Source organism: Schlegelella aquatica, from assembly GCF_026013905.1.
Lineage (GTDB): Bacteria > Pseudomonadota > Gammaproteobacteria > Burkholderiales > Burkholderiaceae_C > Caldimonas > Caldimonas aquatica.
This window is the reverse complement of sequence record NZ_CP110257.1, coordinates 1,242,533-1,298,074: the sequence shown is the minus strand read 5'-3', so window position 1 is coordinate 1,298,074 and position 55,542 is coordinate 1,242,533. Positions and strand designations below refer to the sequence as shown.

The window sequence follows — 55,542 nt, the reverse complement described above, 5'->3', positions numbered from 1 at the left end:
CAGGCAATCCTCGATACGCGCGAATTGCGCAGGCGTAAGTTCCATGCGCAGTATGTTAGCACGTAGTGTTAACAGGCCCTAGGCGGCATACTCCCTGGAGGTTGTACGGCTGAAGCCTGAAACGATCAGGAGCACATTGATGACCGAAAAGACGGCCGTCCATAACAGCGGAATGGCCACGAAACCCATCCACATAATCTGGGTCTCGCTACACGGCGTGATCGGCGAGCAAGAAGCTACGTCGACCGGCATCGTCACTGAGGTCCGCAGCAGATGGACAACGGAGACGAGCCATCCAGCGCTCGCCAGAGGCAGTGCATAGAACACGACGTGCCGGTCGAAGAGGAACAGCCCCACCATGAGGACCGGAGTGAGCGGAAACATGAAGAGGCGCAGATACCAGCAAATGACGCAGGGCTCAATTCGCAGGTATTCACTCAGGTAAAGCGCGCCGATCATCGACAGGGCGGCGATCGACCAACCCACCAAAACCAGCATCCAGCTGATGCCGAAAAGGCCTCCCGCCGATGGGCGATCGTGGATGTTCATCGACTTGGATCTCGCAAGAGTAGGGCAGGTATCAGGGGCTGACTCGCGAGGTATCGGCGATGCCGCTCGCGCGGATGGACTCGTCCCCCCGCGGGCGCCGCGCACACCATCACCGTAGCCACGATCCAACTCGCCCACGCTACCCGCCACGTGGGGACGGGTCAAGGCCTTGCGCACGCAACGGAAATACTGAAACCGACGGTTGTCGTGCCGCCGGTGGAGCGGACAAACGGGGTGCCTCCATGCATGCGCGCGATCGCTGCCACGATCGCCAGCCCGAGTCCGTGATGGGTGTCCCCATGTTCGCGTGCCCGGTCCACCCGATAGAAGCGGTCGAAGAGCCGGGGCAAATGTTCCGCAGGGATCACCGGCCCGTCATTGCTGACGGACAAGCGGATGCCACCGAAAGCGTCCGGCTCGATGTCGATGTCAATCACCGACCCGCGCTCCGCGAAGCGCGTCGCATTGGCGAGAAGGTTTGACAGGGCCCGCCGCAACAACGCCGCGTCGAAGGCGCCCCCGCCGTCGCCGCGCACGCGCACACTCACGTCCGCCTCCTGCAACGCGGCCTCGTGGAATTCGACCACCTCGGCAGCAAGTCCGGCGAGACTGTCGACAGGGCTCCGACGGGCACGCTCGCCACGATCGGCCTTCGACAGGAACAGCATGTCGTTGATGAGGCCCGCCAAGCGGTGCAGATCCTCCAGGTTCGATCCCAGCACGTCCCGCAACTCGGGAATGCCGCGTTCGCGGCTCAGGGCGAGTTCGGTCTCGCCGATCAGTGTCGCCAGCGGCGTGCGCAGTTCGTGGGCGACGTCCGCATTGAAGCCCTCCAGTTGCCGGTATGCGTTGTCCAGCCGTACAAGCAGCGCGTTGAACTGCACGACCAGCGGCTGCAGTTCCTGCGCCTGCGCGGAACCGTCCAGCGGCTGTCCGACGTTTTCCGGACTGAGCGCGGCCGCTTGTCGAGCGAGGTCGCGAACGGGCAACAACGCACGTCGCACGAGCCATGCGCCGCCGGCGGAGACCACCACCGCACCGGCCAGCGCACTTGCGAACAGCGTCCATGCCAACTGCTTCAGCAGCCGGGCATCGGAACTGCCGTCGAGGGTCAGCTCCGCATGCAGCACGGTTTCGGGTCGCCACGGCGAAGGAATTTCGAACTCGACTCGCCGCAGATCGGCCCGCGTCTCCGGTGCGGTTGTGGTCGTATAAATGAGCGTGTCGGCGGACCCCGTCAGCCGCAGCCTCAGATCGGTGTGCCCGACAAAGAAGTCATCGAGTTTGTGGCGCAGGCTCGGCACATCCTCCTGCGTGGCGATTTCCCGGACGAGATGGCGGATCACCTCCTGCTTGTGCCGCAGCTCCTCGGTTTGCTTGGCGGAAAAGTTGAGGCTGGTCGCTCCATATACTATGATGCAGACCAGTCCGAGCCCGATGAAGGTCTGCACTGCGAGCCACCACGACAGCCAGCGACCGAGCGAACGCGGATTGCGCATCCTCAGGGTTCCCGGTCTTCGAGGACGTAGCCCATGCCGCGCACGGTATGCAGCAGTCTCTTCTCGAAGGGATCATCGATCTTGCTGCGCAAGCGGCGCACCGCCACTTCGACGACGTTCGTGTTGCTGTCGAAGTTCATGTCCCACACCTGCTCGGCCAGCGCGGTGCGCGACAGCACCTGCCCGGGCCGGCGCAACAGCAAGGTCAGCAGCGTGAATTCCTTGGCCGTCAGATCGAGGCGCTGACCGGCGCGCGACGCCTTGCGCCGCACCAGATCGAGCTCGAGGTCGGCCAGTTTGAGAACGGTGGAATCCTGACCCGGCGTCGGAATGGCGCCACGCCGCAACAGCGCCTGCACGCGTGCGAGCAGTTCGGACAGGGCGAAGGGCTTTACGAGATAGTCGTCCGCGCCCGCCTGCAGCCCCTTCACGCGATCCTCCACCTTGTCCCGCGCGGTGAGCATCAGCACCGGTACGTGCTTGTCGCGTCGCAGTTCGCGCAGGACGGCGAAACCATCCAGGCCCGGCAACATGACATCGAGCAGGACGAGATCGTAATGCCCTTCGATCGCGAGGTAGCGGCCCTCGGTGCCGCTGCGCGCGACATCGACGACGTAGCTGCTTTCGGTCAGCGCCTTGCGCAGGTATTCGGCGAGCTTCGGCTCGTCTTCGACGACCAGGATCTTCATGCGCGAATTATCGCGGAGGCGGCGGCGCGTCGGCATTACGAATTCGTAATCGGGCTGTTCGCGATTCGACGTGGACGGTTTTCTACAGTACGCCCCGTACCCGGCCGATGGCGTACCCGGCCGATGGCGTATGCAGCGGCCACCGCCGGGACGCATGTCCCGTGTCAACGATAGGAGCCGCATCATGTCAAAAATCCGAACCGCCACCGTCCTCCCTATCCTCGCTGTCGTCCTGATCGTGCCGAGCGTCGCTCAAGCGAACTCCGAATGGCATTTCACCGGCGGCGAGGTGGGTTACACCTCTTTTCCCGATCATGTGAAAAGCACCAAAACGCGTGCCGAAGTGTTGCGTGAGCTCGAGCAGGCCAAGGCGGACAATCCGTCCCCATGCGCCGCTGGTTCGCGATTCTCTTCCTGCTGTTTCTGCCAATCCAACTCAGTTGGGCGGCAGTGAGTGCGTATTGCGAGCATGAAGCCGGTGTTGCGGCGGACCATCTCGGCCACCACGAGCATAAGCATCAGGGCGAGGTCGACGGCGAGTCCTGGCCCAAGGCCGGCGGAATCGATGTCGACTGCAGTTTCTGCCATGCGGCCAGTTGCACCGCGTTGCCGAGCGGCACGGGATTGCCGGCCCTCGACCTCGTGATTGCGACGACCCGCGGGGGAGCCCAAGCGTGGCTCCTTGCCGGGCATTTCTCGGAACCAGAGCGCCCCAAGTGGCGACACCCTGCCTGATCGGCAGGGCGGTCGCATCCATTCTCTTTCCGGCAGTTTCACCGTTCTGAACGGCATTGCCGTGCGTCCATTGCGATCGAGCTGATCGCGCCTTGCCGATTTTCAGTGTCTCGTCATCAACGGAGAATTGGATGTTTCGAAGAATTTGCATCAACTGGCTGCCGGGGCTGCTGCTCGGACTCGCGGCCAGCGGGGCGTGGGCGCAAGCCGCGGCCCCTGCATCACCTGCCGTAACCACGCTCAGGCAGGCGTTCGACGCCGCGTGGGCGCGTCAGCCCGAGGCGCAGTCGCTCGACATGCGCCGGGCGGCGGCGCTCGCGCGACGCGAGAGTGCCGACAGCTGGTCGGCCGAACCGCCGGCCTTCGAGGTGTCGGGCAAGACCGACCAACTCCACCGCAACGACGGCAGCCGCGAATACGAGATCGGCCTCGCGGTGCCGCTGTGGTTGCCCGGCGAACGCGCAGCGACCGCGGCTCTCGCCGATGCCGAAATGCGTGCGAGTACGAGCCGCACGCTTGCGGCACAGCTGCGCACGGCCGCCGCGGTGCGGGCCGCGTACTGGGATTGGCAGCGCGCGCGGATCGACATCCTGGTCGCCCGCGAGCGGCTTGCCAGCGCCCGCGAACTCGCCGCGGATGTGTCGAAACGGGTTCGGGCCGGCGATCTCGCACGCGCCGACCAGCATCAGGCGGACGGAGCGGTGGCGACTGCCGAAGCGTCGCTCGCCGAAGCCCGCGGCGCGCTCGCGGGTGCGGAACAGCAATTGCGCGCCCTGACTGGCATGACACCTGCGCTTGCCGCGGAAGGACTCTCCGTGGCCGAAGCCGAGCCCGCCCCAGGCGGCAACTCCGTCCCCCTGGAGGCGCGGCATCCGGCCCTCGCGGAACTGCGCGATCGGGCGGAGCTTGCACAACGCAGCATGACCCTCGCCGGGATTCAGGGTCGCGCCAATCCCGAGCTTTACCTGGCGACGACGCGCGAGCGCGGCGCATCCGGCGAATCCTGGCAACAGTCAGTGACGATCGGGGTACGCATTCCCTTCGGATCCGACACCCGCAACCGCGCCCGTGTTGCCAATGCCAGCGCCGAGGCGATCGAAGCCGAAACCCAGCTGAGGCTGGAACGCGAACGCCTGACGGCCGAAGTGGATACGGCGCGCGTCCGCGTCGAATCGGCGCGCACCCTGGTCGCCTCTGCCGAACAGCGCGCGCACTTGGCCCGCGAGTCGCGCGGCTTCTTCGAGAAGGCGTTCCGCCTCGGCGAAACCGATCTGCCGACCCGCCTGCGCATCGAACTCGAAGCCGCCGAAGCCGAGCGCCAGGTGGCGCGCACCCGCATCGAACTGGCCGCGGCCGTGTCCGCGCTGCGGCAGGCCATGGGACTTCTTCCCGAATGAACACCAGGAACCCGAACATGAAAGCTTCTCTTACTCTGGCGGCGTGGAGCCTTGCCGCCGTCCTTGCGGGCGTCACGCCCCAGGCCCTGGCCGGCGAAGGCCACGACCACGGCGACGCCCCGGCGCCCGTGGCGGGCCCGGCGCTGCCGCGATTCACCGCCGTTTCGGAGCTCTTTGAGCTGGTGGGCGTGGTCGATGGCAAGCGCATCACACTCTATCTCGACCGCTTCACCGACAACAGCCCGGTCAAGGACGCGACGCTGGAGCTGCAACTCGACGGCAACGCGATCCCCCTCGAAACCCATGCCGACGGCGAATTCGAAGCCACGTTGCAGGACGCACTCAAGCCCGGGGTCGTGTCCGTGACGGCCACGGTCGTCGCCGGACAGGACTCGGATCTCCTAGCCGGCGAGCTGGATCTGCATGAAGAAGCCGCCGAGGCGCACGACGAAACGGCCGGACCAGGCTTGAACTCTTACGCGGGATGGCTCGGCGGCGGCGTTCTCGTGCTCGGACTCGTCGGCTGGGCCGCGCTGCGCAAGGGAAACGCCCGCAACCGTTCGGCCGGAGGTGTCGCATGAAACCGGGAATCCTGCTGGTCATGCTGTGCCTCGTCACTGCCGGTGCATTGTGGAACGCATTCGCTGGCGACGGGCACGATCACGGCGACGAAGGTTCGGCGCCCGTCGGCGGCAACGGGCCGCGACGGCTGCCCGATGGCAGCGTATTTCTGCCCAAGCCGGCACAACGCCAGATCGGCGTGCGCACCCAGGTCACGGAAGCCGGCAACCTGCCGCGCACGGTGGCGCTCGCCGGCAAAGTGGTGATGGACCCCAACGCGGGCGGAAAAGTGCAGGCGCTGGTCGCCGGCCGCCTCGAAGCCGGGCCCCGCGGCTTGCCCGGAATCGGGCAGGCGGTGAAGAAGGGCGAGGTGCTGGCGTACGTCGTGCCATCGGCGGGACAGATCGAACGCTCGAACCAGATGGCGCTGCTCGCCGAGTTGCAGGCCGCCAAGGCGCTCGCGGAGAAGCGCGTGGCGCGGCTGAAGGAGCTCGCCGACACGGTGCCGCGCAAGGAGATCGAAGCCGCCGAGAGCGAACTCGCGAGTCTCGCGGCCCGCGTGACGGCGGTGGGGGCGGGGCTCAGCAATCGCGATGCGCTCGTGGCGCCCGTCGCGGGCGTGATCGCGTCGAGCAATGCGGTCGCCGGCCAGGTCGTCGACGCGCGCGAACTGGTGTTCGAGATCGTCGATCCGAAGCGGCTGCGCGTCGAGGCGCTGGCCTACGATGTCGACACCGCCATCGATGTCGCCGGCGCGAGCCTCGCGGTCGGCGAGCAACGCGTGACGCTCGACTTTCTCGGCGCGGCGCGCAGTCTGCGCGAGCAGGCGCTGCCGCTCGCGTTCGGTGCCGCGGGCGATTCTCTGGCGCGTTTCGCCGTCGGGCAACCGGTCGAGGTGTTCGTGCAAACGCGCAGCACGCTGCAGGGCGTCAGCGTTCCCGCCGCGTCGGTGCTGAAGAATCCCGCGAACCAGACCATCGTGTGGGTCAAGACCGCGCCGGAGCGCTTCGAGCCGCGCACCGTCACGACCGCGCCGCTCGACGGGGCGAACGTGGCCGTGACGTCGGGCCTCGCGGCCGGTGAGCGGGTCGTCACCAACGCGGCCACCCTGATCAACCAGATCCGCTGACGGGGAGCCCGATCGATGTTCAAGTGGCTACTCGACAACAGTCTCGGCAACCGGCTGCTGGTGATCATCGCCAGCCTGGTGCTGATGGCCTACGGCGCATTCACGCTCACACGCACGCCCGTGGACGTGTTCCCGGACCTCAACAAGCCGACGGTCACGATCATGACCGAGTCCGGCGGTATGGCGGCGGAGGAGGTCGAACAGCTCATCACCATCCCGCTCGAAACGACGATGAACGGGCTGCCCGGCGTGGAGTCGGTGCGCTCCATCTCAAGCGCGGGGCTGTCCTTCATCTACGTCACCTTCGACTGGAGTACGGAGATCTTTCGCGCCCGGCAAATGGTGTCGGAGCGCCTGTCCGCGATGGAGGAAGGCCTGCCGGAGGACGTGATCCCGCGCATGGGGCCGATCAGCTCCGTGATGGGCGAAATCATGCAGATCGCGATCCCGATCGATACCGCGAAGATCTCGCCGATGCAGGTGCGCGAGTACGCCGACTGGGTGCTGCGTCCGCGTCTCATGGCCATCCCCGGCATCGCGCAGGTCATCCCGATCGGCGGCGAAGTGCGGCAGTTCCAGGTGCAGCCGGATACACGGCGCATGGCGGAACTCGGCATTTCGCTGGAGCAGATGGAGGCGGCGATCCGCGGGTTCTCGTCGAACACCTCGGGCGGCTTCCTCGAACTCACCGGGCGGGAATACCTGATCCGCAACCTCGGACGCACCTCGAGCCTGGAGGATCTGAAGAATCTCGCGATCACGGCACGCGACGGTCAGCCGATCCTGCTGCGCCAGATTGCCTCCGTGACGTTCGCACCGGCGCTGCGCCGCGGCGATGCGGGTTTCGAGGGCAAACCGGCGGTGATCCTCGGCATCCAGAAGCAGCCGACCGCGGACACCATTCACCTCACCCGCTCGATCGAGGCGGCGCTCGACGAGATGAAGAAATCGCTGCCCGCCGGCATGGAGGCGCCGCAGGTGACGTTCCGGCAGGCAAGCTTCATCGAGGCGTCGATCGGCACGCTGCAGGGCAAGCTGATCGGGGCCTCGGTATTCGTCGCGGCAATCCTGTTCTTCTTCCTCGGCACGCTGCGCCCGACGGTGATCGCGCTCACCGCGATCCCCGTGTCGATCTTCATGACGGCGCTGGTGTTCAAGTATTTCGGTCTGTCGGTCAACACGATGACGCTCGGGGGGCTGGCGATTGCGATCGGCGGTCTGGTCGACGACGCGGTGGTGGGCGTCGAGAACGTGTTGCGCCGGCTGAAGGAGGATCGCGCGAAACATCACGATCACCGCCTGCACCCGATCGAACTGGTCGCGCACGCGACGATGGAAGTGCGCTCGGCCATCCTCTACGCGACGATCATCATCGTGCTGGTATTCCTGCCGTTGTTCGCGTTGCCCGGCATGGAGGGGCGGCTCTTCGTACCGCTCGGCGTGGCGTTCATCGTGTCGACCTTGGCGTCGCTGGTCGTGTCGGTGACTGTCACGCCGGTCCTGTCGTTTTACCTGCTGCCGCGCATGAAATCGCTCGAACATGGCGACACGCGCGTGCTCGCGTGGCTCAAGGCGCGCTACCGCAACAGCTTGCAGGCCGTCCTGAATCGCCCCAGGGCCGCCGTGACCGCCGGGGCGATCGCGGTCGTCGTCGCGGCGGCCGCCGTGCCGTTCTTTCCGACGACCTTCCTGCCGCCGTTCAACGAGGGCACCCTGCTCATCGGTATGCGCCTCAACCCTGGGGTGACGCTCGCCGAATCGACGGCACTCGCGCAGCAGGCCGAGGTGCTGGTGAAGCAGGTGCCCGAAGTTACCTACGTCGGGCGCCGCAGCGGACGTGCGGAACTCGATGAACATGCTGAAGGCGTGCACGTCAGCGAGCTCTATGTCGGGCTCAAGCCGGCGTCAGAACTCACCCGTTCGATGGGGGAGATCGCCGCCGACATCCGCGCCCGGCTCGTGAACCTGCCCGCGGCGATCGCGATCGGTCAGCCGATCTCGCACCGCATCGACCACATGCTCTCGGGCGTGCGTTCGCAGATCGCGATCAAGATCTTCGGTGAGGATCTCGACACACTGCGGGGGCAGGCCGATGCGCTGCGGGCGCGGCTCGCCGGCATTCCCGGTCTCGCGGATCTGGAAATCGAAAAACAGGTGCTCGCGCCGCAGATCAAGGTGCGCATCGACTATGCGGCGGCGGCGCGTTACGGGGTGCCGGCACCGCAGATCCTGGTCGCGCTGCAGAACCTCGTCGAGGGCGAGAAAGTGACGCAGATCGTCGAAGGCGGTCGGCGTTTCGCGCTCGTCGTGCGCCTGCCCGAGTCGGCGCGGTCGGTCGAGGGGCTCGCGCAGATTCTCATCGAAACCCCGACCGGGCATGTCCCGCTGTCGAAACTCGCGTCCATCGAGGAGGGCGACGGGCCGAACCAGGTCAGCCGCGACGACGGCAAGCGCCGCATCGTGCTGTCGGCCAACGCGCAGCAGCGCCCGCTGTCGCAGATCGTCGAGGACATCCGCACCGTGGTGGCCGATATGCAGCTGCCAGAGGGCTACTTCATCACGCTCGGCGGGCAATTCCAGGCGCAGGAAGAAGCCTCGCGCCTCGTGGGACTGCTCTCTATCGTGTCGCTCGTGCTGATGTTCGTCGTGCTCTACAGCCGCTACAAGTCCGTGCGGCTCTCGGCGTTGATCATGGCCAACATTCCGCTCGCGCTGGTCGGTGCAGTGATCGGCTTGTGGATCTCCGGCCAGCCGCTGTCGGTCGCGGCGCTCATCGGCTTCATCACTCTCGCCGGTATCTCGGTGCGTAACGGCATCCTGAAGGTCAGCCACTACATCAACCTGATGCGCATCGAAGGCGAAGGTTTCGATCACGCAATGATCCTGCGCGGCTCACTGGAGCGACTGTCACCGGTGCTGATGACCGCCCTGGTCACCGCCTTCGCGCTGGCGCCGCTGCTGTTCGAGGCCGAACGCCCGGGCACCGAGATCCTGCATCCGGTCGCCGTGGTGATCTTCTCGGGGCTCATCAGTTCGACGCTGCTCGATACCTTCCTCACGCCCGCGATGTTCTGGCTCTTCGGCCGTCGTGACGTCGAGCGCCTGCTCAACGACCGCAACGCCGAAGCGTTCTGATCCTGACCCATTCACGACACCGAACCTGAAAGGAGAAAACATGAAACTCTCGAAACTCATTACCCTTGCCGCCCTGGTGGCCGTCGGTCCCGCCTTCGCGGCGGACAAGCACGCCCACGCCCACGAACATGAGTCCATGCACGGCGGCCTGGTGGTCGAGGTCAAGGATGTCGACCTCGAGCTCGTCGCCAAGCCGGACGTCATCCAGCTGCACCTGCGCGATCACGGCAAGCCGGTTGATGTGACCAACGGCAGCGCGAAGCTCACGCTCCTGTCTGGCACCGACAAACAGGAAGTCGAACTCAAGCCGGCCGGCGACCGGCTGGAGGCCAAGGGCAGCTTCAAGGTGGGCGCTGGCACCAAGTTGGTGGCCGTCGTCACGTTGCCGGGCAAGCCCTCCACCACCGCGCGCTTCACGCTGAAGTGACGTCGTCCGCTTGCCCGCAGCGCGTCGCTGCGGGCGGCCAACTCATGTAACCCGGGAGTGACCCAATGAAAACTCTTGTGGCAGGACTGGTTGCCGTTGCCGTCGGTGGACTAGGGCCTGTTAACACTATCGCAACGATTCGACGATCAGTGCGAAGTGGATGAAGGCCGCGAACATGACGTCGAGCTTGTCGAAGCGACTGAAGATGCGGCGGAACCCTTTCAGACGGCGCAACAGGCGCTCGATTTCGTTGCGGCGCTTGTAGATCTCGGTGTTGTACGCCCATGGCTGGGCCCGCAGCGGATGCGGGGGCACGACCGGATCCAGGCCCAGATCCAGCGCGAGCTGCCGGGTTTCATTGCCCTCGTAGGCGCGATCCATGACCAGATGGCAGCGCGCGCTCAGGGGTGGCAGGGCATGCAGCAGGGCGCGACCGGCTGGGGCATCGCCCGCCTGGCCCGGCGAAAGCGAGAAGGCTAACGCGCAGCGGGAATCCGCGGCAGCCATATGAATTTTGGTGGTCCAGCCTGCGCGGGAGCGGCCGATGGCCTGCGGGCCGTTTTTTTCGTGCGCCGGTGCCGTCCGGGTGGACTTTGACGATCGTACTGTCCAGGCTGACCGCCTCCAGCCGCACCCGGACCAGCTGTTCGGCCTGCATGCGCTCGAAGACCCGATCCAGGACCCCGGCCTTGGCCCACCGGTTCATCCGCGTGTAGATCGTGTGCCAGTTGCCGAACCGCTTGGGCAGGGCCCGCCACTTGCAGCCATTTTCGGCCACGAACAGGATCGCGTTGAGCACTTGAAGGTTGTCCAGCGACACATTGCCCCGCTGCCGCGGCAGGCAATCCTCGATACGCGCGAATTGCGCAGGCGTCAGTTCCATGCGCAGTATGTTAGCACGTAGTGTTAACAGGCCCTAGGCCCGGCGCCCGGCCGCCCGAAGCCGGGCCGACACCCCCCTGGGGGGTGGGCGCAGCCCCGGGGGCACACGACCCCGCCCGGCGCCCGGCCGCCCGAAGCCGGGCCGACACCCCCCTGGGGGGGGTGGGCGCAGCCCCGGGGGCACACGACCCCGCCCGGCGCCCGGCCGCCCGAAGCCGGGCCGCCATGGAATAATCGGCGGCCCGGAACCGCCGGCCGGGCGCTGCCGCCCAGGAAGGCCAGCCCTGCCCCTCGCCGGCCGCCCTGCTCCAGCCATGACTTCACGCCCCATCCGCTCCCAGTACGAAGACTTCATGCGCCACGTCTTCGAGCACGGCACGCCGAAGACCGATCGCACCGGCACCGGCACCCGCAGCGTGTTCGGCTACCAGATGCGCTTCGACCTGTCGGAGGGATTCCCGCTGGTCACCACCAAGAAGCTGCACGTCAAGTCCATCATCTACGAGCTGCTGTGGTTCCTGCGCGGCGACAGCAACGTGAAGTGGCTGCAGGAGCGTGGCGTGACGATCTGGGACGAGTGGGCGCGCGAAGACGGCGACCTCGGACCCATCTACGGCGTGCAATGGCGCTCGTGGCCCAAACCCGACGGCGGCCACATCGACCAGATCGCCGAGGTGCTGCGCACGCTCAAGAGCAACCCCGACTCGCGCCGCATCATCGTGAGCGCCTGGAACGTCGCCGACCTGCCCAAGATGGCGCTCGCGCCGTGCCATGCCCTCTTCCAGTTCTACGTGGCCGACGGCAAGCTCTCGTGCCAGCTCTACCAGCGCAGCGCCGACATCTTCCTCGGCGTGCCGTTCAACATCGCGAGCTACGCGCTGCTGACTCACATGGTCGCGCAGCAGTGCGACCTGGGCGTGGGCGACTTCATCTGGACCGGCGGGGACTGCCACATCTACAACAACCACGTGGAGCAGGTCCGACTGCAACTCTCGCGCACGCCCCACCCCTACCCGGAACTGCGCATCAAGCGTCGGCCGTCGTCGCTGTTCGAGTACGAGTTCGACGACTTCGAGTTCATCGACTACCAGCACCACCCGGCCATCAAGGCGCCCGTGGCGGTGTAGCCCGCGAGGCTCGGTGCCATGCTGACGGGGCGACAGCTCGGCGCACTGGTGTTCCTCACGCTGATGTGGGGACTCAACTGGCCGATGATGAAGTTCTCGCTGCGTGAGCTCACGCCGCTGTACTTCCGGGCGGTGACGATGACGGGCGGCGCGCTGATGCTGTTTTCCTTCTATGCGGCGCGCGGAGTGCCGATGCGCCTGGGTCTGAGGCAGGCCGGCCAGGTCGCGGCGCTGGCCCTGCCCAACATCCTCGGCTGGCATCTCTTCTCCATCCTCGGCGTGCGCGAGCTGGCCTCCGGCCGGGCAGCGATCCTCGGCTTCACGATGCCGATCTGGACGGTGCTCATCACGGTCGCGCTCTTCGGCGAACGCCTGTCGCGCCGCATGCTGGTGAGCGTCATCTGCGCCGCCGGGGCCGTGGGTCTGCTCGTGATGGAGGAGCTTTCCGCCCTGGCGGGCCGTCCGCTCGGCATCGTCTGGATGCAGATCGCCGCCTTCAGCTGGGCACTGGGCACGGTCCTGATGCGCCGCACCACCTCGCCGCTGCCCACCGAGGCGCTCACCGTATGGATGATGCTGCTCGGCTCGGTGACGTTCTGGTCCATCGCGGCTGCGGTCGAGCCCTGGCCCGCCTGGCAGTTCAGCGCGCCCATGTGGTGGTCGCTCGTCTGGGGCGCGACGATCAACTACGGCTTTGCGCAGATCATCTGGTTCGGCATGGCGCGGCAACTGCCGCCCTCGGCCAGCGCCTTTTCCATCATGGCGGTGCCGCTGGTGGGCACTGCCTCGGCCACCTTCATCGTGGGCGAGGTGCCCCACTGGCAGGACTGGGCCGCCGCGGTGCTCATCATGGCTGCCATCGCCAGCGCGCTGTTACCCCGCCGCACACGCGCAGGCAGCACGTCGGCGCGCGGCGCAGCACAATAGCACCATGACCCTGCCCGACCTGCCCCAGCTCAGCATCATCGCCGCCGTGGCGCGCAACGGCGTGATCGGCCACGCCAACGGGCTTCCCTGGCACCTGCCGGAGGACCTGCAGCACTTCAAGCGCACCACGCTCGGCTGCCCGGTGCTCATGGGGCGCAAGACCTTCGACTCCATCGGCAAGCCGCTGCCCGGCCGCCGCAATGTCGTCATCACCCGCGACCCACACTGGACGGCGCCCGGCGTGGAAGAAGCGCCCTCGCTGGCCGCCGCGCTGGAGTTGCTCAAGCACGCCACCAAGGTGTACATCATCGGTGGCTCGCAGGTGTTCGAGCAGGCGCTACCGCTCGTGGACGAACTGGTCCTCACCGAGATCGACCACGACTTCGAGGGCGACACCTACTTCCCGGCCTGGAACCGAGACGACTTCACCGAGGTGTCGCGCGAGACGCACCGCTCCCCTGCCGGGTGGGACTACCACTTCGTCACCTACCGCCGCAAGGTGCCGGTCCACCCTGGTGCGCTGCGCGCGGCGGGTGCCGAGCCGGCCGAAGAGTAAGAGCGGCTAACAAAACGGTGCGAGGCTACGCAGGCAGATGACGCAACAGGCCAGGGACAGCAGAGCCAGATGGGTATCGATGCTGCGCTCGAAGCGGATACGAAGCTTGCCGAAGGAGGCGATCCAGGCATGAGTGCGTTCGACCACCCAGCGATAGCGGCCGAGCCGGTCTTTGCTCTCGCGGCCCTTGCGAGCGATGCGGACTTTGATGCCACGTTGGTGCAGGTGCTGCCGGCAGCGTGGGAAGTCGTACCCTTTGTCGGCATGCAGCTTGTCGGGACGCGCACGCGGGCGACCACGCCGGCCAGCCACTGCCGGCATCGCATCGACAAGGTCCTCGAACACCACCGAGTCGTGCCGGTTGGCGCCGGTGACACAGAACATCAGCGGGATGCCTTTGCGATCCGTGACGAGGTGGCGCTTGCTGCCGAGTTTGCCGCGGTCGGTGGGATTGGGCCCCGTGTGCCGCCCCCCGGGGGCTGGGGACGCTGGCCCCATCCAGGCTGACGCGGCTGAAGTCCAGGCGGCCCGCGCCGCGAAGGTCGGCCAGCAACAGCATGTGCAGGCGGTGCCATACACCGGCTTTTTGCCACTCACGCAGCCTGCGCCAGCACGTCATGCCGCTGCCGAAGCCCAGTTCCTGGGGTAGATCTTCCCAAGGAATGCCAGTGCGCAGCACGAACAGGATGCCGTTGAGTGCCAGTTCGTCGTCAAGTCGAGGCCGGCCGCCCTTCGGCGAAGGCTTGACCTGCGGCAGCAGCGGCTTGATCTTCTTCCATAGCGCCGCGCTGATCTGCTTGTTCTTGCTTTGTCCCATGGTGCGTCAAACGGCTCAGCCGACCCGCGCGATGACAGCGTTTTGTTAGCCACTCTAAAAGAATCTTTGATCTCATGATGTGGAGATTCTGGGCCGTGCCGGTGGAAATGGCCGATCTGGCGCAAGAGCTGAACCGCATGCTGGACCGCCTGCAGGAGGACTTCCAGCGCCTTACCGATTTCGCGTCGGACCTCGCGCACGAGCTGCGCACCCCCATCAGCAACCTGCTGACGCAGACGCAGGTGGCGCTGACGACCAAGCGCGATGCCGCGACGTACCGCGACATCCTGGCCTCCAATGCCGAGGAATTTCAGCGTTTGGCACGCATGATGTCCGACATGCTGTTCCTAGCCAAGACCGAGCGCGGCGTGGATCTGCCGCACAAGGAGCGGTTTTCCGCCCGCCAGGACGCGCTGGCGCTGCTGGAGTTCTACGAGGCCGTGGCCGAGGAAAAACGCATCCGGCTCCAGTTGAAAGGAGACGGCGAGGTCGAAGGCGATCGCCTGATGTTCCGCCGTGCGGTGAGCAACCTGCTGTCCAATGCCCTGCGTTACACGCCCGAGGCCGGCGACATCACCATCCGTATCACCAGCACGGCACAAACCACGACAGTGGCCGTGGAGAACACTGGAACCGACATCGATGCCAAGATCCTGCCCCGGCTGTTCGACCGCTTCTACCGAGCCGATGCTTCCAGGGCCCATCCGGACTCCGATGGCTCCGGGCTGGGCCTGGCCATCACACGTGCCATCGCTGAGGCCCACGGCGGTAGCGTCACGGCGACGTCGGGCGACGGGCGAACCTGCTTCACCTTGATGTTTCCTCACCGTGGCTCACAGCCATCAAGCTGACAACAATGTCATCTGGCTGTCCAGATTCTGTTGGGGTGCGCTCCCTAAGATGAACACATCTCCTCAACGCCGACCAAGGCATGAGAGATGCAAGTTTCGTCCACCTTCTTCCTTAGGAGCTTCAACCATGATCCAACAACGCCTCTCCCTTTCTTCCATGATCGCAGCCGCAACCGCAGTGGTTGCTCTGGGCCTTCCAGGGATGGCTTCGGCAGCCTACGAGCATCCTGCCAACAATGAAAAGGGCGTAATCGTTCACCCGGAACACTTCAAGAGCGAGAAAACCCGCGCCCAAGTCAAGGCGGAGACCGAGGCTGCGATGCGGCAAGGCCGCCTTTCTTATGGTGAGAGCAACTACCCAATGCCTGTGCCTAATGTGGGCCCAGGGAAAACTCGTCAGCAAGTGATCAACGAAATGCTGAACGAGTCACCTGCCGAACGCTCCGAGCGTCTGCGTCTCTACTCCCCGGGTTGATAGCCCCCAATTGGGGCTCCAGCAGAGCACGTTGAATCCATTCTGTGGGATCGCGCGTCGGCCTGGCTAACCTCGGGATTTCAGCAGCCTGATAGGTCACGCCCCAAAAATTACCTGACAGAAATGTAATTTTTGAAACATCTTCCCGTCAGTCTCGGGCTTGCAGAATCACAACGTGCATTCGCACACGGTGGGCGGACTCAAATACGAAGTGCAACGCCCTGGATTTCAGTGAAAGAGTCGGCCCTGCAAAATTCATCTCGCGGCACCGACGAGAAGCGCCGGACGTGCAAGAGTAGCGAGTCGACTCGCCGACGCTGCGAGCGCTGACAGCAGCCAAAGCGAGCGCAAAAAGGCTGGAGCAATGCCCCGCCGGGCGATGGCACGCAGCAGCCCCACCCGAGCCGGGCCTGGAGCAAGTCGCGCTGCGCCGCGGCATGCGGGCGAAAACCGTCGATCTCGAACCGCGACACCGACGCACGCAGCCACGCGGGGCGGGCCTGCCATCCGGGCCGGCCCTCGCTCCGGGCGCCACCGGCCTCCGCCCCGAGCCGCACACCCATGCCCGCCCGCACTTGCCGCGCGCCGAAGCGACCGGCGTCGAGCCCGCCTTCCGCCTGCGGCTGCTGCACGGGGGCGGTATGCACCGCGACCACCCCCCCGGAGTTCGGCCCATACAAGACGGAGAACGGCCCGCGCAGCACCTCCACGGTCTCGGCGGAGGCGAGGTCGAAATGCCCCACCTGCCCCTGGCCGTCGGGCATGTGGGCGGAGATGCCGTCCGCATAGAGCCGCATCCCGCGCACGCCGAAGCCCGCGCGCGCGCCGAAACCGCGGGACGACATCTGCAGATCCTGCGCGTAGTTGTGCCGGTTGGAGACGACCAGGCCGGGCACGCGCACGAGTGCCTCGGAGAGGCTCACCATCGGCCCGGCCTCGCGCAGCTCCTCGGCATTCACGCGGCCGTAGGCATGAGGAAGCTGGAACCCATCTGCTTCAGCACCGCCGCCACGGACCACCACGGTGGGCAGTTCGTCACCCTCAGCATCCGCTTGCAAAGGAGCCCCGGCAGCGGCCAGGGCCGCAAGGCCCAGCACGAGGCAGCGCCGTGAACGAGCCGGCGAAAGAGCCGACGCAGCGCGCACTCCGCCAACGACTGCCGGGATCGAGACGGGCCTCTTCACGCAGGCGATGCTATCCGAGGGGCGCGCGGCCCCGGCCGATGACCCCACGTCGCCCGCGGCAGGCAAAATGCCCTCTTTGCCCCGGACTCGGCGCGCACGAAGGGCGCCGCCGGGCCCGCCTCCTGTCGTCCGAAACCGGCCCATGAAACTCGCCACCTGGAACGTCAACTCCCTCGCCGTGCGCCTGCCTCAGCTGATGGACTGGCTGGCCCAGCATCAGCCCGACGTCGTCGCGCTCCAGGAAACCAAGCTCACGGACGAGAAGTTCCCGCACCAGGCCCTGCGAGATGCCGGCTACCACGCCTGCTGGTTCGGCCAGCGCACCTACAACGGCGTCGCCCTGCTCAGCCGGGAGCCGGTGGACGACGTCGTGAAGAACATCTTCGGCTTTGCCGACGAGCAGGCGCGCGTGATCGCCGGCTCTGTGCGGGGGCTGCGCGTCATCGGCGCGTACTTCCCCAACGGACAGGCGCCGGGCACCGACAAGTTCGAGTACAAGCTGCAGTGGATGCGCGCGCTGCGCGACTGGGTGCGCGAGGAGCTCGCGCGGCATCCGAAGCTCGTGCTGATGGGCGACTTCAACATCGCCCCGGAGGACCGCGACGTGTACGACCCCGTCGCGTGGACAGGCCAGATCCATTGCACCGACGAAGAGCGGCATCACTTCCGCGAACTCCTCGCGCTCGGCCTGCACGACGCCTTCCGGCTGTTCGAGCAGCCGCCCAAGAGCTGGTCGTGGTGGGACTACCGCAACCTCGCCTTCCGCAAGAACCAGGGGCTGCGCATCGACCACATCCTCGTGAGCGACGCCTTGCGGCCTGCCGTCGAGGCGTGCGGGATCGACAAGGCCCCGCGCAAGAACGAGCGTCCGAGCGACCACGCGCCAGTCGTGCTCACGCTTGCAGACGCGGCGCTCGGTTGACCCTCCCGCGAGGCGCGGCACTCGTCCGCCTCAGTCCTCCAGGCCGAGTTCCTGGATCTTGCGAGTGATGGTGTTGCGGCCGATGCCGAGCTTCTGTGCCGCCTCGATGCGGCGCCCGTGGGTGATGTCGAGCGCGGTGCGGATGAGCTGAGCCTCGAAGCGGCGCGTCAGCGCGTCCCACACCTGCGCCTCGCCCGCCAGCAGCCGTTCGCGCGTTTCGCGCTCCAGGTCGTCCAGCCAGGAGCGCTCGCCGGGCGGCGCCTCGCGCTCGGGCACCGCCGGCTCCACGCTCACCGCGGGCTTGGGCGAGACGGTGGCCTCCCCCAGCAGCTCGGGCGGCAGGTCCTTGTCCTCGATCAGCTGCGCTGGCGCCATCACTGTGAGCCAGTGGCACACGTTCTCCAGTTGTCGCACGTTGCCGGGGTAGTCGAAGGCCACGAGGCGCTCCATGGCCGCATCGGAGATGCGCTTCGGCTCCACGCCCAGCTCCTTGGCGCTCTTCTGGAGGAAGTAGCGGGCCAGCGCCGGGATGTCCTCGCGCCGCTCCCGCAGCGGCGGCAGCCGCAAGCGGATCACGTTGAGCCGATGGAACAGGTCCTCGCGAAAGACGCCCTGCTTGACGCGCTCCTCGAGATTCTGGTGCGTGGCCGCGATGACGCGCACGTTGCTTCGCAGCGGCTGGTGCCCCCCCACGCGGTAGAACTGGCCGTCCGAGAGCACGCGCAGCAGTCGGGTCTGCAGATCCAGCGGCATGTCGCCGATCTCGTCGAGAAAGAGCGTCCCGCCGTCGGCCTGCTCGAAGCGCCCGCGTCGCATCGTCTGCGCACCGGTGAAGGCTCCGCGCTCGTGGCCGAAGAGTTCGGACTCCAGCAGGTCCTTGGGGATGGCGGCGGTGTTGATGGCCACGAAGGGGCCGCTGGCGCGCGGGCTGTGACGGTGCAGCGCACGCGCGACGAGTTCCTTGCCCGAACCCGACTCACCGGTGATGAGCACGGTGACGTTGCTCTGCGAGAGTCGTCCGATCGCGCGAAAGACGTCTTGCATCGCCGGTGCCTGCCCGAGCATCTCGGGCACCTGGGACATGCGCTCGTCGCGAACGGCCTCGCGCAGGCTCTCGTCCACGGCGCGGCGGATCAGCTCGACCGCCTTGGTCAGGTCGAACGGCTTGGGCAAGTACTCGAACGCGCCGCTCCGGAAGGCCGAGACCGCGCTGTCGAGGTCCGAGTAGGCGGTCATGATGATCACGGGCAGGCCCGGGTGACGCTCCTTCACCTGGGCCAGCAAGTCGATGCCCGATCCCCCGGGCATGCGGATGTCGGAGACGAGCACCTGGGGCTCGTCGGTTTCCAGCGCGGCCAGAACCTCCTGCGGGTGCGCGAAGCTGCGCACCGCCAGGCCCTCGCGCGCCAGCGCCTTCTCCAGTACGAAGCGAATCGAGTGATCGTCGTCAACGATCCAGATGGGTTTCATGCGCCGCCTGTCGTCTGCCCCAAGTCCTCGGCCCTTTGCCGCGGCGCTCGAGGCGTCACGGCAACGGGATCAGGATCTTGAACTCCGTGTTGCCCGGAACGCTCTCGCATTCGATCGTGCCCATGTGCTGCTGCACGAAGGTCTGCGCCAACGTCAATCCCAAGCCCGACCCGCCCTCTCGTCCCGACACCAAGGGATAGAAGATGCGATCCCGGATCGACTCGGGGATGCCCGGCCCGTTGTCGGAAATATGCAATTCCAATGCCAAACGATAACGCTGTTTCCCGATCGTCACCTGCCGGGCCACGCGCGTCTTGAACCGGATGCAGGCATCGCCCGCGGCGATGCGTTCGGCGAGCGCCTCGGCAGCGTTGCGGGCGATGTTGAGGACGGCTTGGATGAGCTGCTCGCGGTCGCCCCGGAACTCGGGAATCGACGCGTCGTAGTCGCGCACCACCTTGAGGCCCCGGGGAAACTCGGCGAGGATGAGCGAGCGCACCCGTTCGCACACCTCGTGGATGTTCACGTCGCCGACGAGGTGCGGCTTGCGGTGCGGCGCAAGCAGGCGGTCCACCAGCGCCTGGAGGCGATCGGCCTCGTGGATGATGACCTGCGTGTACTCCGTCAGCTCCTTCGACTCGAGCTCCATCTGGAGCAACTGGGCCGCGCCGCGGATGCCGCCCAATGGGTTCTTGATCTCGTGCGCCAGGTTGCGGAGGAGCTCCTTGGTCGCCTGCGCCTGGTCGAGCGCGCGCTCTTCGCGGTCCTGCCGCGTCTGCTGCTCGATCTCGAGCAACTCGACCAGCACCACATCGGGCATGTCGGTCTGCGTCACGACCACGTGCGCCGGCAGCGGCTCGCCCGGTGCCCCCGGAGGACGCCGCAGCTGCCCCTCGAATCGGCTGATGGCGAACTCGTTGCGTGCGACGGCCGCGACGGTGTCGCGGATCACCTCGGGCTCGATGAACCACTCGAAGAGCGAGCCGCGCAGCACGCTGCGGCGCGACAGGCCCAGCACCGTCTCGAATGCCGCATTGACGAAGACGGGGCGACCGTCGATATGCACCAGCGCCACCATCGTGGGCAGCAGATCGAATGCCGCATACGCCTCGGGGGTGGGGCCCTGCGGCGCAGGCATCGTCACGGGATCGCGCGGTGTCATCGAGGCACGCGGTCGCCGCCCGGGCTCGGGCGCGCTCCTCAGTTGGAAGGCGGCGGCAGCTTCGCCAGCTCGCGCTTGATCGCGGCGATGTCGCTTTCCTTGCGAGCGATGCCGGCCTTCAACTCCGAGACGCGGTCGAGGTACTTCTGGTAGTTGCGCTCGTCGCCGCGGCGCTCGGGCTCGCCATTGTTGTATTCCTTCTTCAGAGCGGCAAGCTGCTCTTCCTCCTTGCGCAGCTCGGCCTCCAGGATGCGGCGCGCCTCGTTGTCGCGCTCCTGCTGCACTCCGGGGCTCACCTTGGAGTCCGCCGGACGGGGCGCGGCAGCCGCCGGCGCCTTCGCAGGTGCACTGGCGCCGGCATTGGGAGCACGAGACTGCACCACCGTCACGTTGCCGCCCTCGACCGGGCGGCAGCCGCGCGACTCGGCCTCCTTCGGCGTGAGGGCGTTGGTGAAGTGGTTGCCCGGGCAGCGGTACACCTGCCCCTGGGCCAGCGCAGCGCCCGCGGCCGTGGCGAGGGCGACAGCAGCGGCAGAAACGGCAAGGCAACGCATGGTCGATGATCCCGTGGAATGGTCGTACCCGCAGATTGGACCGCAACGGCAGCCACCGGTTCGGCGGGAAAGGCGGCAAAGTATCGAGCAATCCTGGATTTTGACCAAATCCCGCACACCGCAGGCGTTTGCACAACGAAAAAGGGACGGCACCGGGCCGTCCCTCGAGGCGATCGCCGGGCGGCAGGGCCGCCCGTGAAGATCACAGGCTGTAGTACATGTCGAACTCGACCGGGTGGGTGGTCATGCGGAAGCGGGTCACCTCCTGCATTTTGAGTTCGATGTAGGCGTCGATGTAGGCATCGGTGAACACGCCACCCTTGGTCAGGAAGGCGCGGTCCTTGTCGAGGTGCTCCAACGCCTGGTCCAGGCTGTGGCAGACGGTCGGGATCTTCGCGTCCTCTTCGGGCGGCAGGTGGTAGAGGTCCTTGGTCGCGGCCTCGCCCGGGTGGATCTTGTTCTCGACGCCGTCCAGGCCCGCCATCAGCAACGCGGCGAAGCACAGGTAGGGGTTGGCCATCGGGTCCGGGAAGCGGGCCTCGATGCGGCGGCCCTTCGGATTGGCCACGTACGGAATGCGGATCGACGCCGAGCGGTTCTTGGCCGAATAGGCCAGCTTCACCGGGGCCTCGAAGCCGGGCACCAGCCGCTTGTAGCTGTTGGTCGTGGGGTTGGTGATCGCGTTGAGGGCGCGGGCGTGCTTGATGATGCCGCCGATGTAGTAGAGCGCGAACTCCGACAGGCCGCCGTAGCCGTCACCGGCGAACAGGTTCTTGCCGTCCTTCCAGACGGACTGGTGCACGTGCATGCCCGAGCCGTTGTCGCCCACGATGGGCTTGGGCATGAAGGTCGCCGTCTTGCCGTAGGCGTGGGCGACGTTCTGGATCACGTACTTCTGCAGTTGCAGCCAGTCGGCGCGCTGGACCAGCGTGGAGAACTTGGTGCCGATCTCCATCTGGCCGGCGTTGGCCACCTCGTGGTGGTGCACCTCGACGGGAATGCCCAGCGACTCGAGGATCAGGCACATCTCGGAACGCAGATCCTGCCCGGAATCGACCGGGGGCACCGGGAAGTAGCCGCCCTTGACCGTGGGACGGTAGCCGGTGTTGCCGTGCTCGTACTCCTTGCCGGTGTTCCAGGCCGCTTCCTCGGACTCGATCTTCACGAAGCAGCCGGACATGTCCACGTTCCAGCGGATGCTGTCGAAGATGAAGAACTCGGGCTCCGGCCCGAAGTAGGCCACGTCGCCGATGCCGGACGACTTGAGGTACGCCTCGGCCCGCTTGGCCAGCGAGCGGGGATCGCGCTCGTAGGGCTTGCCGTCACCCGGCTCGATCACGTCGCAGGTCAGGAACAGCGTCGGCTCTTCGAAGAACGGGTCGATGTTGGCGGTGTTGGGGTCCGGCATCAGAAGCATGTCCGAGGCCTCGATGCCCTTCCAGCCGGCGATCGAGGAGCCATCGAATGCGTGGCCCGACGTGAACTTGTCTTCGTCGAACGCGGAGATGGGCACGGTGACGTGATGCTCCTTGCCACGGGTGTCGGTGAACCGGAAGTCCACGAACTTGACTTCGTTCTCCTTCACCATCTTCATCACGTCGGCGACCGTCTTGTTGGTCATCAGATGCTCCTAGGGGACGTTTGAGAGGAATGAGAGTCGGCCGGGGTACCCGGCCGGCAAGTGGAGGGCAATTTAGCAGAACCCATGCCAGCGATCGCTCGCGCTGGCGCCCCGCTTTGATGCAAGGACCAGCGGCAGATCACCGCGCCGGCCCGGCTTCCGCCCCGCGCGCGCCCCAAACTGGACACCGGGACGCACATAAACGGTGCAACTCAGCGCACCAACTCGGGGCCCAGCCGCACGCCTTGCTCACGAAGGCCGCGCAGCAAGTCGGTGTAGGCCTCCTCGACCGCTGCCGGCTCGCCCTTGACGCCCAGTTCGATGTGCCGGCCGTGCACCGGGTGGTCCACGCTGGGCAGCGAGAAGACTTTGATGGCGCCGTGCCGCCGCTCGAGTTCCTCCATCAAAGGGGTGAGCGTCGCCTCCATCGCGCCGAAGACGACCACCGAGCGCTCGACGCGGCGCGCGTGAGGCGCCAGGTGGGCGTACCGGGTGTCGATCACCCATTCGATCATCGGCCAGGCCATCACCGGGAAGCCGGGAACGAAGTGGACATGCCCGACCGAGAACCCCGGGATCTTGTTGTAGGGGTTGGGGATGATCTCGGCCCCGGCCGGGAAGACACCCATGTTCAGCCGGCGCACGTTGTCGGGTCGATCCGGCTCGAACGGCAGCCCCTGCTCGCGCGCGACATCGGCCATGCGCTCGAGGATGAGGCGGCGGGCCTCGGGATGCAGTCGCAGCTCCACGCCCAGGGCGCGCGCGGCGCACTGACGCGTGTGATCGTCGGGCGTGGCCCCGATGCCGCCGCAGGAGAACACCACGTCGCCGCTGGCGAAGGCGTCGCGCAGCGCCGCTTCGAGCCGCGCCGGATCGTCGCCCACGTACCGGGCCCACGCGAGCGCAAGGCCGCGAGCACGCAAGAGCTCGATCACCTTCGGCAGGTGCTTGTCTTCGCGCTTGCCGGAGAGGATCTCGTCGCCCACGATCACAAGGCCGAACTGCACAGCGGGTTCCTTTCGAGAATCAGGGATTCGAGGCCGAAGGCGGCAGAGCCGGCGCTGCCCCCCTGTGTTCGATGCCGCCGACGGCGGTGCCACTCGCCCCGCCGCCGGCGTCGTCGTCGGGGCCCTGCGCGACGGGCACTGCCTCCCGCGCCCGCTGGAGTTGCAGCGCGGCCAGGCAGTAGTGCACGAACCACAACGACGAGAACGCAAACACCACCGTGTAGATCCACACCGAGGCCACGATCAACAGGGGCGCAAAGATGAAGCTCACCGCGCCGAAGGCCCACACCAGCGAGGGAGCCGCCCCCGCATAGCCGCTCAACACGCCCATGGCCCACAGCTGCCAGCGGTGCTCGTGCGTGAGCCGCAGGCGCTCCTCGCGCGTCGCGTGTTCTGCCAAGGCATCGAAGCTCATCACGCGGTAGGTGAGCCACCCCCAGATCAGCGGCGGCAGCACGAAGACGAGCGGCGGAATGAGCCACAAGGGCACGCTCACGACCAAGGCCAATAGCGCGACGACCGTCGAAGCCAGCGCCCAGGCCACGCTGCGCCACCACGATTCGCCCTGGCGCCGCTCCAAGGCCGGGAACCGCCGCGCCGCCACCAGCCGCACCAGCCACGGCGTCATGAAGAGCCCCACCGCGAGCAGCGAGGCGATGACGATGAGCGGGACGGCCAGCACGACGACGATGAGCGGCGCGAGCACGCCGCGCAGCCCGTGGGCGCCGATGGACTCCAGCCAGCCCAATGCGGCCTCGACCAGAGCCCACTGCTCCAGCTGCAGGCGCACCGCATCGACGGCCGGCTCCCAGAAGAACCACCCCAGGACGAAGGTGAGCGCCGCGATGCCCACCAGGGGAAGCAGCGAGAGGATCATGACGCGAGGGTGCAGACAGTACGCGACCGCGCGCCAGAACGCATCGAGCAGCAGACTCATCGCCGGCGCCCTCTCACTGCGCGTCGCCGTCCATCCATCTGGCCCAGCCCTCGTGACCGAGGCGCCGCAGCGTCTGGATGTTGACGCGGTAAATCGCGTCCGTGTCGGGCATCGATTCGACCGCGCGGGCGATGCTGTCCTCGCGCAGAAGGTGCAAGGTCGGGTACGGCGAGCGGTTGGTCCAGTTCTCGATGTCGTCGGCCCGAGTGCCCGCGAACCGGTAGTCCGGGTGGAAACTCGCCACCTGCAGGACCCCTTCGAGCCCCAGCGAGCGCACGGCCTCGTCGGCCACGTCGAGGAAGTCGTTGAACGCGAGGAAGTCCTGCAACACGTGCGGGTGCACGAGCAGGGTCGTCTCGACCTCGCTGGGATCGGCCGCGGCCAGACGCTGCAGTTCCCGGATCAGATCGTCCTGCAGCGCTTCCTCGGTCCTCGCATCGCTCACGGCATAGCGGATCAGGCCCCGGACCTGCGCTGCCTTCGCGAACGGGCAGAGGTTCAGGCCGATCACGGCCCGCTCCACCCAGTGGCGCGTCTGCTCGATCACGCGGCGCTCGTCGGCGGCGGCATGGGATGTCGCATTCATGGGCCGACAGTGTAGGCCGTGTGCCTCAACCCCGTGGCCGCGGGGTTCAGTCGCGCGTGCTGGTGGCTTCGCCGTCGCCGGCAAGCGCCCCGTGCCACACGCGGGCGATCTCCGATCGCAAACCGCGCGAGTCGAGCGGCTTGGCCAGGTAGCCGTCCATGCCGGCGGCCAAGCATGCGGTGCGGTCGGCCTCGCTCGCATGAGCGGTGGCGGCGATGATAGGGAAGCCGGGCAGCCGCCCTTCACGCTGGAGCGCCCGCAGCCGGCGTGTCGTCTCGAGACCATCCACACCGGGCATCTGCACGTCCATCAACACCAGATCGGGCGGAGCTTGCAGGCACGAGGCGATGGCCTCCTCGCCGCCCGAGGCGACGGTCACCTCCAGCCCGAACAGGCCCAGCATCTCGGCTGCCAGCAACTGGTTGACCGCGTTGTCCTCCACGACCAGCACGCGGCGCCCTTCGGCGATGTCCGACGATGGAGCGGGAGCGGGCCTCTCCTCGTCGGACGCGGGTATCGACAACGGCAAGACCACCCGGAACGTGCAGCCCTCGCCAGGCTTGCTTTGCACGCCCACCCGCCCGCCCATCGCCTCGGCCAGGCAACGCACGATCGACAGCCCCAGTCCGGCGCCGCCCGCGGCGCGCGAGATGGACGAATCGCCCTGCTCGAAGGGTTTGAAGACGCGCTGCGCAGTCGCCTCGTCCATGCCCATGCCGGTATCCGCGACTTCGATGACCGCGAGACACCGTCCCTCGTCGAGGGAGTTCACCTCCGTCACGAGCCTGACGTGGCCGCGCGCCGTGAACTTGACGGCATTCGACAACAGGTTGCCGGCGATCTGCCGGATGCGGGCCGCATCGCCGACCACCCGCCGCAGCTCGCCGCGATAGTCGGACAGGAACTCGAGCCCCTTGTCGTGCGCGGCCGGCATCACCGAGCGCGCGGTCTGCGTCATCACCTCGCACAAGTCGAACTCGGCGGCCTCGAGCTTCAGCCTGCCGGCCTCGGCGTTGGCAAAGTCGAGGACGTCGTTGAGGATCGCGAGCAGCCGTTCACCGGAGCCGCGGGCGAGTTCCAGGTAACGCCTTTGCGCGTCGTCGGTCGCGACGCGCAAGGCGAGCTCGGTCATGCCCAACATGCCGTTGAGCGGCGTGCGGATCTCGTGGCTCATGTGGGCGAGGAACAGCGCCTTCGCCCGATTGGCGCGCTCGGCCTCGCGCCGCGTGGCCTCGAGCTTGGCCCTGCGCTCACGCACCAGTGCTTCGAGCTGGCCCTGGTACTCGCGCAACGCCTCCACCACGTCCGTCCCCGTGGCCGCCAGCGGGTCGTTCGACACGGGCGGTGTGGCGGCGGTCGCGGCGGCCTCCTCCTTCGGGTGCGCCAAGCACAGGTACCCGACAAAGGCACCGCGGTCGTCACGCAGGGGGTTGGCGTCCACCCGCAGCCGGGCGGCCGAGCCGTCGGCGCGCCGCACGGCGATGTCGGCGCGGACCGGTAGCCGATGCTCGAACGCTTGCAACTGCTCGGGGGCGAAGCAGGCGTGTGCGACACCCGCCCACCAGGCCTTCCACGGCTGCTCGAGCATCGGCACCGCGCGACCGAAGAACGTGCAGGCCCGGTTGCACCACACCACCCGGTCGTGCGCGTCGGTCACGAGCACGAGGTGTTCGGCGCCCTCCAAGGCGGGCCACAAGGCGTTCAGCGAACTGTAGGGAACAGGGGGGAGGTCGGACGCGGGGAACGGGGGCGAAGAAGGCGAGCGGTTCACGAAGCGAGCCGGGCGGGTACGTTACGGCTCTTGTAACACCAGCATCGCCATGCAGGTGTCCGCCCCCCTCCAAAGAGGGGTGGGCCGGCACGCCGACCGATGGGAAGACGCCACAACCGGCCGCAGTCTCCCCAGGATCGGGCGCCAGGCCCTTGCCGCCCGCTCGCTCAGCGCGTGATCGGCTTGAAGCGCAGCCGGTGCGGGCGAGCGCCCTCCTCGCCCAGGCGCTTCTTCTTGTCGGCCTCGTACTCCTGGTAGTTGCCGTGGAAGAAGAACCACTTCGAGTCGCCCTCGGCCGCCAGGATGTGCGTGGCGATGCGGTCGAGGAACCAGCGGTCGTGGCTGATCACCAGCACCGAGCCGGCGAACTCCAGCAACGCCTCCTCCAGCGCGCGCAGCGTCTCGACGTCCAGGTCGTTCGACGGCTCGTCGAGCAGCAGCACGTTGCCGCCGGTCGCCAGCATCTTGGCCAGGTGCAGGCGCCCGCGCTCACCGCCGGAGAGGTTCTTGACCAGCTTCTGCTGATCGTTGCCCTTGAAGTTGAAGCGGCCCAGATAGGCGCGCGAGGGCATCACGAACTTGCCGACCACCAGGTTGTCCAGGCCGCCGGAGACGTCCTCCCAGACGGTCTTGTCGCCCTCCAGGCTCTCGCGGGTCTGATCGACGGCCGAGATCTTGACCGTCGGGCCGATCACCACTTCGCCGGAATCGGGCTGCTCCTTGCCGGTGATGAGCTTGAAGAGCGTGGACTTGCCGGCGCCGTTGGGGCCGATGATGCCGACGATCGCGCCCGGGGGCACCTTGAAGCTCAGGTCGTCGATCAGCACCCGGTCGCCGAAGCTCTTGGTGACGTTCTTGAACTCGATCACCTCGTTGCCCAGGCGCTCGGCCACGGGAATGAAGATCTCGTTGGTCTCGTTGCGCTTCTGGTATTCGACGTCGGACAGCTCCTCGAAGCGGGCCAGGCGCGCCTTGCTCTTGGCTTGGCGGCCCTTGGGGTTCTGGCGCACCCACTCGAGCTCCTTCTTCATCGCCTTGATGCGGGCGTCCTCGGCCTTCTGCTCCTGCTCCAGGCGCTTTTCCTTCTGCTCGAGCCAGGAGCTGTAGTTGCCCTTCCACGGGATGCCGTGACCGCGGTCCAGCTCGAGAATCCACTCGGCCGCGTTGTCGAGGAAGTAGCGGTCGTGCGTGACGGCCACCACCGTGCCGGGAAAGCGCTGCAGGAACTGCTCGAGCCAATCGACCGATTCGGCGTCGAGGTGGTTGGTGGGCTCGTCCAGCAGCAGCATGTCGGGCTGGCTGAGCAGCAGCCGGCACAGGGCCACGCGGCGCTTCTCGCCGCCCGAGAGGTTCTTGATGAGCGCGTCCCACGGCGGCAGGCGCAGCGCATCGGCCGCGAGCTCGAGTTGCAAGTCGGTGTTCTCGCTGCCGGCCGCAGCGATGATCGCCTCCAGTTCGGCCTGCTCGGCCGCGAGCTTGTCGAAGTCGGCGTCCGGCTCGGCATAGGCGGCGTAGACCTCGTCGAGCCGCTTCTTGGCGGCGAGCACGCCGCCGATGCCCTCCTCGACGGCCTGACGCACGGTCTGCTCGGGGTTGAGTTCGGGCTCTTGCGGCAGATAGCCGATCTTGATGCCCGGCATCGGCACGGCCTCACCCTCGATGTCCTTGTCGATGCCGGCCATGATCTTCAGCAGCGTGGACTTGCCCGCGCCGTTGAGACCCAGCACGCCGATCTTGGCGCCGGGAAAGAAGCTGAGCGAGATGTCCTTGAGGATCTGCCGCTTCGGGGGAACGATCTTCCCGACGCGGTTCATCGTGAACACGTATTGAGCCATCGCCTGTCCTACAGTGCTGAATGCGTGAAAGCAAAAGCGTGTGGGAGCTGGCGCACCCACACGCGACAGCGCCGATTATCGCCGCCCCGGGCCCACCGGGCCGAAGCGCCGCCCGGCAATCCAGTGCAGCATGCCCGCGGCCCCCGCTTTTTCGGGGCTGCTGTGCAGGATGCGCGGCTTCCTGTTACGGTGGGCGCTGGTCCACCTGCCCGACGGCTCGATGCCTGCCCTGTTGCTCCTGTTCAGCGCCGTCAACCTCGTGATCGGCACCGCCGCGTTCGTCGTGGCGGGCATCGTTTCGGTCATCGCGCAGTCGCTCGGCGTGAGCGTGGCGGCCGCCGGTCAAGCCACGAGTGCCTACGCGCTGGCGACCGCCCTGCTCGCCCCCCTGCTGCTGGTGGCCACGGGCCGATGGCCGCGCAAGCGCGCCATCCAACTGGCGCTCGCCATCTTCACCGTGGGCAATGCGATCTGCGCGGTGGCCCCCGATCTGCCCACCTTGCTGGCGGGCCGGGTGGTGATGGGGCTGGGCGCGGTGTTCACCCCCATCGCCGCCGGCATCGCCATCGCGACCACCGAGCCCGCCCGGCGGGGGCGCGCGCTCTCGGTCGTCTTTCTCGGCATCAGCCTGAGCTACGTGGTGGGCATTCCGCTCGGCGCATGGCTCGGTCTGCGCTTCGGCTGGCGGGTGCCGATTTCGCTGGTCACCCTGCTGTCGCTGGCGATGCTGGTGCTCGTGACGCGCAAGGTGCCGGCGGACATCGAGGCCCCGGGGGCGAACCTCGCCGGAGTCACCGCGCTGCTGGGTCGGCCCCAGGTGTTCCTGCCGCTGCTCCTGACGCTGCTGTACTTCGTCGCCATCTTCTGCGTGTTCTCCTACATCGGGCCGGTGCTGCAGGCGCTGCTGCCGATGTCGCGCGAGCGGTTGTCGCTCACGCTGATGCTGTTCGGCCTGTCGGGCGTCGTGGGGACGCTGGTCGGCGGCTGGGCGAACGACCATTTCGGCCCCCGCCGCGCGCTGGCGCTCCAGTTGGCCACCCTCGGGACGATGATGGCCCTGGTGCCCTTCACCAAGGGCCACTACGCGGCCATCGTCGCGGTGTTCGTCGTCTGGGGTGTCGCGGGCTTCGGCATGATGACGCCGCAGCAGTCGCGGCTGGCGGCCGCGGCGCCGGCGCAGGCACCGCTGCTCTTGTCGCTCAATACGTCGATGCTGTACTTCGGAACCGCCTTGGGTGCCGCGGTGGGCGGAGCGGCGAGCTCGCGCATCGGCTTCGACCACCTCTCCTGGCTGGGCGTGCCGCTCGCCGTGGCGGGACTGGCCACACTGCCCTTCGGTCGGCCGCGGCCACCGCGCGCCGCCTCGTCGATGGCGTCCTGAGGCGGCCCTGCCGCGGGCGCAGGCGGACGCATCGAGCGCGTCTGGCACGGCTGGGGTACACTGGCTGCCGCGGCGCCCATCCAGTCGGGGCGCCGCAGTCGCTTCAGACACTTCCTTCCACCGCATCTGCCTTTCCGACTGGTGCCCTCGCTCGGCGAGAGGCAACAGGCCGATCCGTGCCCCCGTCCGGGGGCGAGAAATCCAAGCAATGACGTTTGCAGAACTCGGCCTCGCCGAGCCCCTCGTGCGTGCCGTGCGTGAGCAAGGCTACGAAACCCCCACCCCCATTCAGCGTCAGGCCATCCCCGCCGTGCTCGCAGGCGGCGACCTCCTGGCCGGCGCCCGGACCGGTACCGGCAAGACGGCAGGCTTCACGCTGCCGCTGCTGCACCGGCTCGCGGCCGAGAAGCCGGTGCGCGACGCCAAGGGCCGCGTCGCGATCCGCGCATTGATCCTCACCCCGACGCGTGAACTCGCCGCGCAGGTCGAGGAAAGCGTGCGCACCTACGGCAAGTACCTGCCTCTCAAGAGCATGGTGATGTTCGGCGGCGTCGGCATGCAGCCGCAGATCGACGCACTGCGCCGTGGCGTGGACATCCTGGTGGCCACGCCCGGCCGCCTGCTCGACCACCACCAGCAGGGCACGCTGGACATGCGCCACGTGCAGTACTTCGTGCTGGACGAGGCCGACCGCATGCTCGACATGGGCTTCATCCACGACATCCGCAAGATCCTCGCGATCGTGCCGCCGCACAAGCAGAGCCTGCTGTTCTCGGCCACGTTCTCCGACGAGATCAAGGCGCTGGCCGAGCGGCTGCTCAACAAGCCGCAGGTGATCGAGGTGGCCCGCCGCAACACGACCGCCGAGACGGTCGCGCAAAGGGTCCACCCGGTGGACCGCGACCGCAAGAAGGAGTTGCTCGCCCACCTCATCAAGCGCGAGAACTGGCACCAGGTGCTGGTGTTCACGCGCATGAAGCACGGCGCCAACCGGCTGGTCGAGTTCCTGCAGAAGGAAGGCATCACCGCGATGGCCATCCACGGCAACAAGAGCCAAGGGGCCCGCACGCGCGCCCTGGCTGAGTTCAAGAGCGGAGAGTTGCAGGTGCTGGTGGCGACCGACATTGCCGCGCGCGGCATCGACATCGACCAACTGCCGCACGTGGTGAACTTCGAGCTGCCCAACGTGCCGGAAGACTACGTGCACCGCATCGGCCGCACCGGCCGCGCGGGGGCCCAGGGAGAGGCGATCTCGCTCGTCTGCGTGGACGAGGAAGGCTTTCTGCACGACATCGAGAAGCTCATCAAGCGCCAGATTCCACGCGAGACGGTGCCCGGATTCGAGCCCGACCCGAACGCCAAGCCCGAGCCGATCAAGCTGGGCCGCATGACTTTGCACGGCGGCCTCAAGCGTGAGGGTGCCCGCACCGCGCACGAGCCGCGCGACCGTGGCGGCCGCGCAGGCCGCAGCGCTCCCGCCCCCAGCCGACGCGAAGGAGGCGCTGCGCGCGCCGAGCCGCCCCGGCCGTCGGCCCGCAACGACGGCCACGGGCGCCCGCAGGGCCCGCGCTCCCACGAGCCGCCCCCCGCAGGGGCCGGCACGCGGGCGGCGCATGCTCACGGGGCTGCGCGAAGCAGCGCCCCCCGGGAGCCGGCGCCGGCCCGCCCGGCCCGCAGCGGCCAGCAAGCCGCCTTGACGAGCGTCAAGCCGCCGCGCCGTTGAAACAACGACGGGTTCGCAGCGCCGCGCGGGCGTCGTAGCATGCTGCCGACGAAAGGCAAGGCATGAAACTCACGTTCCTCGGCGCGGCGGATTCCGTCACCGGCTCCAAGCATCTGCTCGACACCGGCGAGCACCGCATCCTGCTGGATTGCGGGCTGTACCAGGGCTTCAAGCACCTGCGCGAGCGCAACTGGGCCCGCTTGCCCGTGGAGCCGCGCGACATCGATGCCGTGGTGCTCAGCCACGCGCACCTGGACCACAGCGGCTACCTGCCGGCGCTGGTCAAGCACGGCTTTCGGGGGCCGGTCTATGCCACCCCCGCCACCTGCGACCTGGCGCAGTTGATGCTGCTCGACAGCGCCAAGCTCCAGGAAGAAGACGCTCAGCACGCCAACGAGCACCGCTACTCCAAGCATCACCCGGCCTTGCCGCTGTACACGACGCGCGATGCGCACCGGGCGCTGGGGCACCTGAAGCCCCTGCCCTTCGGACGCACGCAGCCGCTGAACGGCCATGTCCACTGCGAACTGCTGCCCGCGGGGCACCTGCTCGGTGCGGCGATCGTGCGGGTCACCGTGCACGGACGCACCGTCCTCTTCTCCGGCGATCTCGGCCGTGCCGAGGACATGCTGATGCCGCCGCCGTCGGCCGTGCGGCACGCCGACGTGCTGCTGGTCGAGTCCACCTATGGCGACCGCCTCCATCCGGCCCAGGACGTTGCGGCCGAACTGGCCCGCATCGTGCGCGAGACGGTGCAACGTGGCGGCAAGGTGCTCTTGCCCACCTTCGCCGTAGGCCGCGCCCAAGCCTTGATGCTCGTGCTCCACCGGCTCAAGCAGGCCGGCGAGATCCCCCGCCAGCTGCCCGTCTACCTCGACAGCCCGATGGCCAGCGAGGCCACCCGGGTCTATGCCAAGCATCGGTCGCTGATGCGCGTGCCGGCCGAGGAGATCGACGCGATGTGCGAGGGCGTGACCTTCGTCGAGACGGCGGAACAGTCGGCCCACGTCACGCGATCGGCCTACCCGGCCGTGGTGCTCGCGGCCAGCGGCATGGCCACCGGGGGGCGCGTCTTGCACCACCTCAAGGCCATGCTGGGAGACGAGCGGCATCACATCGTGTTCCCGGGCTTCCAGGTCCCCGGCACGCGAGGGGCCAAGCTGGTCGGCGGCGCCCGCGACGTCAAGATCCACGGCGAATACTGGCCCGTGCGGGCCCGCATCACCCAGCTCGAGGGCTTCTCGGGCCATGCCGACGCCGACGAGGTGATCGCCTGGCTGCGCAGCTTCGACCGCGCGCCGTCGAAGGTGTACGTGGTCCACGGCGAGCCGGGGGCCTCCGACGCGTTGCGCGGCCGCATCCAGGACGAGCTCGGCTGGCGCGCACACGTGCCCGAGCACGGGTCGACCGTCGCGCTGTGAGCGTGGGGCTCGACAGCGCCGGGTGGACCGGCCTGGCCGTGGCCCTGGGCTGCGGACTGCTGGTGGGCATCGAGCGCGAGCGCCGCAAGGGCCAGGGCCCGGACCGCCAGCCCGCCGGCATCCGCAGCTTCGCGCTGGCCGGGTCGATGGGGGCGATCGCTCAATTGCAGCAGGCCCCGCTCCTTGTCGCCGCGGGGGCGCTCACGGTCGGGGGGCTGTGCACGGTGGCCTACTGGAAGAGCCGCTCGCAGGACCCGGGTTTGACGACCGAGCTGGCCCTGCTGGCGATCTATCTGATCGGCGCCCTTTCGGTGGCCTCGCCCGCCCTGGGGGCGGCGTGCGGGGCGGGGCTGGCGGCCCTGCTCGCGTGGCGCGCCCCGTTGCATCGGCTGTCGCAGCAATGGCTCAGCGAGCGCGAGATGCTCGACCTGGTCTTGCTGGCCGCGCTGGCCCTCATCGGCTTGCCGCTGGTGCCCGGCGGGCCGCAGCCGTGGCTCGGCGGGCTCGACTTGCGCACCCTGGCGACGCTCGCCGTGCTGATCCTGGCCCTGCAAGCCGCCGGTCACCTCGCCACGCGGGCCCTCGGCGCCCGCGCCGGATGGGCGGCGACCGGCTTCTTCGGCGGCTTCGTCTCCAGCAGTGCCATGGTCGCCACGCTGGGCGCACACGCCCGCCGGCATCCGCAGGCGGTTGCGCCGCTGGCGGCGGCCGCGCTGCTGTCCAGCGCCGCCACCTGGCTGCAGCTGATGGCCATCGTGGCCGCCCTCAGGGCCGAGGCCGTGCAGTGGCTCGCCCCCTGCGCCGCGGCTGGTGTCGCGGGCGCCCTCGCCGCGGCCGGGGCCGTCTCGGTGGCGGCAAGGGGCCTGTCCCCGGAGCCGATCCCCGTCGACACCCCGGTGCGCGCGTTGCGTCTGCGAGAGGCCGCGATCGTCGCGGCGGTCCTCTCGGGCGTCGCGCTCGCCGTCTCCTGGGCCCAGGCACGCCACGGCGATACGGGCCTGTACGCCGGGCTCCTGATCGGCGCCGCGGTGGACGCCCACGCCGCCGTGGCGTCGGTCGGCGCGCTCTTCGCGGGCGGGCGCATCGACGCCGCCGCGCTGGTGCAAGGCGCGCTGCTGGCGGTGACGGTCAATACCGTCACGCGTGCCGTCATCGCGCACGCCGCGGGAGGCTGGCGTTATGGGTGGCGGGTGAGCGCGGGCCTCTTCGCAGGCACCGGGCTCGCCTGGCTCGTCGCGGGGTTCAGCGCAAGGCTGCAGGCTTTGGCATAGTGGCGCGCTCGTCCCCACCGAGCGTCGCGATGAATCCCCTGCTTGCCTCTGCCCTCGTCGCCCTGTCGGCCGCCGGCTTCGGCGCGATGGCGATCTTCGCCCGCTACGCCTATGCCGACGGCGTGGACGTCTACGGCGTCCTGATGCCGCGCTTCGTCATCGCCGCCGCCGTGCTGTGGTGGTTGTTGCGCTGGCGCGGCGAACGCCTGCCGCCCGCGCACCGCTGGCCGGGCCTCGCGCTCATGGGTCTGGGCTACGTGGCGCAGTCGTTCTGCTTCTTCACCGCGTTGCGCTACATCCCGGCCGGCATGGTCGCACTGCTGCTGTACCTGTACCCGATCTTCGTCGTCCTGCTGGCGTGGCTCCTCGGCCAGGAGGCGCTCACGCCGCGCAAACTCGTGGCGCTCGCCGTGTGCTCGGTGGGCACCGCACTCACGCTGGGCCCGGGCGACCTCGGCTCCAGCGCGCTCGACCCGCGAGGCGTGGCGTTGGCCATCGGGGCAGCCCTCGTGTACTCGGTCTACATCGTGGGTGGCAGCCGGGCAACCCGAGGCCTGGAACCGATGGCCTCCACGACCGTGATCCTCGCGAGTGCCGCGGCGGGCCTCGTCGTCATCGTCGCCGTGCGCTTCGCGTTGGGCGAGCCTGCGCGCTTCGCCCACAGCGTCTCGGGCTGGGCGGCCGTGCTGGCGATCGCCCTCGTCTCCACCGTGCTGGCCGTCGGCCTCTTCGTCGTCGGGCTCAAGCACCTCGGGGCCTCCCGCACGGCGCTCATCTCCACGCTGGAGCCGGTGCTCACCGTGCTCCTGGCCGCGCTGTTCCTCGCCGAACGGCTCGCGCCGATGCAGTTCGTCGGCGGCGCGCTGGTGTTGGCCGGCGCACTGTTGCTCGCCTTCGCGCCCGCCTCCGCCTCCTCGGGCCGCACGGCCAGCGCCTGATCGCGCTGCGGATTGCCAGTGCCCCGACCGTGCGCCGGCACGGCCTTTGGCACGGCCCGCGATCCTCAGGCATAATGGATGTCTTCGCCGCACGCTGTGCGGCGTTGTCGTTCATCCCCTCTGACCTTTCCAAGCGCGGCACGTCAGTGCTTCTTCTGGCGCCTTGAGTTCCGGTTGGCGGCGATGCCGTCGCAACACACCGACTCGAGGCCGATCGCTTGCGGCGATCACCTCCCGATTTGCGACTTGTTGACGTGCGACACGGCGTCGGTGCCGTGTGCAGGCGTTCGCGCGCATCGCGGCGCCCTTGCTTGAAAGAGCTGTTCATGAGTTTCGACACCCTGGGCCTTGCGCCCGCCCTGCTCAAGGCCGTGGCCGATGCAGGCTACGGCGAGCCCACCGACGTGCAGTCCCGCGCCATCCCGGCAGCGCTGGAAGGCCGCGACCTGCTCGTTTCCTCCTCCACCGGCAGCGGCAAGACGGCGGCCTTCGTGCTGCCCGCACTGCAAGGCGTGCTGGCGGCCCGTCAGCAGGCGGGCGAAGCCGCGCCACGACGGCGCACGGCGGGCCCGCGCGTGGTGGTGCTGGCTCCCACCCGCGAGCTGGCGATCCAAGTCTCCAAGGCGTGCATGACCTACGGCCGACACATCCCCGGGCTGCGCGTGGCGACGGTCGTGGGCGGCGTGCCCTACGGCGCACAGCTCAAGGCCCTGCGCGGCCCGCTGGACGTGCTGATCGCGACCCCCGGGCGCCTGCTCGACCACCTCGGCAGCGGCGCTGCCGTGCTGTCGCAGGTGCAGGTGCTCGTCCTCGACGAGGCCGACCGTATGTTGGATATGGGTTTCATCGACGACATCCATGCCATCGCCGAGGCGCTGCCCGCCGAGCGGCAGACGTTGATGTTCAGCGCGACCTTCGCGGGCCACGTCGGCGGGCTGGCGGCGCGTCTCACCCGCGATCCGCAGCGCATCGAAGTCGCGTCGCACACCGACACGCACACCAACATCGAGCAGCGGCTGCACTGGGCCGACAGCGTGAGCCACAAGAACTCGCTGCTGGAGCACATCCTGACGCAGCGCGAGCTGGACCAGGCGGTGGTGTTCACCAGCACGCAGCGCGACGCCGACTGGCTGGCCGAACGCCTGGCCGACATGGGTCACGCCGTGGCCGCTCTGCACGGCGGCATGCCGCAGGGCCGCCGCAACCGCGTGCTGCAAGGGTTGCGTCGGCGCGAGTTGCGGGTGCTCGTCGCCACCGACGTGGCCGCCCGCGGCATCGACGTGCCCACCATTACGCACGTGATCAACTACGGCTTGCCGATGAAGGCGGAAGACTACGTGCACCGCATCGGCCGCACCGGCCGGGCCGGTCGCGACGGCTTGGCCATCACGCTCGCCGAACGGCGCGACACCGGCATGATCCGCCGCATCGAACGCTTCACGACGCAGCGCATCGAGGCGGCCGTGATCCCGGGGCTCGAGCCGAAGGCACCCGCGCCGGTCGAGCGCAAGAAGCCCGACGGCTGGCGGCCCGGCATGGGCAAGGCCGGCTTCAAGCCGCGGCGTGACGCCGGTCGCCGCGAGGGCTTCGGGGCCCACACCGCCGCACCGTCCGGGGGCAAGACCTGGTCTTCCCGGGGCGAGAAGCCGTCCCACCCCTCGTTCGGCGAGAAGTCGTTCGAAGGCTCGCGCGGCCCTCGCACCGGTGCCCCGGCCTACGGCGGCAAGCCCGCGCGCCCGTCCTTTGCCGGACGGCCGGCCGGCAAAGCGTACAGCGGCAAGCGTCGCGAGGACTGACCGCCCGCTCAGGCGAACAAGGGGTGGCGCATGGCCTCGTCCATGCGCAGCACCGGGCTCACGCAGCAGTCGGCCGGCTCGAACAGCGCCGTCCATTCGGCCTGCGTGCGCCGGGCAAAGACCGCCGCCACCTCGGCCTCCAAGGCGCGAGCGTCCTCGCCGCCCACTGGCTGCCCCAGCGACCAGTGCCGCTCGCCCCACTCGGGGTGGCCCAGCACTTCGCAGACCTTGCGCCAGAACTTCAGCTCCAGCGCGCCCACCGCCATCCAGCGATCGTCCCGCGTGCGGTAGAGCTGGTAGCACGGCACGCCGCCGGTCAGCAGATCGGCGCCGGGCGCCGGCGCGCGCCCCTCGCGCCGCACCGCGAGCCAGGCCATGAAGTGGTGCTCATGCACGACATGGGTCATCGACACGTCCACATGCCTGCCTTCGCCCGTGCGCTGTGCGGCCACCAAAGCGGCGAGGATGCCCGCCACCGCGGCCATCGTGCCGCCGAAGAGGTCACCGATCTGGAAGTTGGGCAGCACCGGGCGCCCCTCGCGCGTGGCCATCTGCTCCAGCACGCCGGCATAGCCGACGTAGTTGATGTCGTGCCCCGCCCGCTGCGCGAACACGCCGCGCTGGCCATAGCCGCTGATCGAGCACATCACGAGCCGGGGCTGCACGGCCCGCAGCCGCTCCCAGCCCACACCCAGCTTGTCCATCACGCCAGGCCGAAAGCCCTCGACCAGCACGTCGGCCTCTCTCACGAGGGCGAGCAGTTCCTGTCGCCCCGAGGGCTGGGCGAGGTCGATGCGGTGCAAGCGCTTGCCCTCGTTCAGCAGCCGGAAGAAAAGGCTCGGTTCGCCCGCGCTCACCTCGGCCTCGCTGCGCAGGAACTCGCGTGCGTAGTCGCCGGCGCCCGGATCCTCGATCTTGAGCACGTCGGCACCCATGCGCCGCAAGTGCAAGGTCGCAAAGGGCCCGGGCAGCAGCCGCGAAAGGTCCAGCACCTTGACGCCCTCCAGGGCGCGCTCGTCGTAGAAGCTCATGATCCCTTTCAGTCGAAGCGGCCTTCGCGCAGCCACTTGGTCGCCACCCACTTCTCGCCCCTGAGCACGGGCGCCCCGCCGTGCAGGGTGCGCGTCATCGGGTGCGGACGGTCGTAGCTGAAGAAGACGGCATTCCCCTTGACGGGAGCCACTTCGAGCTTGACGTCGGGAAAGGTCGTCGCACCGCCCTGCTCGGGTGTGTTCAGGTACATCACCACGGTACCCACGCGCTGCCCGCCGCGCTTGAGGATGCTCGGCGTGCCGGGCTGCGCAGGATCGAAGTAGTCGTAGTGCGGCTTGTACTCGGCCCCCGGCCGATAGCGCAGCACTTGCAGGCCCTCGCCGTGGTCCATCGGCCAGCGCAGCAGCGTCGCGATGCGCCGTTCGATGCGCTCGCACAAAGGGTGCTCGGCGCGCTGGAAGAACATGCCCTCGCTGGTGCGTGCGTCGCTCACCTCGCTGCCGCCGGTGTCGGTGCGCACCGTCTCCGACCGCGCGAGTCGCGGCTCCGCCAGCGCGCGCAGTTCGTCGCATTCGTCGTCGCTCAGGAGCCCCCCGAAGACGACGACCCGCGGTTCCTGCATCGTCATCACGACGCTCACCTCGCGGTCCCCGGCCCAGAGCACATTGGGCGAATCGCGCAGGTCGGGGGCCGGCATGGGCCGCGGATCGACATCCGCGGCCGCCACGGCCGCATCGGGCGAGACGCCTCGCTCGCGGAGGTAAGTCGCCAGCGTCTCCTCCATCGCCTGCACCGCCACGTCTTCCTGCCAGCCGCTGGCCAGCATGGCCTTGAGCACGGCATCGGGCGAGCAACCGGCGGTGGCCTGTTCCACGATCCACTGACGAAGCTCGGGCGTGATGGTCTGCACACTCATGCCGGCCATTGTGCAGGAAGGCCCGCACTGCGTCAGGAAGGGCTACCCCGAAACGGGGGAAGGGCCGGGCGACGGCCCCAGGCCCTGCTAGGGCTTGCGACGAAACACGAGCCGGTCGGCCCGTGAGGCGGCCTCGTCGTACTGGTATCCCTCGCGATCGAAGGCCTTGAGTTCGTCGGGGTGCAGTGCCTGCCTCTCGATCGCGAAGCGCGCCATCAGCCCGCGCGCCCGCTTCGCGTGGAAGCTGACGATCTTGTAGGTGCCGCCCTTCCAGTCCTCGAAGACGCAGTGCACCACCCGCGCCTTGAGCGCGCGCAGGTCCACCGCCTTGAAATACTCCTGCGAGGCGAGGTTCACCACCACCGGCGACGCATCGGCGGTGAGGCGCTCGTTGAGGTACTCGGCGATCGTCGAGCCCCAGTAGTCGTAGAGATCCTTCCCGCGCGGCGTCGCCAGGCGGGTGCCCATCTCCAACCGATAGGGCTGCATCCAGTCCAACGGCCGCAGCGCTCCATACAGCCCGCTCAGGATCACCAGGTGCTCCTGGGCCCAGTGCAGCTGCGCTGCCTCCAGCGTCTGCGCTTGCAGGCCTTCGTACACGTCGCCGTTGAAAGCCAGCAGCGCCTGCTTGGAGTTGCGCGCGGTGAACTCCCGGCTCCAGGCCGCATAGCGGCCCACGTTGAGCTGGGCCAGCGCGTCGCTGATGCTCATCAGGCCCGCGATCTCGGGCGGTGTCTTCCCCCTCAGGATCTCGACGAGGGCGGCCGCTTCGTTCGCGAAGCGCGGCAACGTGTGCTCCTGCACGTGCGCAGGCGTGTCGTAGTCGAGCGTCTTGGCGGGCGAAAGCAGGAACAGCATGGCGCGCGAGGCAAGAATCGGCGGCCGCAAGGTTATCAGAGCCACGCGCGAGAATCGAAGCTCATGACAAGCTCTTTGGCCTCCCCCTCCGTCACCCCCTGCCCCTGCGGCTCGGGCGCCCTGTATGCAGCGTGCTGCGGCCGCTGGCACCGAGGCGCCGAGCACCTGCAGGCACCGGACGCCGAGGCGCTGATGCGCTCGCGCTACTCGGCTTACGTGCTGGGCCTTGCCGACTACCTGCTCGACACCTGGCACCCCGGCACGCGCCCCGCCGCACTCGAGCCCGACCCGCCCGGCTTGCGCTGGCTGGGGCTCGAGGTGCGGCGCCACGAAGTCACCAGCGAAGACCGTGCGGTGGTGGAGTTCGTCGCGCGCAGCAAGCTGGGCGGCCGGGCGCACCGCCTGCACGAGACGAGCCGCTTCGTGCGCGAGCACGGCCGCTGGTACTACGTGGACGGCGACATCCGCGCATGACCCCCGAGCCCTCCACCCCGCTCCTGCTCTACGCGGACGAATGGCTCGTCGCCGTGTGCAAGCCGCCGGGACTGGCCGTGCATCGCTCCCCGGAAATGCCGGCCCACGAGCCCGCCGCGCTGCAATGGGTGCGCGACCACTGCGGCCGCTACGTGTACCCGGTGCACCGGCTGGACCGCGGCACCTCGGGCGTGCTGGTGTTCGCCTTCACGGCACCGGTGGCCCGCGCTCTCGGCCTGCAGTTCGAAGAGGGCCGCGTGCGCAAGCAGTACCTGGCGCTGGTGCGCGGTTGGCCCCCGGAAAGCGGCACGCTCGACCATGCGCTCAGGCGGCTGGACCCCGCTCCGCCCCGAGACGACCGCGGGCGTGCGACCCAGCCCCAGCCCGCCATCACGCACTGGCGCCGGCTCGCGCGACGCGAGGAGCCCGTCGTCCTCGGGCCGCACCCCACCAGCCGGTATGCGCTGGTGCACGTGGAGCCGCTCACCGGGCGTCAGCACCAGATCCGTCGCCACTTCAAGCACCTGGGCCATCCGCTGATCGGCGACTCCACCTACGGCAAGGGCGTGCACAACCGCTGGTGGGCCGCCGAGCTCGGCCTGCAACGTCTGTGGCTGCATGCACACCGTCTGAGCCTGACCCACCCGGGCCGGAGTCACGAACTCGAACTCGTCGCGCCGCTGGGCCACGACTGGCAAGCCTTGTTCGACCGGGCAGGATGGAGCTGGGACGAGCCGACGATGCAGGACGCCTTGCGAGGCTGAGCCGTCGCGCAGGCGCAGAAAGGAGGCCCGCGGGGCGCGGGCCTTCAAGGGAAGATCAAAGCGTGGCGCCGCCCACGCTGCGATTGCACGGACACAACTCGTCCGTCTGCAGGCCGTCGAGGATGCGCAGGATCTCCTCCGGCGAGCGGCCGACGTTGAGGTTGTTCACCGAGACGTGCTGAATGACATTGTCCGGGTCGATGATGAAGGTGGCTCGCAACGCCACGCCAGACTCCCGGTCGCGCACGCCGAGCTGATCGACCAACGCCCCGGTCGTGTCGGCGAACTGGTAGTGGTTCAACGAATTCAGGTCCTTGTGCTCCCGGCGCCAGGCCAGCTTGCAGAACTCGTTGTCCGTCGAGCCGCCCAGCAGCACCGCGTCGCGGTCCGCGAAGTCCTTCACCAGCCTCGCGAAGCCGACGATCTCCGTCGGGCAGACGAAAGTGAAGTCCTTCGGATAGAAGTAGAGGATCTTCCACTTGCCCGGGAAGGACTCCTCGGTGATCGCCTCGAAAGCGGAATGCCCGCCCTCCTCATGATGGTTGAAGCCCGGCTTCACGCCGACCACCGAGAAGGGTTCCAGCCGGTCGCCCACGGTTTTCATCGCTGCTCCTTGTGCCTGGGGGTGACGTCGCGCGAGCTCCAGCGGCTGTGCGCCGAGCCACGGGCTGATCATAAGTCGCCCCGGCTCATGCGCAGCACCAGACGTCGCCTCTCGCACATCGCCGCCTTGATCCCTCTCAAACCATCACGGCACGGTCTGGTCATCGGCAGTAGATGGGGAGCTGCCTGCCGCCCTTTCGCTTTCGGTGCTCCCGCTTCCTATACTCGGCCCAGCCCCCGTGCACGGAGATCGTCGCCATGCAAGTCACCCTCCTCGGTGCCGGCCTCATGGGCCGGCCCATGGGCCGGCGCCTGCGCGAAGCCGGTTGGCCCCTCACCGTCTGGAACCGCACGCGCGCCAAAGCCGAACAGCTCGCCCCCCACGGCGCGCGTGTCGTCGACACCGCGGCCGACGCGGTGCGCGATGCCGAAGTGGTGATCACGATGCTCGAGCACGGCGAGGCCGTCGAGCACGTGCTGTTCGACCTCGGCGTGGCCGACGCCCTGCGGCCTGGCGCACTGGTGATCGACATGAGCTCGATCAAGCCCTCACAAGCACGTGAACACGCGCGGCGGCTGGCCGAGCGCGGCATCGCCCACCTCGACGCGCCCGTCTCCGGCGGCACCGTCGGCGCCGAAGCGGGCACCCTCGCCATCATGGCCGGCGGGACCGCCCAGGACTTCGAACGGGCCCGGCCGCTCTTCGCTCCGTTGGGCCGCGCCACGCACGTCGGCCCCCACGGCGCAGGGCAGCTGGCCAAGCTCGCCAACCAGATGATCGTCGGCATCACCATCGGCGCGATCAGCGAGGCCTTGCTGCTGGCCGCCCGAGGCGGCGCCGACATGGCCAAGGTGCGCGAGGCCATTCGGGGCGGCTTCGCGGAAAGCCGCATCCTGGAGGTGCACGGCCAACGCATCGTCGAGCAAGACTTCGCCAAGCGCGCGGCGCTTTCCGTGCAGCTCAAGGACATGCGCAACGCGCTCGACACCGCGGCCGAACTCGGCATCGACGCGCCCATCACGAGACTGTTCGAGCAGCTGTACGCCAGCGCCAGCGAGCATGGCTTTGCCGATCTGGATCACAGCGCCCTCTTCTGCGAACTCGCCCGACGCAACAGCCCGCTTCGATGACCCGCCGACAGACGAGAGCCGTGCCCCGGCAGCAGCGGTAGCCAGCGAGATCGAGGCGGCTTCGCACCCCTTCGCGCTATGGCCCCACACCATCACACCGATTTCTGCTATAGTGGAGGGCTCTTGGGGCGGTAGCTCAGCTGGGAGAGCGTCGCGTTCGCAATGCGAAGGTCGGGAGTTCGATCCTCCTCCGCTCCACCACCAGAATCCCACACGCCCAACCTCTATCGGTTGGGCGTTTTCGTTTCCGGGTTCGGCGACACCCCGTGGGGTTCGGTGACCGGTCTGCATGGATGGCGGGCCGGGCCCTACGGCAGGTTCAGCGTCTTGGCCAGATGCCCGTAGACCGCGCCGACGCGGCGCAGGTGGCGGGATTCGGGGTGGGTGAGCAGCCAGAGGTCGGTCTCGCACTCGGCCAACGGTTCGCTCAGCCGGACGACGTCGCGGCGCCCCTCGGCAAGAAACAGCGGCACGACGCCGACGCCCAGCCCCAGCGCCACGAGTTCCAGCACCGACAGGATGCTGTTCACGCGGTACCGCGGAACCACCTTGGGGAAGTGGCGTTTGCGCCAGACGACCGACGGATGATCCGGCAGGGCATCGTCGGGCGCGATCCAATCGGCCTTGCCGGCCTGCACGTCGCTGAACTTGCGCACACCGCCTCGCTTGGCCGCATACAGCGCGACCCGGATGGGCCCGATGTGCTTGCCCACCAGATGTTGAGGCGGACGCTTGGTGGCCCGCACGGCGATGTCGGCGTCGCGCCGGGTCAGGCTCGCCAGTTCGTTGCCCGTGTGGAGTTCAAAGCCCAAGAGCGGGTGCACGGTGCGCAGACTGCGCAGGGCCGGCGCGACGAGGCCGTGCAAGACCGTGTCGGTCGTGGTGATGCGCACCGTGCCCGAAACCTGTGACGGCGTGGACTCGGCAGACGAACGCGCGGCCTCGAGCGCTGCTTCCATCTGCTCGGCATGGCCCGCCAGTTCCAGCGCCAGCTCGGCAGGGGCGTAGCCGGAACGCGTGCGCTCGAACAACGCCCGCCCCAGGCCGCGCTCGATGCGCTGCAGCGAGCGGAACACCGTGGAAGCGTCCACCCCGAGGCGTTCCCCGGCGCTGGCGAGCGTGCCGCCGCGCACCAGCGCGAGCAGTACGTCGAGGTCGCGGGGAGTCACTTGGTATTGCGTGGATGCAACCATCGTTTGCCTCTGCGCCTATTTTTGTTTCGGTGACGCAATCTTAGAGTGCCTCCATTCCTCAACGAACCGGAGTCGCTCATGAACCCTTCCTCGTCGTCCGCACAGCTCGGCATTGCCCTGCTGCGGGTCAGCCTCGGTGTCATGTGGATCGCACATGCACTGCTCAAGCTGCTGGTGTTCACGCTGCCGGGCACGGCGCAGTTCTTCGCCAGCGTCGGTTTTCCCGGCTTCTTGGCCTATCCCGTCTTCGCGGCGGAACTGCTGGGCGGCATCGCGCTGGTGCTCGGTCTGTACGCACGACAGGCGGCGCTGGCCCTGGTGCCGGTGATGGCCGCGGCGGCGTGGGTGCATCTGCCCAACGGCTGGGTTCACACGAGCCCGGGCGGCGGCTGGGAATACCCGGTGTTCCTGATCGCCGCATCCATCGCGCTGTGGCTGATCGGCGACGGCGCGGCGGCGATCAAGCGCAGCGAATGGCTCGTGCCGCTGCGGGAGCTGAGCCGGGTGAGCGAGGCCCCGCGCGCCGGAGGGCTTGCCAAGTGAGCGCACCGCTCGTTCTGGTCTCGCATGCACTGTGCCCTTACGTGCAGCGGGCGGCCATCGTCCTGGCGGAAAAGGGCGTGCCCTTCGAGCGACGCGACATCGACCTCGCGGACAAGCCGTCCTGGTTCCTGAAAGTCTCGCCGCTGGGCAAGACACCCGTGCTCCTGGTCGGCGACGTGGCGATCTTCGAGTCTGCCGTGATCTGCGAATACCTCGATGAAACCGCTCGGCCCCGGCTGCACCCGCTGAGCGCGCTGGAGCGGGCGCGGCACCGTTCCTGGGTCGAGTTCGGCTCGGCCCTGCTGAACGTGATCGGCGCGTTCTACAACGCGGCGGACGAGGCCGCCCTGGCGGGGCGTGCGGGCGAGATCCGCGCTCGGCTCGAACGGCTCGAGGAGGCCTTGGGATCGGGGCCCTACTTTGCGGGACAGGCTTTCAGCATCGTCGACGCGGTGTTCGGGCCGGTGTTCCGCTACTTCGACGTCTTCGATTCCATCGCCGACTTCGGCTTCTGGAGGGGACTGCCCAGGGTGGCGCAGTGGCGCTCGGCGCTGGCGAACCGGCCTTCGGTGGCGGATGCCGTTCGAGCGGACTATCCCGAGCTGCTGCGCGGCTTTCTGCTGGCACGCCAGAGCGCTCTCGCGCGCCGCCTGCGCGGGCAGCTTTCGCGCCAGTGCGGTCCAGCGTGAGCCAGGGCCGCGGCGCAGGCGGCAGCCGTTCCAACGAGTTGCTGCCGCCAGGTCTCGACGTCTTCGGCGCCTGTCACATCCCGTGGACGTGCGAGCGCGCGTGTTGCGCGCCTCGGCGTGCCGCGAGCCAAGCCACCGCGACGGGTGCGGCCAGCGCGATCATCGGCAAGACGGGGCGGTGCCGCGCCGGTTCGCCCTGGAGGCGGTGCGTCCCCTGCAACTCGGGAATCCCCTGCGGGGATGCGTGCACCGAGAGTTGGTTGTCCACCGCGTGCACCCCTTGCATCGCGGACACGGCCGACAGGAGCCCGTCGACTTCGTGCTGCAACACGTGGCCGCGCAGACACACGCGTCCCTCGGTCGCGTCCACGTGGATCGCACCGGGGTGCGTGACCAGGCGGCCCAACTGAGCCCGGATGCGCTCGCACAGCTGTGCATCGCTGTGGGGCCGCGCAGTGCCGGTGAGTTGCGAGCGCGTGTGGGCGATCCAACCCTTCAGCCGGTCGCCCAGTCGCTTGCTGCGGGCCTCGGCGAGGTCGCCCAGGTCGTGCGACGCCGAGACGAACTTGTCGCGCACCATCGCACGCCGCCGGCGTCCCATCTCCGGGTCCAGGTAGTACATCGCGGCAGCCCCTGCGGCGACTCCGAGGAGGGTCGACGTCAGATTTCGCATCACCGTTCTCCTTTCCGTTCCTTCACGGGCGGGTGGGGCCGCCCGGTCGCTGGCTTGTCTACCCCTTTCGCGGCAACGGACGTGCCGGGCCGCCGGGGCGTGAAGATCGGCCGCAGGCGCGCTAGAATGCGGAACGACGCGGGTGTAGTTCAATGGTAGAACTTCGGCTTCCCAAGCCGATAGCGTGGGTTCGATTCCCATCACCCGCTCCAGATCCCAGGGCCGCACTTCAGCGGCCCTTTGTTTTGCCTGTGGCCCCGCCGCGCCGGCCGGCGCCCACCGTTCGGTAAAATCTTGCGTTTTTTGGTGCCGCAAGGGCACCGCCACCTTTCCAGGGTCCCGCACGGGCGTGCGCCGTCACGCCAAGGGGTCGGGGCGAGGAAGCCGAGGACAAGGGGGTCGTATGCAGGGATTGCACCTCACCGCTGATCTGTATGGATGCCAGTGCGAGGCGGCATTGATGACCGATGCCGCGACGCTGGCGGATGTGTGCCGCAGCGCCGTGCAGGCGTCCGGGCTCACGCTGGTCGACGAGAAGTACCACACGTTTCCCGAATGGCAGGGCCAGCCCGGCGGCGTGACCGGGGCCGTGCTGCTGGCGGAGTCGCATCTGGCCGTGCACACCTGGCCGGAGCGCGCCGGCGTGACGCTGGACGTCTACGTGTGCAACTTCTCGACCGACAACTCCTCGAAGGCCGAGCGGCTGCTCAACGACTTGATGTCGACCTTCGCCCCGGCGCAGCGCATCACCAACCGCATCTTGCGCGGCTCCAAGGACCCTGAGACGCGTTCGGACGAACTGCTGCTCGAGTGGCTCAACGACCACAGCGCCTTCGGCTTCCAGGCTGCGCGCCGGCTCGAGACGATGCGCACCCGCTACCAGCAGCTCGAGGTGTTCGAGACGCCCCAGTGGGGCCGCCTGCTGCGGCTGGACGGCCGCTACATGACCTCGGAGCGCGACGAGTTCTTCTACCACGAGCCCATGGTGCACGTGGCCGCGATCACGCATGAGCAGCCGCGCTCGGTGCTGGTCGTCGGCGGCGGAGACGGCGGCACGGCGGAGGAAATGCTCAAGCACCCCTCGGTCGGCAGGCTCGTGCTCGCCGAACTCGATGGCGACGTGGTGGAGATGTCGCGCAAGCACCTGCAGTCGATCCACCAGGGGGCCCTCGACGACCCGCGTGTGGCGCTGCGCCTCGGCGACGGAGCGCAGTTCGTGGCCGAGCAGGCCGCGCGGGCGGACGGCGAGCGTTTCGACCTGATCGTCCTGGACCTCACCGACCCGGACACGCCGGCGCAGCAGCTGTACACGCGAGAGTTCTTCGCGCAAGTCAAGCAGCTCCTGCGTCCGGGCGGGGCGATCACCTTGCACATCAGCTCGCCCATCTTCACACCCGCTCGCGTGCAGCAACTGACCTCCTCGCTCACGAGCGTGTTCTCGATCGTGCGGCCCTTCGGTCTGTACGTGCCGCTGTACGGCACGTACTGGGGCATGGCCTGCGCGTCCGACGCGCTGGACCCGCTCTCGCTCGAACCGGCAGAAGTCGAGCGGCGCCTGGCGAGCCGCGGCATCCGCGACCTGAAGTACTACAACGGCGACGTGCACCGCGCCCTCTTCGCCCTGCCCAACTACTACCGCGAGCTGGTGCAAGGATGAGCGGCTCCGGGCACCAGCCGCAGGGCAGCGAGGACGTCTCGGGCGCGGGGCGCCCGCAGGATGGCGCACAGGTGCCGGCAGCGGCCGGCGTCCCGGCCGGCGTCCCCCATCCCCGCTCGGTTCGCAGCTATGTGATGCGCGCAGGCCGCACCACCGAGGGCCAGGCCCGCGCCATCGAGACGCTGGGGCCCCGGTTCCTGGTGCCCTACGAGCCGGGCCGGCTGCTCGATCCCGTGGCGCTTTTCGGGCGCAGCGCGCCCACCATCCTCGAGATCGGCTTCGGAATGGGCGAAGCGACGGCGGAGATCGCGGCCCGCCGCCCCGAGGACGACTTCATCGGCTGCGAGGTGCACGAGCCGGGCGTCGGCGCCCTGCTCAAGCGCATCGGCGAGCGGGGGTTGTCGAACGTGCGCATCATCCGTCACGACGCGGTGGAGGTGCTGGAACAGATGGTGGCACCCGGCTCGCTCGCCGGCGTGCACATCTTCTTCCCCGACCCGTGGCACAAGAAGCGGCACCACAAGCGGCGGCTGATCCAGCCCCCCTTCGTCGCACTCGTGGCGAGCCGCTTGGCGCCGGGCGGCTACATCCACTGCGCGACCGATTGGCAGCCCTATGCCGAACAGATGCTCGACGTACTGTCGGCCGAGCCGCTGCTCGAGAACACGGCCGAGGGCTACGCGCCCCGCCCGGAGTACCGTCCCCTCACCAAGTTCGAGAACCGGGGCCTGAAGCTCGGCCACGGGGTGTGGGATCTGGTCTTCCGCAAGCGTTGACGCGCCATGGCGCGCTTCAGGCGCGCCACGCCACCCAGCCCGTCCAGGCGGTGAGCAACACCACCGCACCGAACACGATGCGATACCACGCGAAGATGGTGAAGTCGTGCGTGGAGACGTAGCGGATCAGCCAGCGGATGCACAGCCATGCGCTCACGAAGGCGAACAGCAGCCCGACCGAGAACATGGGAAGGTCCGACCATTCCAGCAGCCCGCGTTGCTTCCACAGCGAGTACACCCCCGCCCCCACCAACGTCGGGATGCCGAGGTAGAAGCTGAACTCGGTGGCGGCCTTGCGCGAGAAGCCGAAGACCACGGAGCCGATGATGGTGGCACCGGAGCGGCTGGTGCCCGGGATCATCGCGGCGCATTGCACCAGCCCCACCTTGAGCGCATCCCAAGGCGTGATGTCGTCCACCGTTTCGATTCGCGCATGTCGGCGGCCTTGCAGGTCGCGCTCGCCGTAGAGCCGCTTGTGACGGCGCTCGACCCACAAGATGATCAGGCCGCCGACGATGAAAGCAGCCGCCACGACCACCGGATTGAACAAGTGCTGCTTGATCAGCGAGCCGAAGATCAGGCCGAACACGGCTGCAGGCAGGAAGGCGATCACCACGTTGAGCGCGAATCGCTGGGCGACCGGGTCATGGCCCAGGCCCCGCACCGTACCCCACAGGCGCGCGCGGTACTCCCAGATCACCGCGAGCATCGCGCCTGTCTGGATGGCGATTTCGAATACCTTGATCTTGTCGCCGGTGAAGCCCAGCAACGAGGAGGCGAGGATCAGGTGACCGGTGGAGGAGATGGGCAGGAACTCGGTCAACCCTTCGACCACGCCCATCACGGCGGCTTTCAGCAACAGCTCGATATCCAAGAACACCCCTTCGGTGCGAAACGCGCCCGGCATGATAGCGATGACGCGCGGCGCACTTGTGTGGGTTCGCAAGCAAGCGCCCGGGCAGGCGCGCCGCGGTGGCGGCTGCGCGGGCGCACCGACTGCCCGGCTCTGGCGGGGCTCAGCCCATCGGCCGCAGTTCGACCGCGAGGCCTTGCGGCAACACGCGCACGGGGCCCGGCTGCACGCGCAGGCGTTGCAGCAGATCGACCTGCTCGGGCTGGAGCCGATAGACGGTCACATCGCGCAGGAGCTGTTGCGCCAACGCTGCCGCCAAGCGCGAGCCGCGGCTTTGGGACAGAGAGTAGGCCCCGGCCTCCAGGCGTTCGACGCGCAGGTCGGTCATCCGGATGCTGCGGTCGGAGGGCTCGTAGCGCAGGCCGTAGGTGAAGCCGATCGTGCCCTGCACTGCACGCGCGAGCCACCCCTCGCCCACGCGCAGATCGAGTTCGGTGCCCAGTCGGTTCTCCTGGGGCAGAAACCGCACACGCGGGGTCGCCACCATCAGCTCCAGGGCATCGAGCCCCCGCAGGTTGAGAGGAAACTGCCGGCCCAGGGCATCGAGCAGCTGGGCCGCCGAGATGTCGATGCTGCGTGGGACGATGGTCGCACAGCCGGCGAGCACGCCCGCCGCCCCGAGGCCGAGGCCCAGAATCACGCACCGACGACGGTCGAAACGAACACCACGATCACTCATATCGCAAGGCCTGGATGGGTTGGAGCGAGGCCGCCCGGCGGGCCGGGTAGAAGCCAAAGAAGATGCCGACCGCCGCGGCAAAACCGGCGGCCAGCGCGATGGAGCGCACGCTCAGCACCACTTCCCAGCCGGCGAACGCGGCCACCGCCCAGGTGGCTGCGGCGCCGAGGGCGATGCCGAGCACCCCGCCGATCAGGCTGAGGGTCAGCGCCTCGATCAGGAACTGCGCGAGGATGTCGCGCCCGCGCGCGCCCACCGCCATGCGCAGCCCGATCTCCCGCGTGCGCTCGGTGACGCTGACGAGCATGATGTTCATGATGCCGATCCCGCCCACCACCAGGCTCACGCCCGCGACGGCGGCGAGCAGCAGCGTCATCACCTGGGCCGAGGTTTCCTGCGCGGACAGCACCTCGGAGAGGTTGCGCACCGTGAAGTCGTCGTCCTGCTCGGGTTGCAGGCGGTGCCGCTGCCTCAGAACCTCGCGCACGCCGGCTGCGGCGAGCGCCATGTCGTAACCCGCTTCGACCTTCACGGTGATGCTGCCGACGCTGCGCAGCCGGCTGGTGGCTCGCCCCTGGATGCGCTTGTGCAGGGTGCCGATGGGCACCACCACGACGTCGTCCTGGTCGGCACCGAACGCGTTCTGCCCCTTGCGCTCGAGCAAACCGATCACCACGAGGGGCACGCGATTGACGCGGATCACCTGGTCGAGCGGGTCGCCGTCGCCGAAGAGCTCGCGCGCCACCGTCTGCCCGATCACGGCCACCTTGGCGGCCGCACCGATCTCGGCCGGCTCAAAGAAGCGGCCGGCCACCAAAGTCCAGTCGCGCACCACGAAGTAGTCGTTGGTCGATCCGATGACGGTGGTGGGCCAGTTCGCGTTCATCGCGATGGCCTGCACGTTGGCGCGCGATAGCGGGCTGGCCGCCCGCACGCCGGGCACCTCGCGGGCGAGGGCGGCGGCGTCGTCCTCGGTGAGCGTGTTGGTGGCCCCGCTGCCCAGCCGTGCACCGGTGGCGGTGCGTGAGCCGGGCGAGACGGTGATCAGGTTCGAGCCCAGCGCCTGGATCTGCTGCGACACGCGCTGCTGCGCGCCAGTACCCACCGCGACCATCGTGATGACGGCCGCCACGCCGATCACGATGCCGAGCATCGTGAGAAGGCTGCGCGTGGGATGCGTGACGAGGGCGCGCCAGGCGGCCCGCACCGCGACGAGCAGGCTCACCGCGCCTCCCTCCCCTGGTGCGGCGGCTGGCGCCGATCGTCGACCACTTGACCATCGCGAAACACGATGCGTCTGGCGGCCCAGGCGGCGATGTCGTGCTCGTGGGTGACGACGACCAGCGTCATGCCTCGCGCATTCAGGGCCGCGAAGAGCCGCATCACCTCCTCGGACGTGGTCGTGTCCAGCGCCCCGGTGGGTTCATCGGCCAGAATGAGCTGAGGGTCGTTGACCAGCGCGCGGGCGATCGCCACGCGCTGCTGCTGGCCCCCCGAAAGCTCCGACGGCAAGTGATGCGCCCGGTCGGTGAGGCCGACCTGAGCCAGGGCCCCCAGGGCCCGTTCACGACGCTCGCGGGCCCCGACGCCGGCATACACCAGCGGGAGCTCGACGTTCTCGACCGCCGGGGTGCGGGGCAGCAGGTTGAAGTGCTGGAAGACGAATCCGATCTGCCGGTTGCGAATCGAGGCCAACCGGTCCGCCGGGAGCTCGTCCACGCGCTCGCCCGCGAGGCGGTAAGTGCCGCTCGTGGGACGGTCGAGGCATCCTAGGATGTTCATGAAGGTGGACTTGCCGGAGCCCGACGCGCCCATGACCGCGACGAACTCACCGGCATCGATGTCGAGCGAAACGCCGCGCAGGGCCATGACCGCCGTGCCGGCATGCGAGCCGGTCTGGTACGTCTTGCTCACCGAGCGGACTTCGATCAGCGCCATCGCCGTGCCTGCGGTGCCGCGCTCACAAGCCGAAGCGCGGGCCGGCCGGCCGGGCCGCGCCGCCCGCGCGCGGCGACTGCACCGCCACCACCACCTGCTGGCCTTCCCGCAGTTCGGGCGCACGCACCTCGGACATCGCCCCATCGCTGATGCCCACCTCCACCTCGAGTGCGCGTGGCGAGCCGCCCTCGGCCAACAGATAGAGCCGCCCCTTGCCGGCCGCGCGCCCGCCCGGCCCGCCGCGCGACGGCCCCCCCGAGGCGCTCGCGCCGTCGTCCTCCGCCTCGGGCATCTTCACCCGCAGAGCCGCGTTCGGCACCTTCAGCACGTCCGCGCGTTCGTCCGTGACGATGCGCACGTTGGCCGTCATGCCGGGCAGCAGACGCCCGCCCTTGTTGTCGAACGCGACGACGACGGTGTAGGTGATCACGTTCTGCGTGTTGGTCGCCGCCTTGCGCACCTGCCGCACGCGACCTTGGAAGCGCTGCCCCGGAAAGGCATCGACGGTGAACTGCGCCTCTTGGCCGGCGCGCACACGGCCGATGTCGGCTTCGTCCACCGGCACCTCGACCTGCATGTCGTCGAGGTTGCGCGCGATGACGAAAAGCTCCGGCGCCTGCAGGCTCGCTGCCACCGTCTGGCCCAGTTCGATGCTGCGCTTGATGACGATGCCGTCCACCGGCGAGCGGATCTCGGTGCGGCGCAGGTCCACCCGCGCCTGGGCGAGTTGCGCCTCGCGCTGCCGCACGGTGGCCTCGGCCGAGCGCACCTGGGCCTGCGCCACATTGCGTTGCGCCTCGGCCACCTTCAGCGCCTCGCGCAGCGCATTCACGGTCGATTGGGCGCGTTCCAGTTCGGCGGGCGATATGAAGTTCTGTGCCACCAGATCGCGGCTGCGCGCCAGGTCGCGCTCGGCCTGCTGCAACTCCACCGTCGCCCGGCCGGCGCTGGCCTGTGCCGCCAAGGCCGCTGCTTGCGCGTTGAGCACGAAGGCTCGTGCGGCCTCGAGGTCGGCCTGCGCCTGGCGCACCCGGTGCTCGAAACTCTGCGGGTCGAGGCGGGCGAGCAATTGGCCTTCACGCACCTCGGTGTTGAAGTCCACCAGCACTTCCTTGATCTGGCCGGACACCTGGCTGCCGACTTGCACCTGAGACACGGCCGTGACCGTGCCCGCGGCCGAGACGGTCGCGCGCAAGGGCCCGCGTTCCACCGGCGCGGTGCGGTAGTGCACTTCCGGCGCACGGTCCTTCCACCACCAGGCAAGCGCGCCCAGCAACAGCAGCGCGAGCGCGAGGATCGCGCCCCAGATCGTGACTCGTTTCATCCGCGGCATTCTAGAAAGTAGAAAGGCCCCGCATCACCGACTGGGCCCGCAGGGCCGCATCGACCCCCAACTTCAACTATCTTTACGCGGCTGCGGGGCCCCATCGCCCCCCGGACGGCCTTACGCTTTCCGCGCGACTTGACCCCGCGCCCCGCCCCCAGATACATTACTGACCAGTCAGTCAGTATCGCTCATGCCGCGCACGCTCCATCCCAGCTCCGCCACCTTGGCCGCAGCCGACGCCCCGCGGCGTCGGCGCAAGGACGCGCGACCGCAGGAGTTGCTGGACGCGGCCCTCGAGATGTTCGTCGAGAAAGGCTTCGCCGCCACCAAGATGGACGACGTGGCCGCCCGCGCCGGCGTCTCGAAAGGCACCGTCTACCTCTACTTCCCGAGCAAGGAGGAGTTGCTGAAGGCGGTGATCCGGCACAACCTGTCGCTGACCATCGCCGAGGGCGACGACGTGCTCTCTCGCTACGACGGGCCCACCTCGGAGTTGTTGCACCTGTTGGCACGTCGATGGTGGGAGCGCGTCGGGGAGACCGCTGCCGCCGGCATCTTCAAACTGATCATCACCGAAGTGCGCAACTTCCCCGACCTCGCCGAGTTCTACGCGGCCGAGGTGATCGAGCCGGGCCGTGCGCTCATCGTCAAGCTCCTCCAGCGCGGCATCGACCGCGGCGAGTTCCGCCAGGTGCATCTGCTGGACACGGCGCACGCGCTGATCTTTCCGATGCTGATGCTGTGCTTGCACAAGCACTCCGTGGGCGCCTGCCCGGCCGGCGACGAAGTCACCGCCGACCCGCGAGCGTTCATCGACCGGCACATCGACCTGGTGCTGCACGGCCTGCAGCGCCCCACCACCCCCCTCACCCCATGAAACTACATCTCAAGTGGCTGCTGCCCCTGCTGGCCACCCTCCTCATCGTCGCGTTGGCCGTGCGTGGGGTGACCCAGCGCCGCGCCGAGCAGGCCCGCGCAGCGGCTCCCAGAGCGCCCGTGGCCCTCGAGCTGGCCCCGTCCGACGTCGTGACGGCCGCCCGCCTGGAGGTGGTGCGTACGCTGGAGGTCTCGGGCACCATCGAGGCGGTCCGCACCGCGATGGTCAAGGCCAAGGTCGCCGGCGAAGTGCGCGAGCTGCACGTGCGCGAAGGCGACGCGGTGCGCGCAGGACAGGTCGTCGCCACACTGGATGCCACCGAGTACGCGGCCCGGCTGCGCCAGGCACAGCAGCAAGCCGAGTCGGCCCGCGCCCAGTTGGAGATCGCGGAGCGCACGCTGCAGAACAACCGGGCCCTGGTGGAGCAAGGCTTCATCTCGAGGAACGCACTGGACACGTCGGTGTCCAACGCGGCCGCAGCGCGTGCCAATCTGCTGGCCGCCCAGGCCGCTGCCGACGTGGCGCGCAAGGCCATGGACGATGCCGTGCTCAGGGCCCCGATTGCAGGTTCGGTCTCGCAGCGCCTGGTGCAACCGGGCGAGCGGGTGGGCGTGGATGGCCGCATCGTCGAAATCGTGGACCTGCGAGAGCTCGAGCTCGAGGCGGCCGTGCCCCCCGACCAGGTCGGGGCAGTGCGGGTGGGCGCGAAGGCCACCCTGCGCGTCGACGGAGTGGACGCGGCGGTCACCGCGCGTGTGGCCAGGATCAACCCGAGCACCCAGGCCGGCACGCGGGCAGTGCCCGTGTACCTGGCCGTGGCGCCCCACGAGGGCCTGCGCCACGGACTCTTCGCGACCGGGCGCATCGAGCTCGACCGGCAAGCCGGCATCGCCGTGCCGGAGAGCGCGGTGCGGCTGGACGAGGCGCGCCCGTACGTGCTGCTCGTGCAGGGTGAACAGGTCGTGCGCCGTGCTGTCGAACTCGGCCCGCGCGGCGAGGTGGGCGGGCGCGCCGTGCGCATCGTGCGCAGCGGGCTGGCCGAGGGCGACCGGGTGTTGGCCGGCACGGTGGGCATCGTGCGCGAAGGCACGCGCGTGAAGCTCACCCCGGTGATCGGCGCCTCCGCGGCAGGCCACTGAGGACGGCTCCCATGTGGTTTACCCGGGTCTCGATCGCCAATCCCGTGATGGCCACGATGGTGAT

The 55,542-nt window shown here is 68.5% G+C and carries 53 protein-coding genes, 2 tRNA genes and 3 pseudogenes (2 of these 58 only partly in view); 31 read left to right on the top strand and 27 right to left on the bottom strand.

Annotated elements, in window-relative coordinates; all coding sequences use genetic code 11:
- From OMP39_RS05910 to OMP39_RS05895, 4 genes and pseudogenes are all read right to left on the bottom strand, one after another.
- A pseudogene (locus OMP39_RS05910) lies at positions 1-45 on the bottom strand (IS5 family transposase); it reaches 707 nt to the left of the window's first position.
- A 33-nt stretch (positions 46-78) separates the two neighbouring features.
- Positions 79-549 carry a disulfide bond formation protein B gene (locus OMP39_RS05905; protein WP_264893919.1) on the bottom strand — a complete coding sequence of 157 codons (471 nt, stop codon included), beginning with the start codon at positions 547-549 and terminating at the stop codon, positions 79-81.
- A 161-nt stretch (positions 550-710) separates the two neighbouring features.
- On the bottom strand, positions 711-2,048 hold the full coding sequence (locus OMP39_RS05900; RefSeq protein ID WP_264893917.1) for a heavy metal sensor histidine kinase: 1,338 nt from the start codon (positions 2,046-2,048) through the stop codon (positions 711-713).
- A 2-nt stretch (positions 2,049-2,050) separates the two neighbouring features.
- Complete coding sequence (locus OMP39_RS05895; protein ID WP_264893916.1) at positions 2,051-2,737, bottom strand: heavy metal response regulator transcription factor; 687 nt, start codon at positions 2,735-2,737, stop codon at positions 2,051-2,053.
- Between the two features lie 130 nt (positions 2,738-2,867).
- On the opposite strand from OMP39_RS05895, the gene OMP39_RS15380 reads away from it, so the two are divergent.
- The 7 genes from OMP39_RS15380 to OMP39_RS05865 all read left to right on the top strand — a co-directional run bounded on the left by OMP39_RS15380 (position 2,868) and on the right by OMP39_RS05865 (position 10,121).
- Positions 2,868-3,191, top strand: a complete 324-nt coding sequence (locus OMP39_RS15380) for a DUF4148 domain-containing protein (protein ID WP_342454882.1) — start codon at positions 2,868-2,870, stop codon at positions 3,189-3,191.
- Complete coding sequence (locus OMP39_RS05890) at positions 3,125-3,472, top strand: hypothetical protein (protein ID WP_264894643.1); 348 nt, start codon at positions 3,125-3,127, stop codon at positions 3,470-3,472. Before OMP39_RS15380 ends, OMP39_RS05890 begins: the two co-directional genes overlap by 67 nt.
- Positions 3,473-3,603: 131 nt before the next feature.
- Positions 3,604-4,869: a TolC family protein gene (locus OMP39_RS05885; RefSeq protein ID WP_264893915.1), complete on the top strand. Its 1,266-nt coding sequence runs from the start codon at positions 3,604-3,606 to the stop codon at positions 4,867-4,869.
- Positions 4,870-4,886: 17 nt separating this feature from the next.
- A complete protein-coding gene (locus OMP39_RS05880; protein ID WP_108080505.1) occupies positions 4,887-5,450 on the top strand; it encodes a hypothetical protein in 564 nt (187 codons plus the stop codon).
- Positions 5,447-6,559, top strand: a complete 1,113-nt coding sequence (locus tag OMP39_RS05875; protein WP_264893913.1) for an efflux RND transporter periplasmic adaptor subunit — start codon at positions 5,447-5,449, stop codon at positions 6,557-6,559. The genes OMP39_RS05880 and OMP39_RS05875 overlap by 4 nt, the downstream gene beginning before the upstream one ends.
- A gap of 15 nt (positions 6,560-6,574) precedes the next feature.
- Positions 6,575-9,694: an efflux RND transporter permease subunit gene (locus OMP39_RS05870; RefSeq protein ID WP_264893912.1), complete on the top strand. Its 3,120-nt coding sequence runs from the start codon at positions 6,575-6,577 to the stop codon at positions 9,692-9,694.
- Positions 9,695-9,734: 40 nt separating this feature from the next.
- Complete coding sequence (locus OMP39_RS05865) at positions 9,735-10,121, top strand: hypothetical protein (protein ID WP_264893911.1); 387 nt, start codon at positions 9,735-9,737, stop codon at positions 10,119-10,121.
- A 126-nt stretch (positions 10,122-10,247) separates the two neighbouring features.
- Here the strand turns inward: OMP39_RS05865 and OMP39_RS05860 are convergent.
- A pseudogene (locus tag OMP39_RS05860) lies at positions 10,248-11,004 on the bottom strand (IS5 family transposase).
- Positions 11,005-11,317: 313 nt separating this feature from the next.
- On the opposite strand from OMP39_RS05860, the gene OMP39_RS05855 reads away from it, so the two are divergent.
- The 3 genes from OMP39_RS05855 to OMP39_RS05845 are packed head-to-tail and all read left to right on the top strand — an operon-like array spanning position 11,318 to position 13,613.
- On the top strand, positions 11,318-12,130 hold the full coding sequence (locus OMP39_RS05855) for a thymidylate synthase (protein ID WP_264893910.1): 813 nt from the start codon (positions 11,318-11,320) through the stop codon (positions 12,128-12,130).
- Between the two features lie 18 nt (positions 12,131-12,148).
- On the top strand, positions 12,149-13,057 hold the full coding sequence (locus OMP39_RS05850) for a DMT family transporter (RefSeq protein WP_264893909.1): 909 nt from the start codon (positions 12,149-12,151) through the stop codon (positions 13,055-13,057).
- Between the two features lie 19 nt (positions 13,058-13,076).
- Positions 13,077-13,613: a dihydrofolate reductase gene (locus tag OMP39_RS05845; protein WP_264894451.1), complete on the top strand. Its 537-nt coding sequence runs from the start codon at positions 13,077-13,079 to the stop codon at positions 13,611-13,613.
- Positions 13,614-13,619: 6 nt separating this feature from the next.
- Here the strand turns inward: OMP39_RS05845 and OMP39_RS05840 are convergent.
- Positions 13,620-14,430 (bottom strand): IS5 family transposase gene (locus tag OMP39_RS05840; protein ID WP_264893908.1). Its coding sequence is split into 2 segments (ribosomal slippage): positions 13,620-14,091 and positions 14,090-14,430, totalling 813 coding nucleotides; the frame shifts between segments, so codons are not numbered across the junction.
- Positions 14,431-14,522: 92 nt separating this feature from the next.
- Here OMP39_RS05840 and OMP39_RS05835 point away from each other — a divergent pair.
- A pseudogene (locus OMP39_RS05835) lies at positions 14,523-15,281 on the top strand (heavy metal sensor histidine kinase); the annotation flags it as partial.
- Between the two features lie 127 nt (positions 15,282-15,408).
- Positions 15,409-15,756: a DUF4148 domain-containing protein gene (locus tag OMP39_RS05830; RefSeq protein WP_264893907.1), complete on the top strand. Its 348-nt coding sequence runs from the start codon at positions 15,409-15,411 to the stop codon at positions 15,754-15,756.
- A gap of 200 nt (positions 15,757-15,956) precedes the next feature.
- Here the strand turns inward: OMP39_RS05830 and OMP39_RS05825 are convergent, their stop codons facing one another.
- The gene (locus OMP39_RS05825; protein ID WP_264893906.1) at positions 15,957-16,853 is read right to left on the bottom strand and encodes a TonB-dependent receptor plug domain-containing protein; all 897 of its coding nucleotides are present in this window, start codon (positions 16,851-16,853) and stop codon (positions 15,957-15,959) included.
- Between the two features lie 229 nt (positions 16,854-17,082).
- Here OMP39_RS05825 and xth point away from each other — a divergent pair, with 229 nt between their 5' ends.
- Positions 17,083-17,862, top strand: a complete 780-nt coding sequence (gene xth / locus OMP39_RS05820; RefSeq protein ID WP_264893905.1) for an exodeoxyribonuclease III — start codon at positions 17,083-17,085, stop codon at positions 17,860-17,862.
- Positions 17,863-17,892: 30 nt separating this feature from the next.
- On the opposite strand, the gene ntrC is transcribed toward xth, so the two are convergent.
- The 9 genes from ntrC to ettA form a co-directional block, all read right to left on the bottom strand.
- On the bottom strand, positions 17,893-19,332 hold the full coding sequence (gene ntrC, locus OMP39_RS05815; protein WP_264893903.1) for a nitrogen regulation protein NR(I): 1,440 nt from the start codon (positions 19,330-19,332) through the stop codon (positions 17,893-17,895).
- A gap of 55 nt (positions 19,333-19,387) precedes the next feature.
- On the bottom strand, positions 19,388-20,470 hold the full coding sequence (gene glnL, locus OMP39_RS05810; protein ID WP_425340671.1) for a nitrogen regulation protein NR(II): 1,083 nt from the start codon (positions 20,468-20,470) through the stop codon (positions 19,388-19,390).
- 62 nt (positions 20,471-20,532) lie between these two features.
- On the bottom strand, positions 20,533-21,048 hold the full coding sequence (locus OMP39_RS05805) for a hypothetical protein (RefSeq protein WP_264893900.1): 516 nt from the start codon (positions 21,046-21,048) through the stop codon (positions 20,533-20,535).
- Between the two features lie 202 nt (positions 21,049-21,250).
- Positions 21,251-22,669 (bottom strand): type I glutamate--ammonia ligase, encoded by a 1,419-nt coding sequence (gene glnA, locus OMP39_RS05800; RefSeq protein ID WP_264893898.1) that lies wholly within the window; start codon positions 22,667-22,669, stop codon positions 21,251-21,253.
- 212 nt (positions 22,670-22,881) lie between these two features.
- The gene (locus OMP39_RS05795) at positions 22,882-23,676 is read right to left on the bottom strand and encodes a competence/damage-inducible protein A (protein WP_264893896.1); all 795 of its coding nucleotides are present in this window, start codon (positions 23,674-23,676) and stop codon (positions 22,882-22,884) included.
- 19 nt (positions 23,677-23,695) lie between these two features.
- Positions 23,696-24,613: an EI24 domain-containing protein gene (locus OMP39_RS05790; RefSeq protein ID WP_264893894.1), complete on the bottom strand. Its 918-nt coding sequence runs from the start codon at positions 24,611-24,613 to the stop codon at positions 23,696-23,698.
- A 13-nt stretch (positions 24,614-24,626) separates the two neighbouring features.
- Positions 24,627-25,199 (bottom strand): DUF1415 domain-containing protein, encoded by a 573-nt coding sequence (locus OMP39_RS05785; protein ID WP_264893893.1) that lies wholly within the window; start codon positions 25,197-25,199, stop codon positions 24,627-24,629.
- Between the two features lie 46 nt (positions 25,200-25,245).
- Entirely contained in the window at positions 25,246-26,895 is a 1,650-nt protein-coding gene (locus OMP39_RS05780) for an ATP-binding protein (RefSeq protein ID WP_264893892.1), read from the bottom strand.
- Between the two features lie 242 nt (positions 26,896-27,137).
- Positions 27,138-28,805, bottom strand: a complete 1,668-nt coding sequence (ettA, locus tag OMP39_RS05775) for an energy-dependent translational throttle protein EttA (RefSeq protein ID WP_264893891.1) — start codon at positions 28,803-28,805, stop codon at positions 27,138-27,140.
- 130 nt (positions 28,806-28,935) lie between these two features.
- Here ettA and OMP39_RS05770 point away from each other — a divergent pair, with 130 nt between their 5' ends.
- The 6 genes from OMP39_RS05770 to OMP39_RS05745 all read left to right on the top strand — a co-directional run bounded on the left by OMP39_RS05770 (position 28,936) and on the right by OMP39_RS05745 (position 37,335).
- The gene (locus tag OMP39_RS05770; RefSeq protein ID WP_264893890.1) at positions 28,936-30,186 is read left to right on the top strand and encodes an MFS transporter; all 1,251 of its coding nucleotides are present in this window, start codon (positions 28,936-28,938) and stop codon (positions 30,184-30,186) included.
- Positions 30,187-30,394: 208 nt separating this feature from the next.
- Positions 30,395-31,909, top strand: coding sequence for a DEAD/DEAH box helicase (locus tag OMP39_RS05765; protein WP_264893888.1), 1,515 nt, complete (start codon positions 30,395-30,397; stop codon positions 31,907-31,909).
- Between the two features lie 62 nt (positions 31,910-31,971).
- Positions 31,972-33,330: an MBL fold metallo-hydrolase RNA specificity domain-containing protein gene (locus OMP39_RS05760; protein ID WP_264893886.1), complete on the top strand. Its 1,359-nt coding sequence runs from the start codon at positions 31,972-31,974 to the stop codon at positions 33,328-33,330.
- Positions 33,327-34,601, top strand: coding sequence for an MgtC/SapB family protein (locus OMP39_RS05755; protein WP_264893884.1), 1,275 nt, complete (start codon positions 33,327-33,329; stop codon positions 34,599-34,601). The genes OMP39_RS05760 and OMP39_RS05755 overlap by 4 nt, the downstream gene beginning before the upstream one ends.
- 29 nt (positions 34,602-34,630) lie before the next feature.
- Complete coding sequence (locus tag OMP39_RS05750; protein ID WP_264893882.1) at positions 34,631-35,539, top strand: DMT family transporter; 909 nt, start codon at positions 34,631-34,633, stop codon at positions 35,537-35,539.
- 326 nt (positions 35,540-35,865) lie between these two features.
- Positions 35,866-37,335 (top strand): DEAD/DEAH box helicase, encoded by a 1,470-nt coding sequence (locus OMP39_RS05745; protein WP_264893881.1) that lies wholly within the window; start codon positions 35,866-35,868, stop codon positions 37,333-37,335.
- An 8-nt stretch (positions 37,336-37,343) separates the two neighbouring features.
- On the opposite strand, the gene OMP39_RS05740 is transcribed toward OMP39_RS05745, so the two are convergent.
- The 3 genes from OMP39_RS05740 to yaaA all read right to left on the bottom strand — a co-directional run bounded on the left by OMP39_RS05740 (position 37,344) and on the right by yaaA (position 40,102).
- A complete protein-coding gene (locus tag OMP39_RS05740; protein ID WP_264893879.1) occupies positions 37,344-38,366 on the bottom strand; it encodes a CaiB/BaiF CoA transferase family protein in 1,023 nt (340 codons plus the stop codon).
- An 8-nt stretch (positions 38,367-38,374) separates the two neighbouring features.
- A complete protein-coding gene (locus tag OMP39_RS05735) occupies positions 38,375-39,244 on the bottom strand; it encodes a 2OG-Fe(II) oxygenase (RefSeq protein WP_264893877.1) in 870 nt (289 codons plus the stop codon).
- An 87-nt stretch (positions 39,245-39,331) separates the two neighbouring features.
- Positions 39,332-40,102, bottom strand: coding sequence for a peroxide stress protein YaaA (yaaA, locus tag OMP39_RS05730; protein ID WP_264893875.1), 771 nt, complete (start codon positions 40,100-40,102; stop codon positions 39,332-39,334).
- 63 nt (positions 40,103-40,165) lie between these two features.
- On the opposite strand from yaaA, the gene OMP39_RS05725 reads away from it, so the two are divergent.
- Both OMP39_RS05725 and OMP39_RS05720 read left to right on the top strand, forming a co-directional pair.
- On the top strand, positions 40,166-40,576 hold the full coding sequence (locus OMP39_RS05725; protein WP_264893873.1) for a YchJ family protein: 411 nt from the start codon (positions 40,166-40,168) through the stop codon (positions 40,574-40,576).
- Entirely contained in the window at positions 40,573-41,340 is a 768-nt protein-coding gene (locus OMP39_RS05720; protein WP_264893872.1) for a pseudouridine synthase, read from the top strand. The genes OMP39_RS05725 and OMP39_RS05720 overlap by 4 nt, the downstream gene beginning before the upstream one ends.
- A 55-nt stretch (positions 41,341-41,395) precedes the next feature.
- Here the strand turns inward: OMP39_RS05720 and OMP39_RS05715 are convergent, their stop codons facing one another.
- The gene (locus tag OMP39_RS05715) at positions 41,396-41,944 is read right to left on the bottom strand and encodes a peroxiredoxin (protein ID WP_264893869.1); all 549 of its coding nucleotides are present in this window, start codon (positions 41,942-41,944) and stop codon (positions 41,396-41,398) included.
- A gap of 173 nt (positions 41,945-42,117) precedes the next feature.
- Between OMP39_RS05715 and OMP39_RS05710 the strand changes: the two genes are divergently transcribed.
- The gene (locus OMP39_RS05710) at positions 42,118-43,074 is read left to right on the top strand and encodes an NAD(P)-dependent oxidoreductase (protein WP_425340664.1); all 957 of its coding nucleotides are present in this window, start codon (positions 42,118-42,120) and stop codon (positions 43,072-43,074) included.
- A 125-nt stretch (positions 43,075-43,199) separates the two neighbouring features.
- Positions 43,200-43,275: transfer RNA gene (locus OMP39_RS05705), tRNA-Ala, on the top strand.
- A gap of 107 nt (positions 43,276-43,382) precedes the next feature.
- Here the strand turns inward: OMP39_RS05705 and OMP39_RS05700 are convergent.
- Positions 43,383-44,267: a LysR family transcriptional regulator gene (locus OMP39_RS05700; RefSeq protein ID WP_264893865.1), complete on the bottom strand. Its 885-nt coding sequence runs from the start codon at positions 44,265-44,267 to the stop codon at positions 43,383-43,385.
- A 78-nt stretch (positions 44,268-44,345) separates the two neighbouring features.
- Here OMP39_RS05700 and OMP39_RS05695 point away from each other — a divergent pair, with 78 nt between their 5' ends.
- Positions 44,346-44,810: a DoxX family protein gene (locus tag OMP39_RS05695; protein WP_264893863.1), complete on the top strand. Its 465-nt coding sequence runs from the start codon at positions 44,346-44,348 to the stop codon at positions 44,808-44,810.
- Entirely contained in the window at positions 44,807-45,499 is a 693-nt protein-coding gene (locus tag OMP39_RS05690) for a glutathione S-transferase family protein (RefSeq protein WP_264893862.1), read from the top strand. Before OMP39_RS05695 ends, OMP39_RS05690 begins: the two co-directional genes overlap by 4 nt.
- Before the next feature lie 73 nt (positions 45,500-45,572).
- Here the strand turns inward: OMP39_RS05690 and OMP39_RS05685 are convergent, their stop codons facing one another.
- Positions 45,573-46,172, bottom strand: coding sequence for a BON domain-containing protein (locus tag OMP39_RS05685; RefSeq protein ID WP_264893861.1), 600 nt, complete (start codon positions 46,170-46,172; stop codon positions 45,573-45,575).
- A gap of 138 nt (positions 46,173-46,310) precedes the next feature.
- On the opposite strand from OMP39_RS05685, the gene OMP39_RS05680 reads away from it, so the two are divergent.
- From OMP39_RS05680 to trmB, 3 genes are all read left to right on the top strand, one after another.
- Positions 46,311-46,384, top strand: a tRNA-Gly gene (locus tag OMP39_RS05680).
- A 191-nt stretch (positions 46,385-46,575) separates the two neighbouring features.
- Positions 46,576-47,829, top strand: a complete 1,254-nt coding sequence (speE, locus tag OMP39_RS05675; RefSeq protein WP_264893860.1) for a polyamine aminopropyltransferase — start codon at positions 46,576-46,578, stop codon at positions 47,827-47,829.
- Positions 47,826-48,605 (top strand): tRNA (guanosine(46)-N7)-methyltransferase TrmB, encoded by a 780-nt coding sequence (trmB, locus tag OMP39_RS05670; protein ID WP_264893859.1) that lies wholly within the window; start codon positions 47,826-47,828, stop codon positions 48,603-48,605. Before speE ends, trmB begins: the two co-directional genes overlap by 4 nt.
- 16 nt (positions 48,606-48,621) lie before the next feature.
- On the opposite strand, the gene OMP39_RS05665 is transcribed toward trmB, so the two are convergent.
- The 5 genes from OMP39_RS05665 to OMP39_RS05645 form a co-directional block, all read right to left on the bottom strand.
- Positions 48,622-49,479 (bottom strand): undecaprenyl-diphosphate phosphatase, encoded by an 858-nt coding sequence (locus tag OMP39_RS05665; RefSeq protein WP_264893858.1) that lies wholly within the window; start codon positions 49,477-49,479, stop codon positions 48,622-48,624.
- A 142-nt stretch (positions 49,480-49,621) separates the two neighbouring features.
- Positions 49,622-50,197 (bottom strand): hypothetical protein, encoded by a 576-nt coding sequence (locus tag OMP39_RS05660; RefSeq protein ID WP_264893856.1) that lies wholly within the window; start codon positions 50,195-50,197, stop codon positions 49,622-49,624.
- Positions 50,190-51,422 carry an ABC transporter permease gene (locus tag OMP39_RS05655; RefSeq protein ID WP_264893854.1) on the bottom strand — a complete coding sequence of 411 codons (1,233 nt, stop codon included), beginning with the start codon at positions 51,420-51,422 and terminating at the stop codon, positions 50,190-50,192. The genes OMP39_RS05660 and OMP39_RS05655 overlap by 8 nt, the downstream gene beginning before the upstream one ends.
- Positions 51,419-52,135 carry an ABC transporter ATP-binding protein gene (locus OMP39_RS05650; RefSeq protein WP_280925524.1) on the bottom strand — a complete coding sequence of 239 codons (717 nt, stop codon included), beginning with the start codon at positions 52,133-52,135 and terminating at the stop codon, positions 51,419-51,421. Before OMP39_RS05650 ends, OMP39_RS05655 begins: the two co-directional genes overlap by 4 nt.
- Positions 52,136-52,157: 22 nt before the next feature.
- On the bottom strand, positions 52,158-53,459 hold the full coding sequence (locus OMP39_RS05645) for an efflux RND transporter periplasmic adaptor subunit (RefSeq protein ID WP_264893852.1): 1,302 nt from the start codon (positions 53,457-53,459) through the stop codon (positions 52,158-52,160).
- Positions 53,460-53,652: 193 nt separating this feature from the next.
- On the opposite strand from OMP39_RS05645, the gene OMP39_RS05640 reads away from it, so the two are divergent.
- The 3 genes in view from OMP39_RS05640 to OMP39_RS05630 are tightly spaced (at most 11 nt apart) and all read left to right on the top strand, a layout consistent with a single transcriptional unit that may run on beyond the window.
- On the top strand, positions 53,653-54,339 hold the full coding sequence (locus OMP39_RS05640; RefSeq protein ID WP_264893850.1) for a TetR/AcrR family transcriptional regulator: 687 nt from the start codon (positions 53,653-53,655) through the stop codon (positions 54,337-54,339).
- Complete coding sequence (locus OMP39_RS05635; protein ID WP_264893849.1) at positions 54,336-55,478, top strand: efflux RND transporter periplasmic adaptor subunit; 1,143 nt, start codon at positions 54,336-54,338, stop codon at positions 55,476-55,478. Before OMP39_RS05640 ends, OMP39_RS05635 begins: the two co-directional genes overlap by 4 nt.
- Positions 55,479-55,489: 11 nt before the next feature.
- A protein-coding gene (locus OMP39_RS05630; protein WP_264893848.1) for an efflux RND transporter permease subunit crosses the window boundary here: on the top strand, positions 55,490-55,542 show its beginning. 3,151 nt of this gene lie beyond the right edge of the window; 53 of the gene's 3,204 nt are visible here — the first part of the coding sequence; it begins with the start codon at positions 55,490-55,492; the stop codon falls past the right edge of the window.

Bases quoted from the DNA above. Each gene is read 5' to 3' on its own strand.
- OMP39_RS05905 (WP_264893919.1), bottom strand. From the start codon at position 549: ATGAACATCCACGATCGCCCATCGGCGGGAGGCCTTTTCGGCATCAGC.
- OMP39_RS05900 (WP_264893917.1), bottom strand. From the start codon at position 2,048: ATGCGCAATCCGCGTTCGCTCGGTCGCTGGCTGTCGTGGTGGCTCGCA.
- OMP39_RS05895 (WP_264893916.1), bottom strand. From the start codon at position 2,737: ATGAAGATCCTGGTCGTCGAAGACGAGCCGAAGCTCGCCGAATACCTG.
- OMP39_RS15380 (WP_342454882.1), top strand. From the start codon at position 2,868: ATGCAGCGGCCACCGCCGGGACGCATGTCCCGTGTCAACGATAGGAGC.
- OMP39_RS05890 (WP_264894643.1), top strand. From the start codon at position 3,125: ATGCGCCGCTGGTTCGCGATTCTCTTCCTGCTGTTTCTGCCAATCCAA.
- OMP39_RS05885 (WP_264893915.1), top strand. From the start codon at position 3,604: ATGTTTCGAAGAATTTGCATCAACTGGCTGCCGGGGCTGCTGCTCGGA.
- OMP39_RS05880 (WP_108080505.1), top strand. From the start codon at position 4,887: ATGAAAGCTTCTCTTACTCTGGCGGCGTGGAGCCTTGCCGCCGTCCTT.
- OMP39_RS05875 (WP_264893913.1), top strand. From the start codon at position 5,447: ATGAAACCGGGAATCCTGCTGGTCATGCTGTGCCTCGTCACTGCCGGT.
- OMP39_RS05870 (WP_264893912.1), top strand. From the start codon at position 6,575: ATGTTCAAGTGGCTACTCGACAACAGTCTCGGCAACCGGCTGCTGGTG.
- OMP39_RS05865 (WP_264893911.1), top strand. From the start codon at position 9,735: ATGAAACTCTCGAAACTCATTACCCTTGCCGCCCTGGTGGCCGTCGGT.
- OMP39_RS05855 (WP_264893910.1), top strand. From the start codon at position 11,318: ATGACTTCACGCCCCATCCGCTCCCAGTACGAAGACTTCATGCGCCAC.
- OMP39_RS05850 (WP_264893909.1), top strand. From the start codon at position 12,149: ATGCTGACGGGGCGACAGCTCGGCGCACTGGTGTTCCTCACGCTGATG.
- OMP39_RS05830 (WP_264893907.1), top strand. From the start codon at position 15,409: ATGATCCAACAACGCCTCTCCCTTTCTTCCATGATCGCAGCCGCAACC.
- xth (WP_264893905.1), top strand. From the start codon at position 17,083: ATGAAACTCGCCACCTGGAACGTCAACTCCCTCGCCGTGCGCCTGCCT.
- ntrC (WP_264893903.1), bottom strand. From the start codon at position 19,332: ATGAAACCCATCTGGATCGTTGACGACGATCACTCGATTCGCTTCGTA.
- glnL (WP_425340671.1), bottom strand. From the start codon at position 20,470: ATGCCTGCGCCGCAGGGCCCCACCCCCGAGGCGTATGCGGCATTCGAT.
- OMP39_RS05805 (WP_264893900.1), bottom strand. From the start codon at position 21,048: ATGCGTTGCCTTGCCGTTTCTGCCGCTGCTGTCGCCCTCGCCACGGCC.
- glnA (WP_264893898.1), bottom strand. From the start codon at position 22,669: ATGACCAACAAGACGGTCGCCGACGTGATGAAGATGGTGAAGGAGAAC.
- OMP39_RS05790 (WP_264893894.1), bottom strand. From the start codon at position 24,613: ATGAGTCTGCTGCTCGATGCGTTCTGGCGCGCGGTCGCGTACTGTCTG.
- OMP39_RS05785 (WP_264893893.1), bottom strand. From the start codon at position 25,199: ATGAATGCGACATCCCATGCCGCCGCCGACGAGCGCCGCGTGATCGAG.
- ettA (WP_264893891.1), bottom strand. From the start codon at position 28,805: ATGGCTCAATACGTGTTCACGATGAACCGCGTCGGGAAGATCGTTCCC.
- OMP39_RS05770 (WP_264893890.1), top strand. From the start codon at position 28,936: ATGCCCGCGGCCCCCGCTTTTTCGGGGCTGCTGTGCAGGATGCGCGGC.
- OMP39_RS05765 (WP_264893888.1), top strand. From the start codon at position 30,395: ATGACGTTTGCAGAACTCGGCCTCGCCGAGCCCCTCGTGCGTGCCGTG.
- OMP39_RS05760 (WP_264893886.1), top strand. From the start codon at position 31,972: ATGAAACTCACGTTCCTCGGCGCGGCGGATTCCGTCACCGGCTCCAAG.
- OMP39_RS05750 (WP_264893882.1), top strand. From the start codon at position 34,631: ATGAATCCCCTGCTTGCCTCTGCCCTCGTCGCCCTGTCGGCCGCCGGC.
- OMP39_RS05745 (WP_264893881.1), top strand. From the start codon at position 35,866: ATGAGTTTCGACACCCTGGGCCTTGCGCCCGCCCTGCTCAAGGCCGTG.
- OMP39_RS05740 (WP_264893879.1), bottom strand. From the start codon at position 38,366: ATGAGCTTCTACGACGAGCGCGCCCTGGAGGGCGTCAAGGTGCTGGAC.
- OMP39_RS05735 (WP_264893877.1), bottom strand. From the start codon at position 39,244: ATGAGTGTGCAGACCATCACGCCCGAGCTTCGTCAGTGGATCGTGGAA.
- yaaA (WP_264893875.1), bottom strand. From the start codon at position 40,102: ATGCTGTTCCTGCTTTCGCCCGCCAAGACGCTCGACTACGACACGCCT.
- OMP39_RS05725 (WP_264893873.1), top strand. From the start codon at position 40,166: ATGACAAGCTCTTTGGCCTCCCCCTCCGTCACCCCCTGCCCCTGCGGC.
- OMP39_RS05720 (WP_264893872.1), top strand. From the start codon at position 40,573: ATGACCCCCGAGCCCTCCACCCCGCTCCTGCTCTACGCGGACGAATGG.
- OMP39_RS05715 (WP_264893869.1), bottom strand. From the start codon at position 41,944: ATGAAAACCGTGGGCGACCGGCTGGAACCCTTCTCGGTGGTCGGCGTG.
- OMP39_RS05710 (WP_425340664.1), top strand. From the start codon at position 42,118: ATGGGGAGCTGCCTGCCGCCCTTTCGCTTTCGGTGCTCCCGCTTCCTA.
- OMP39_RS05700 (WP_264893865.1), bottom strand. From the start codon at position 44,267: ATGGTTGCATCCACGCAATACCAAGTGACTCCCCGCGACCTCGACGTA.
- OMP39_RS05695 (WP_264893863.1), top strand. From the start codon at position 44,346: ATGAACCCTTCCTCGTCGTCCGCACAGCTCGGCATTGCCCTGCTGCGG.
- OMP39_RS05685 (WP_264893861.1), bottom strand. From the start codon at position 46,172: ATGCGAAATCTGACGTCGACCCTCCTCGGAGTCGCCGCAGGGGCTGCC.
- speE (WP_264893860.1), top strand. From the start codon at position 46,576: ATGCAGGGATTGCACCTCACCGCTGATCTGTATGGATGCCAGTGCGAG.
- trmB (WP_264893859.1), top strand. From the start codon at position 47,826: ATGAGCGGCTCCGGGCACCAGCCGCAGGGCAGCGAGGACGTCTCGGGC.
- OMP39_RS05660 (WP_264893856.1), bottom strand. From the start codon at position 50,197: ATGAGTGATCGTGGTGTTCGTTTCGACCGTCGTCGGTGCGTGATTCTG.
- OMP39_RS05650 (WP_280925524.1), bottom strand. From the start codon at position 52,135: ATGGCGCTGATCGAAGTCCGCTCGGTGAGCAAGACGTACCAGACCGGC.
- OMP39_RS05645 (WP_264893852.1), bottom strand. From the start codon at position 53,459: ATGAAACGAGTCACGATCTGGGGCGCGATCCTCGCGCTCGCGCTGCTG.
- OMP39_RS05640 (WP_264893850.1), top strand. From the start codon at position 53,653: ATGCCGCGCACGCTCCATCCCAGCTCCGCCACCTTGGCCGCAGCCGAC.
- OMP39_RS05635 (WP_264893849.1), top strand. From the start codon at position 54,336: ATGAAACTACATCTCAAGTGGCTGCTGCCCCTGCTGGCCACCCTCCTC.